This window comes from Paenibacillus sp. MDV22-iso6 (assembly GCF_058408365.1).
In genome coordinates, this window is the sequence record NZ_JBZVDZ010000001.1 from 344,129 (window position 1) to 401,799 (window position 57,671).

46 protein-coding genes and 1 other annotated feature (2 of these 47 running past the window's edge) are annotated in these 57,671 nt (G+C 46.1%); of the genes, 39 read left to right on the plus strand and 7 right to left on the minus strand.

Annotated elements, in window-relative coordinates:
* The 6 genes from AC4PM4_RS01545 to AC4PM4_RS01570 all read left to right on the plus strand — a co-directional run.
* Positions 1-1,286 carry the 3' portion of an ATP-binding cassette domain-containing protein gene (locus AC4PM4_RS01545; RefSeq protein ID WP_491612541.1) on the plus strand. 466 nt of this gene lie to the left of the window's left edge, so only the last 1,286 of its 1,752 coding nucleotides appear in the window; its start codon lies off the left edge, out of view; it ends in the stop codon at positions 1,284-1,286.
* A gap of 97 nt (positions 1,287-1,383) precedes the next feature.
* On the plus strand, positions 1,384-1,689 hold the full coding sequence (locus AC4PM4_RS01550) for a hypothetical protein (RefSeq protein WP_063563514.1): 306 nt from the start codon (positions 1,384-1,386) through the stop codon (positions 1,687-1,689).
* Between the two features lie 173 nt (positions 1,690-1,862).
* Positions 1,863-2,438, plus strand: coding sequence for a GNAT family N-acetyltransferase (locus tag AC4PM4_RS01555; RefSeq protein WP_465116295.1), 576 nt, complete (start codon positions 1,863-1,865; stop codon positions 2,436-2,438).
* An 82-nt stretch (positions 2,439-2,520) separates the two neighbouring features.
* Complete coding sequence (locus AC4PM4_RS01560; RefSeq protein WP_090805939.1) at positions 2,521-3,069, plus strand: hypothetical protein; 549 nt, start codon at positions 2,521-2,523, stop codon at positions 3,067-3,069.
* A 65-nt stretch (positions 3,070-3,134) separates the two neighbouring features.
* Entirely contained in the window at positions 3,135-3,710 is a 576-nt protein-coding gene (locus AC4PM4_RS01565) for a GNAT family N-acetyltransferase (RefSeq protein WP_400344460.1), read from the plus strand.
* Between the two features lie 43 nt (positions 3,711-3,753).
* Positions 3,754-4,344 (plus strand): HAD-IA family hydrolase, encoded by a 591-nt coding sequence (locus tag AC4PM4_RS01570; RefSeq protein ID WP_090949589.1) that lies wholly within the window; start codon positions 3,754-3,756, stop codon positions 4,342-4,344.
* A gap of 150 nt (positions 4,345-4,494) precedes the next feature.
* Here the strand turns inward: AC4PM4_RS01570 and AC4PM4_RS01575 are convergent, their stop codons facing one another.
* Positions 4,495-6,021: a sensor histidine kinase gene (locus AC4PM4_RS01575; protein WP_491612544.1), complete on the minus strand. Its 1,527-nt coding sequence runs from the start codon at positions 6,019-6,021 to the stop codon at positions 4,495-4,497.
* Positions 6,021-6,704 carry a response regulator transcription factor gene (locus tag AC4PM4_RS01580; RefSeq protein WP_491612546.1) on the minus strand — a complete coding sequence of 228 codons (684 nt, stop codon included), beginning with the start codon at positions 6,702-6,704 and terminating at the stop codon, positions 6,021-6,023. Before AC4PM4_RS01580 ends, AC4PM4_RS01575 begins: the two co-directional genes overlap by 1 nt.
* Before the next feature lie 203 nt (positions 6,705-6,907).
* Between AC4PM4_RS01580 and AC4PM4_RS01585 the strand changes: the two genes are divergently transcribed.
* The 12 genes from AC4PM4_RS01585 to AC4PM4_RS01640 all read left to right on the plus strand — a co-directional run bounded on the left by AC4PM4_RS01585 (position 6,908) and on the right by AC4PM4_RS01640 (position 19,696).
* Positions 6,908-9,157 carry a glycosyltransferase family 39 protein gene (locus AC4PM4_RS01585; protein WP_491612548.1) on the plus strand — a complete coding sequence of 750 codons (2,250 nt, stop codon included), beginning with the start codon at positions 6,908-6,910 and terminating at the stop codon, positions 9,155-9,157.
* A 33-nt stretch (positions 9,158-9,190) separates the two neighbouring features.
* Positions 9,191-10,177, plus strand: coding sequence for a glycosyltransferase family 2 protein (locus AC4PM4_RS01590; RefSeq protein ID WP_064638746.1), 987 nt, complete (start codon positions 9,191-9,193; stop codon positions 10,175-10,177).
* The gene (locus AC4PM4_RS01595) at positions 10,170-10,607 is read left to right on the plus strand and encodes a GtrA family protein (RefSeq protein WP_079694407.1); all 438 of its coding nucleotides are present in this window, start codon (positions 10,170-10,172) and stop codon (positions 10,605-10,607) included. Before AC4PM4_RS01590 ends, AC4PM4_RS01595 begins: the two co-directional genes overlap by 8 nt.
* 1 nt (position 10,608) lies before the next feature.
* A complete protein-coding gene (gene galU / locus AC4PM4_RS01600) occupies positions 10,609-11,481 on the plus strand; it encodes a UTP--glucose-1-phosphate uridylyltransferase GalU (RefSeq protein ID WP_491612549.1) in 873 nt (290 codons plus the stop codon).
* Positions 11,482-11,630: 149 nt separating this feature from the next.
* Complete coding sequence (locus AC4PM4_RS01605) at positions 11,631-12,476, plus strand: class I SAM-dependent methyltransferase (RefSeq protein WP_491612551.1); 846 nt, start codon at positions 11,631-11,633, stop codon at positions 12,474-12,476.
* A 191-nt stretch (positions 12,477-12,667) separates the two neighbouring features.
* Positions 12,668-12,945 (plus strand) — a binding site (T-box leader).
* Positions 12,946-13,062: 117 nt separating this feature from the next.
* On the plus strand, positions 13,063-14,148 hold the full coding sequence (asd, locus tag AC4PM4_RS01610) for an aspartate-semialdehyde dehydrogenase (protein ID WP_063563527.1): 1,086 nt from the start codon (positions 13,063-13,065) through the stop codon (positions 14,146-14,148).
* Between the two features lie 187 nt (positions 14,149-14,335).
* On the plus strand, positions 14,336-15,433 hold the full coding sequence (locus AC4PM4_RS01615) for an amidohydrolase/deacetylase family metallohydrolase (RefSeq protein WP_491613053.1): 1,098 nt from the start codon (positions 14,336-14,338) through the stop codon (positions 15,431-15,433).
* On the plus strand, positions 15,414-16,526 hold the full coding sequence (locus tag AC4PM4_RS01620) for a DgaE family pyridoxal phosphate-dependent ammonia lyase (RefSeq protein WP_491612552.1): 1,113 nt from the start codon (positions 15,414-15,416) through the stop codon (positions 16,524-16,526). Before AC4PM4_RS01615 ends, AC4PM4_RS01620 begins: the two co-directional genes overlap by 20 nt.
* Complete coding sequence (gene dagF / locus AC4PM4_RS01625; protein ID WP_063563528.1) at positions 16,519-17,271, plus strand: 2-dehydro-3-deoxy-phosphogluconate aldolase; 753 nt, start codon at positions 16,519-16,521, stop codon at positions 17,269-17,271. The genes AC4PM4_RS01620 and dagF overlap by 8 nt, the downstream gene beginning before the upstream one ends.
* Positions 17,264-18,280 (plus strand): sugar kinase, encoded by a 1,017-nt coding sequence (locus AC4PM4_RS01630; RefSeq protein WP_491612553.1) that lies wholly within the window; start codon positions 17,264-17,266, stop codon positions 18,278-18,280. Before dagF ends, AC4PM4_RS01630 begins: the two co-directional genes overlap by 8 nt.
* A 203-nt stretch (positions 18,281-18,483) precedes the next feature.
* On the plus strand, positions 18,484-19,155 hold the full coding sequence (locus tag AC4PM4_RS01635) for an SGNH/GDSL hydrolase family protein (RefSeq protein ID WP_063563530.1): 672 nt from the start codon (positions 18,484-18,486) through the stop codon (positions 19,153-19,155).
* A 280-nt stretch (positions 19,156-19,435) separates the two neighbouring features.
* Entirely contained in the window at positions 19,436-19,696 is a 261-nt protein-coding gene (locus AC4PM4_RS01640) for a hypothetical protein (RefSeq protein ID WP_244552064.1), read from the plus strand.
* A gap of 82 nt (positions 19,697-19,778) precedes the next feature.
* On the opposite strand, the gene AC4PM4_RS01645 is transcribed toward AC4PM4_RS01640, so the two are convergent.
* Positions 19,779-20,747 (minus strand): bile acid:sodium symporter family protein, encoded by a 969-nt coding sequence (locus tag AC4PM4_RS01645; protein WP_063563531.1) that lies wholly within the window; start codon positions 20,745-20,747, stop codon positions 19,779-19,781.
* 141 nt (positions 20,748-20,888) lie between these two features.
* Here AC4PM4_RS01645 and AC4PM4_RS01650 point away from each other — a divergent pair, with 141 nt between their 5' ends.
* Positions 20,889-21,365, plus strand: a complete 477-nt coding sequence (locus tag AC4PM4_RS01650; RefSeq protein ID WP_072732655.1) for a DUF6376 family protein — start codon at positions 20,889-20,891, stop codon at positions 21,363-21,365.
* A gap of 144 nt (positions 21,366-21,509) precedes the next feature.
* On the opposite strand, the gene AC4PM4_RS01655 is transcribed toward AC4PM4_RS01650, so the two are convergent.
* Positions 21,510-21,947: a MarR family winged helix-turn-helix transcriptional regulator gene (locus AC4PM4_RS01655; RefSeq protein WP_170867822.1), complete on the minus strand. Its 438-nt coding sequence runs from the start codon at positions 21,945-21,947 to the stop codon at positions 21,510-21,512.
* Positions 21,948-22,156: 209 nt separating this feature from the next.
* On the opposite strand from AC4PM4_RS01655, the gene uvrA reads away from it, so the two are divergent.
* The 6 genes from uvrA to AC4PM4_RS01685 all read left to right on the plus strand — a co-directional run bounded on the left by uvrA (position 22,157) and on the right by AC4PM4_RS01685 (position 33,833).
* Positions 22,157-24,661, plus strand: a complete 2,505-nt coding sequence (gene uvrA, locus AC4PM4_RS01660) for an excinuclease ABC subunit UvrA (RefSeq protein WP_491612555.1) — start codon at positions 22,157-22,159, stop codon at positions 24,659-24,661.
* 27 nt (positions 24,662-24,688) lie between these two features.
* A complete protein-coding gene (locus AC4PM4_RS01665; RefSeq protein WP_491612556.1) occupies positions 24,689-26,218 on the plus strand; it encodes an MDR family MFS transporter in 1,530 nt (509 codons plus the stop codon).
* 173 nt (positions 26,219-26,391) lie between these two features.
* Complete coding sequence (locus AC4PM4_RS01670; RefSeq protein WP_063563536.1) at positions 26,392-27,147, plus strand: SDR family NAD(P)-dependent oxidoreductase; 756 nt, start codon at positions 26,392-26,394, stop codon at positions 27,145-27,147.
* A gap of 474 nt (positions 27,148-27,621) precedes the next feature.
* Positions 27,622-28,419: a sulfite exporter TauE/SafE family protein gene (locus AC4PM4_RS01675; RefSeq protein WP_491612558.1), complete on the plus strand. Its 798-nt coding sequence runs from the start codon at positions 27,622-27,624 to the stop codon at positions 28,417-28,419.
* 189 nt (positions 28,420-28,608) lie between these two features.
* Positions 28,609-30,993, plus strand: coding sequence for a polyprenyl synthetase family protein (locus AC4PM4_RS01680; RefSeq protein WP_491612559.1), 2,385 nt, complete (start codon positions 28,609-28,611; stop codon positions 30,991-30,993).
* Positions 30,994-31,193: 200 nt separating this feature from the next.
* Positions 31,194-33,833: a PAS domain S-box protein gene (locus AC4PM4_RS01685; RefSeq protein ID WP_491612561.1), complete on the plus strand. Its 2,640-nt coding sequence runs from the start codon at positions 31,194-31,196 to the stop codon at positions 33,831-33,833.
* A 108-nt stretch (positions 33,834-33,941) separates the two neighbouring features.
* Here AC4PM4_RS01685 and AC4PM4_RS01690 read toward each other — a convergent pair whose 3' ends face one another.
* Positions 33,942-35,708, minus strand: a complete 1,767-nt coding sequence (locus tag AC4PM4_RS01690; protein ID WP_491612562.1) for an ABC transporter substrate-binding protein — start codon at positions 35,706-35,708, stop codon at positions 33,942-33,944.
* Positions 35,709-35,855: 147 nt separating this feature from the next.
* On the opposite strand from AC4PM4_RS01690, the gene AC4PM4_RS01695 reads away from it, so the two are divergent.
* The 5 genes from AC4PM4_RS01695 to AC4PM4_RS01715 all read left to right on the plus strand — a co-directional run bounded on the left by AC4PM4_RS01695 (position 35,856) and on the right by AC4PM4_RS01715 (position 42,865).
* Positions 35,856-37,091 (plus strand): MDR family MFS transporter, encoded by a 1,236-nt coding sequence (locus AC4PM4_RS01695; RefSeq protein ID WP_072732661.1) that lies wholly within the window; start codon positions 35,856-35,858, stop codon positions 37,089-37,091.
* A 121-nt stretch (positions 37,092-37,212) separates the two neighbouring features.
* Positions 37,213-38,037 (plus strand): stalk domain-containing protein, encoded by an 825-nt coding sequence (locus AC4PM4_RS01700; RefSeq protein WP_274566736.1) that lies wholly within the window; start codon positions 37,213-37,215, stop codon positions 38,035-38,037.
* Between the two features lie 447 nt (positions 38,038-38,484).
* Entirely contained in the window at positions 38,485-39,216 is a 732-nt protein-coding gene (locus AC4PM4_RS01705; RefSeq protein ID WP_072732663.1) for a Stf0 family sulfotransferase, read from the plus strand.
* A gap of 137 nt (positions 39,217-39,353) precedes the next feature.
* Entirely contained in the window at positions 39,354-41,099 is a 1,746-nt protein-coding gene (locus AC4PM4_RS01710) for an ABC transporter ATP-binding protein (protein WP_491612563.1), read from the plus strand.
* Entirely contained in the window at positions 41,096-42,865 is a 1,770-nt protein-coding gene (locus tag AC4PM4_RS01715; RefSeq protein WP_063563544.1) for an ABC transporter ATP-binding protein, read from the plus strand. Before AC4PM4_RS01710 ends, AC4PM4_RS01715 begins: the two co-directional genes overlap by 4 nt.
* 107 nt (positions 42,866-42,972) lie before the next feature.
* Here AC4PM4_RS01715 and cyoE read toward each other — a convergent pair whose 3' ends face one another.
* Positions 42,973-43,896 (minus strand): heme o synthase, encoded by a 924-nt coding sequence (cyoE, locus tag AC4PM4_RS01720; RefSeq protein ID WP_371121420.1) that lies wholly within the window; start codon positions 43,894-43,896, stop codon positions 42,973-42,975.
* 398 nt (positions 43,897-44,294) lie between these two features.
* Between cyoE and AC4PM4_RS01725 the strand changes: the two genes are divergently transcribed.
* The 4 genes from AC4PM4_RS01725 (at position 44,295) to AC4PM4_RS01740 (ending at position 50,720) form a co-directional block, all read left to right on the plus strand.
* Positions 44,295-45,224, plus strand: a complete 930-nt coding sequence (locus tag AC4PM4_RS01725) for an NAD(P)/FAD-dependent oxidoreductase (protein ID WP_491612565.1) — start codon at positions 44,295-44,297, stop codon at positions 45,222-45,224.
* Positions 45,225-45,487: 263 nt separating this feature from the next.
* Positions 45,488-48,730: a bifunctional cytochrome P450/NADPH--P450 reductase gene (locus tag AC4PM4_RS01730; RefSeq protein ID WP_491612566.1), complete on the plus strand. Its 3,243-nt coding sequence runs from the start codon at positions 45,488-45,490 to the stop codon at positions 48,728-48,730.
* Positions 48,731-48,960: 230 nt separating this feature from the next.
* Entirely contained in the window at positions 48,961-49,275 is a 315-nt protein-coding gene (locus AC4PM4_RS01735; RefSeq protein WP_063563548.1) for a hypothetical protein, read from the plus strand.
* 227 nt (positions 49,276-49,502) lie between these two features.
* Positions 49,503-50,720 carry an MFS transporter gene (locus AC4PM4_RS01740; protein WP_491612567.1) on the plus strand — a complete coding sequence of 406 codons (1,218 nt, stop codon included), beginning with the start codon at positions 49,503-49,505 and terminating at the stop codon, positions 50,718-50,720.
* A gap of 106 nt (positions 50,721-50,826) precedes the next feature.
* On the opposite strand, the gene AC4PM4_RS01745 is transcribed toward AC4PM4_RS01740, so the two are convergent.
* Entirely contained in the window at positions 50,827-52,329 is a 1,503-nt protein-coding gene (locus tag AC4PM4_RS01745; RefSeq protein WP_491612569.1) for a carboxypeptidase M32, read from the minus strand.
* Between the two features lie 255 nt (positions 52,330-52,584).
* Here AC4PM4_RS01745 and AC4PM4_RS01750 point away from each other — a divergent pair, with 255 nt between their 5' ends.
* From AC4PM4_RS01750 to AC4PM4_RS01770, 5 genes are all read left to right on the plus strand, one after another.
* On the plus strand, positions 52,585-54,192 hold the full coding sequence (locus tag AC4PM4_RS01750) for an ABC transporter substrate-binding protein (protein WP_072732669.1): 1,608 nt from the start codon (positions 52,585-52,587) through the stop codon (positions 54,190-54,192).
* 91 nt (positions 54,193-54,283) lie between these two features.
* Positions 54,284-55,234, plus strand: coding sequence for an ABC transporter permease (locus tag AC4PM4_RS01755; RefSeq protein ID WP_072732670.1), 951 nt, complete (start codon positions 54,284-54,286; stop codon positions 55,232-55,234).
* Positions 55,235-55,250: 16 nt separating this feature from the next.
* Complete coding sequence (locus AC4PM4_RS01760) at positions 55,251-56,174, plus strand: ABC transporter permease (protein WP_371121291.1); 924 nt, start codon at positions 55,251-55,253, stop codon at positions 56,172-56,174.
* The gene (locus AC4PM4_RS01765) at positions 56,152-57,168 is read left to right on the plus strand and encodes an ABC transporter ATP-binding protein (RefSeq protein WP_072732671.1); all 1,017 of its coding nucleotides are present in this window, start codon (positions 56,152-56,154) and stop codon (positions 57,166-57,168) included. Before AC4PM4_RS01760 ends, AC4PM4_RS01765 begins: the two co-directional genes overlap by 23 nt.
* Positions 57,146-57,671, plus strand: partial view of an ABC transporter ATP-binding protein gene (locus AC4PM4_RS01770; protein WP_063563553.1) — the 5' portion only. Its footprint extends 464 nt past the window's final position; only the first 526 of its 990 coding nucleotides appear in the window; it begins with the start codon at positions 57,146-57,148; the stop codon falls past the right edge of the window. Before AC4PM4_RS01765 ends, AC4PM4_RS01770 begins: the two co-directional genes overlap by 23 nt.

Below are 57,671 nucleotides of genomic sequence, written 5' to 3' on the forward strand. Positions count from 1 at the left end.
GACTGGGGCTTGCCCTGGGAACTGCTACGCAGCCTTCATGGCTATTGCTCGATGAACCCAGCGCCGGATTGGAAGCACAAAGTGTGCTTATGCTGCTGGATGCTTTGAATCAGCATCGAACTGCAGGTGAGGGAGCCATTGTGGCTACACACGACCTGGACACATTTTTACCACATGCAGATCGGGTTCTTTTGTTGCAGGAGGGGCGTCTGGTTGCTGATCTCACACCAAGGGAACTTCATACAAGGCCAGATCTGCTGGAGCTTGCCGGAATTGGTCTGCCACCCTCCATGCAGCTGGCACAACAATTTGCGGCGGCGGGCATTCATTTTCCTTCTACTGCGTTGACCCCGGAGGAAATGGCTGAAGGTATTGTTCAGTCCGTCAATGAGCCTTTAGAGCAGAAGGTTGATGTTATTGGTAATGAGGATCAATTCACAGATGAAGCGAAGCTTGCCTTTTCAAGCTCCGACACTTTGGGAGGAGAAGGCACACAGGGGGTCATACACACCCACGCAGAATCAGGATCCAACAGAGGATTGTATGGTGCCATGGACCCGCGTCTGAAATGGGTTTTATACATTTTGCTCGTGACCGCTGCGATGCTTCAACACGACTGGTTAGGTCTATCTCTTACGTTGGTGCCAGTCATCTTGGCGCTCGTTGTGCTGCCACGACAGGCTCTGATGGGATGCTTGAAATTAATGAAACCGCTCGTACTGTTCTTTCTCGTATCAACTGCATTGTCGGGCACAACTCTTTCTACAGAAGGTGGCGGCCTACAGTTCGGATTTTCCCTGATACAGGCGGAGGGGACGTTACTCAATGTGTATCGTTTGTTTATCGTTACGTTAGCAAGTCTTTGGTTTTCACTGACTACACCTTATGGCCGTATGGTCGAGGGACTGAATTGGGTACTTGGTATCGGCGAAAAAATCAAGCTGCCCGTGTCGTCGTTTGCACTCGCCGTGTCTTTAATCTTTCGTTTTATCCCGATGATCTGGAGTGAATGGCAGCGATTCTCGCTGATCGTCCGGGCACGCGGCAAAGCTGCATTACGACCGAATACGGTACGGTTACGTGATCTTGGCCCAATGGTCATTCCCTTGCTCATGGCGTTGTTTCAGCGTGCAGAAGATATGACGATTGCGATGGAAATGCGGAAAGTTAGAGAGAATTCCCTGCTTGGAGCACGTTCCTCCTTATTGGTATGGTCCAAACGAGATACATGGACTTGCATAATCGGACTTATTGTTTTTGTATTTTATATCTGGATCAGAGACTGAAACGCAGTGTTTGCCATGGATCATGCATAAATCCTTTCATTTCCGCTCAAAATAAACATGCTTTGATCACCACGAAGCAGATATGGAGGGACGAACGATGAAGGATAAATTTTTGCAAGAAGAAAGACAAGAATATACCGATGTGTCCACGGTGGAGTCGCAGCGAAATGATATCACACTCGAAGAGTTCCCTGAAGGTCCTTACGGCTCATCTCTAATGTCTGAATCTCTTGGCAAAAGCTCGCCGTGGCGAGTGGATCAAAGGACCGCGCATCGTTTCGATTATGAAAATCATGAGCTGCACGAAGGGGAAGTTCGGGATTATCCAGGTCAGGATGTCTACGATGAAACGGTTCCCGATAATGTAACCAAGCCTCAGTACCCGGAAGAAGAAGAATTGTAATGACGTATTATATAAAATAGATGATAGCCTTCGGCAGGATTTTCCTGTCCGTGGGCTATTTTTAGTTGTATCGTATATGAAAACAAATCTCCTCAAATTCCACAATTTGGGTTATCATAGGCGTAGTTCATATTAAAATGAAAACATTTCATGGCCAAGTGGGGGTTATCAGAATGAGAGAGATTAACTATAGCGATTATTTTTGGCAGGATGATAAGGTCAGATTACGTGCTTTGCGTGAGGAAGATTGGGAGGATCATTATTATAACCGGTTTGATTCACACGCTCGTCGTTTACTGGAATGTGCAGTAGAGCTGCCACCTACGAATGCTGAGGCGAAGAAATTTACGGAAGCCTTTTCCGATTTCTCTCTAGACAGAGGACGGATCATGTTCACGATTGAAAATATGGATGGTGAGAATGTTGGGGGCGTGAACCTGAACAGCATCGATGAGCGGAATGGAACCTTCAGTATTGGGATTCAAATTGACAGGGATCATCGCGGAAAAGGATACGGGACGAGAGCCATTCGAATATTGTTGAAATATGCCTTTTTCGAGCGCAGGCTTAATAAATTCAATGATTATGTTCTGGAAGGAAATGAACCTTCTGCAGCGATGATGAGAAAGCTTGGATGTGTGCAGGAGGGCGTGCGTCGTCAGGTGATTTATACCGATGGGAAATACCAGGATATGATCCTGTTCGGATTAACCAAAGACGAGTTCATGAAAAAGGAGGGACTTGCGTGAGTCCCATTTTAAATCAAAGTGGTACGGTGTTTATGGTCTGCCAATGTTAGTTGGGTAACTGGCAATGTGCAAGGGGGGGAATATGAGGAAGCTGTTATGGATAAGTTCGTGCTTTGTTGTATGTGTACTGGTTAGTATTTGTGTATTCTTCTGGAATGATATTTTTGGATATAAAACGTTAGAGAAGGCTGTTCAGTCTACATGGAAATACCCCCTTCAAGTGGTTAATGTAGATCAACAAAATGAACTGGTTTTGTCACTGGACCAAACACAATATGTTTTCGCTGCTTATGAACTGAAGAATGGGAGATATCACTATGATACCGATAGTGAATCAGGTTGGACAGCGAGTTCAGATGTGGGGCCTGCCTTTTTGGTACAAGCGGAACCGAAGAACAACAAAGGGAATTTTATATGGGGCGCTTTATATTCGGATATGCCTGTACACAAGTTTAAGATTGAATATACAAACGGTGAAACTCAGGAGGTTGAGTCCAGCAATAATACATTTATCGTGAAGATGCCGGAAGCTTACCAGAGTGAAGACAAAATGATGTTAATGGCAACGTTCACGAATGTGTATGCTCTTGATGAAGAGAACAACGTAATACGAGCTTATAATTTGAATTGATTTTTTGTTATCGAGCTTTAAAGTGAGACGCAAAAGGGTAGATAAGATGTACACCAGGAGGCATTATGAAACAAACCAACCAAAGTGATGAATTAATCATTGATTGCAAAGATATTTATTTGCGCGAGTATCGACTTGAGGATTTGAAGAAATTGCAGGAAGTCACCTGGCAACCTGAGGTTTACGAATTTTTGCCGGGATGGAATGCTGCGGTTGAAGATAGAGCACTTTGGCTCACTCAATACGAAATCCCTGAGAATCAGAATTTTAAACAAGCTGTTTTGGCGGAAGGGGACATTGGAGACCTCTGTTTACGTATGGCTATCGTGCTCAAAGAAAATGATGAGTTTATTGGATGGTGCTGCTCGGGGATCAAGGATGAACTGCCAGCGCCCAATCGGGAGATTATGTACGGCATTTCGAAACACTTCCGGAACCGTGGCTATACAACGCAGGCAGTACAAGGCATAACACAGTATTTATTTGAAAATACAAACGTTGAAGTATTGAATGCCATTGCTTTATTAACGAATCAGGCATCGAATAAGGTAATACAGAAATGCAATTTCGAATGGCTGAATTTGATCGAAATCGAGAATGAACCGTACAACCATTATCAACTGTTGAAGCACCAACGATAACCCTACTGTAATTGGCTCAAGATGACTGTACAGGAGTGATCCCATGGATTCCAAACCGCAGCTTGTTTTAGATCTGGCGGGTGTGTTGATCAACAATCTTTCCTCTTCATTCTGGCAGGAGCTTGCTAGGTATGCGGGTGCGCCTTTTCCTGTATTAATCGAGCAATTGAGTGGTATACGCAAGGACTTGTGGACAGGGAGGATGACAGAGGAACAGTTCTGGATCTGGATGCAAACCCAATATCCCAATATGGATAAGATGTATGCTTATGAATTGCTTGAACAAACAACAGAGTTGCTACCTGCCATGCATTGTCTTGAACGATGGAGCGAGCAGGCAGAACTTCATCTCTTGAGCAATCATTGTCATGAATGGATTCAATCTATTTTGCCGTTGATCCAACCGTACTGCAAGAGCATAACCATTTCCAATCAGGTCGGATATTGCAAGCCCAATATAGAGATATATGAACTTGTACAATCTCATCTAGACAGGGATGTACGTATTATATACGTGGATGATCAGGCTAAAAATTTGAAGTCTGCTGCTGAGCTGGGATGGGAAACATTACTTGCGGATGAGCAGCATCAATGGATTGCTGAAATTGACGAATGGCTCGCAGACCAACGATAACTTCCGATACAGATTGACCTTGTACAAATAAACCAATTCGATACCAAACAAATAGCCCCCTTCATTTCTCCGCAGAAATGAAAGGGGCATTTGTCATGTGATAAGAGCCGCAATAAAACGAAAGGCTGCATCTTACAAGCCTCGTTCAGCTTAGGATTCACTTTTGACCAATGGCAGCAAAATCGTAAATTCCGTTCCTGCTCCTAGTTGGCTGCGCACTGTTATTTTCCCCCCATACGATTCCACAATCGAACGGGTAATGGCAAGGCCGAGACCCGCGCCCCCTTGTTTTCTGGAACGGGAAGAGCTTGTCCGATAGAAGCGTTCAAAAATATGAGGGAGATGTTCCGGTTCAATCCCAGAGCCGTTATCTTTGACGGTTAACTCGGCTTTATGCTGAGCGGCATACAACGAAATACTGATGGTTCCCCGATCTGAATCGGTGTGCTGTACTGCATTGTGGAACAGATTGAGTACAACCTGTTTCAGTTTGTGAGCATCAGCCATTACATGAACTTCAGCGGTCAGGTCGAGATGAACCTGTCTTTCCTGAGCCATCATGATCAACTGTGGCTGCATTTCGAGCAGCAGACTGTCAAGTTGGATGACTTCCTGCTCCTGCTGAGGCGCCTGATCCAGCTTGGTCAGCATCAGCAGATCCTCTACAAGTTTGTTAATCCGCACCGATTCACCATACATGCTGTTCAAAGCGCTATATAATTGCTCGCTGTTGGAAGCTGCGCCGCGCTTGAGCACCTCAATAAATCCGTGAATGGAGGTAAGAGGGGTACGCAGTTCATGGGAAGCATCAGACAGAAAACGCTGCATCTGTTCTTTCGACTCCCGCTCTGCTTCAAACGAGTCTTCAAGCCTCTCGAGCATGCCGTTAAATGAAAGTGCCAGCTGATCCACTTCCTGTTGTCCCTGGACAGAAGGAAGGCGTTCGGCCAGGCTGCCTGCATCGATTCGTTGCACCGTATCTACCATACTGGACAAGGGAATCAGTGTCCGGCGAAGTGCTTTGGCGTATAGAACGAGTCCAGCCACCATAGCCAGCAGGGATAACATCAAGAAGATCAGAAGCTGTTTCACAATCAAATCTTTTAGCGGTTTCGTAGCAGTGCCCATCTGCACCATGGGTAAGCCGCGATTACGCGGTCCAGGCGAGGAGAAGACGATTAGCTGCTCATTGCCCTGGTTATCCGTTACAATCCGGTACGGAACATGTTGTTTATCGTTGATCCGATCTGTAATGTTCTGATATTCAACTGATGTCAAGCGAGGAGCGATCAGACCGTCTTCACCAAAAATGTCCTCGAAGCCACTTTGATTATCAAATAAGGCGAGTGAACGATCAGGAATGTATAAGAAACGATTGCCTGATCCTCTTGGATCTGATCCAGATTGCCCACCAAAAGGATTGTTCGTCGCACCACTTCGTGAAGACGATCCGAGCCACACAGGAGGCATGGACATGAGCTGCTCTTCCATGGTTTTCGCCTGGTTGCGATACAGAAAGCTTTCCATAATCCAGAATTGAAGAATGCCAATTAACAATAACAGAGCAGCCATAATAAACAGGGATCGCGCGAGTAATTGAGAGCGGAGCGAATGTGGCGATATCCATTGATGAAGCCATGTCCAAAAATGTTTATCTTTCTTTAATAAAGAGGTCATTAGAGATCCACCCTGTATCCGACACCTCGAAGTGTACGAATGAGCTTATGTTCTTTATCCCCCAGTTTGTCACGCAAGGAGCGGACGTACACCTCCACAATATTCTCTTCTCCACCAAAATCGTATCCCCACACGCGGTTCAGAATGGTCGCTTTACTCAGGACAATGCCATGATTATGCACGATGAATTTTAATAGTTCATATTCGGTTGGAGATAACTCCAGAATCTGATCGTGATAGGTAATCTCTTTGCGTTGATCATCAATTCGGAATGGACCATGAGTCACTGCCCCTATTAATAAAGGAAACTGATTACGCAGCCTTGCCTGAATCCGTGCAAGCAGTTCATCGAACGCAAAAGGCTTAATCATATAATCGTCAGCACCGAGCCATAGGCCTTTTACCCGATTCTCGACTTCATCTTTGGCTGTCAGCATGATCACCCCGACCTGAGCCCCGCTCTTGCGCAGACGCTCAACAACCTCAAACCCATCCATCTCGGGCATCATGACATCCAGAATGGCCATATGTGGACGAAAGTCTAGTGCCAATTCAAGCGCAGCGGCTCCATCCGGGGCCGTACGTACGTCAAATCCTTCGTTGCTTAGCCCAAGCTCCAGAAATTGCAAAATATGTGGTTCATCATCTGCCAATAGTATTTTAATGCCAGTACTTAGCTTCATAAGCAGGCGTTCCCTCCCGTTAAATCCATCGATTACATACCCTCAAATCTAGAGGTCTATATGCTGTATTATCGCTCGCCAAACTGAAAATTAGCTGAAAAGTTTGCAAGTTATCCTCAGGCAACATTCAGCGGGCACTCATCCCAGTTTTACTTTGGCATGTCACAATAGTAGACATGAAGAACTTGAAGGAGTGATTGAGATTGAATAACGCCAAACGAAGGATTGACCTTGTCCTTCTGCCGATTGTTTTACTGGCGGCATTTCTGAACGGGTATGGCATCTGGAACGACCAATATGCCAATTCCTATTATACGACCGCCGTCGGGAGCATGCTGAGAAATTTCCATAACTTTTTCTACGCATCGCTTGACTCGGCTGGTTCGGTAACCGTAGACAAACCACCGGTTGTCTTCTGGATTCAAACCGCTTTTGCTTACGTTTTTGGATTACATGGATGGAGTGTTATTTTACCGCAAGCGTTAGCGGGGATCGGTTCGGTGCTGCTGATATATTTCATGGTCAAGCCTACATTTGGTCTTGCCGCGGCGCGAATCTCAGCACTTGCGATGGCGACTGTTCCTGTTGTGGCAGCGGTCAGCCGTACCAACAATATTGACAGCATGTTGGTATTCACGTTGCTGCTGGGTTCATGGTTTTTGTTCAAGGGAAGCAAGCAAGGTAGTACGTGGCGCATCCTGGTTGCCTTTGCACTCATTGGACTTGCTTTTAATATGAAAATGCTGCAAGCCTACATGATTCTTCCGGCTTTCTACTTGTTCTATCTGCTTGCATTCAATGCAAAGTGGAGAAGAAAAATCATCCTGCTGATCGGAAGTACGGCAGTGCTGGCAGTTGTTTCCTTATCCTGGGCAGTCACCGTGGATTCTATACCGACAGATGAACGGCCTTATATCGGCAGCAGTGAAACCAATTCGGTGCTGGAGCTGGCTTTTGGATATAACGGCTTATCCCGTCTCACGGGACAACAGAACAGATCAGCGAATGCAGGCATGCCAAACGCCTCTGATGAAGGCAAGGTCCGTGGCAACGCAACTTCCCAAACATCAGCATCCGATCAGTCGGGCAGCGGCTCGGCTCCAACAGGCAATGCACCGGGAAATGGTGAAATGGGTGGCATGAACGGAATGACTTTCCCGGGCGGTCAGATGCCAAACGGTGGCGAGATGCCTAATGGAAGGAATTTCGGAGGCGGTAATGGCGGCGGTGGAGGCATGGGTGGCATGTTTGGTACAGGGGAAAAAGGTCCTCTGCGCTTATTCCAGACCGAACTGTCCGGCCAGGCCAGTTGGCTTTTGCCGATGGTATTACTTGGCTGCATCGCGATTTTTGCAGGATTAAGACGGAGAAATATAACAGATAAGCACAAGGAAGCTTTGTTCTGGCTGGTCTGGCTGCTTCCGGTAGCTGCTTTCTTTAGTGTAGCTGGTTTTTTCCATCAATATTATCTGATTATGCTCGCACCTCCTGTAGCGGCATTAACCGGAGCAGGATTTGCAGCCATGTGGACGGCGTATCGTGAACGCAATGGCTGGCAAGCCTGGCTGCTTCCGATATCCGTACTGCTTACGACCATCTTCGGCTGGTACATCATGCAGGTGTATAACGAAACGATCGGGGCAGCTTGGTCCATAAGTGAATTGATCGCAGGCATTCTGATCACGGTTATTCTGATTGTGATGCTTAATCGTTCACACCCCTGGAAACAGGGTTTGATTATCGCAGGCTTCATGGTCATGCTGATCGGTCCAACCTATTGGGCATTCACCCCAATCACATATGGAGGCAACAGCATGATTCCGGCGGCTGGACCGACAGGTTCCAATGGGATGTTCGGTGGAATGGGCATGGCGATGGGAGATAGACAAGGTGGTCGCAATGGTGGCGGTATGGTTCCGCCGAATGCATCAAATGACACCGACACCGATCAGGCTTTCCCATCATCCGATGAAACTGACCCGAACGATGCGGGCATGGGAACACCTCCGAATTCAGGCGGAAACATGAATGGCGGAGCAGGCATGCCTACGACAGGTGGGCGAGGTGGAGCGGGAAACCGCAACGAAGAAGTGGACACCACTACACTGAGTTATCTGAGAGAGCATAACACAGGTGAAACCTATCTCTTCGCAACGACGGACTATAACCAGGCAGCTCCATATATCATCGATGAGAATGAAGCAGTCATTACGCTTGGGGGGTTCTCGGGCTCAGATCCGGTGTATACCACGGAAAAACTGGAACAACTTGTGAAGAGTGGACAAGTGAAATACTTCATGGTAGGTGGCATGGGCGGCCGAGGTGGAAGTTCTGATATCGGTGACTGGATCAAGGAGCATGGTACCGAAATTCCAACTTCAGAGTGGAAGACAGGTACGGACAGCGGTTCCGGTTTCGGTGGTCAAACCACTTTATATGAAGTGAAATTATAAGCGTGATCGATTGGTATAAGGGAGGGAACGAACATGGCTCAAAAGTGCCGTTACAGCATTATCATTCCGATGTATAACGAAGAAGCGGTGATTGAGGAGACTTATCGGCGTCTGAAAAAAGTGATGGGCAGTACAGGAGAGAGCTACGAGCTGCTGTTTGTCAATGACGGTAGCGTGGACCAAAGTGCACAGATGATTCGTGACTACGCCCGTTGGGACGAGAGTGTGAAGCTGATTGATTTTGCACGCAACTTCGGTCACCAGATCGCGATTACAGCAGGGATGGATTATGCAGCAGGCGATGCGGTCGTCATTATTGATGCGGATCTTCAGGACCCTCCCGAGCTGATATTGGACATGATCGACAAGTGGAAAGAGGGCTATGAGGTTGTCTATGCCCGTCGGACCAGACGAAGCGGGGAGACCCGCTTCAAGAAATGGTCGGCAAGCCTGTTCTACCGCGTACTGCGTGCGTCGACGGATACGGATATTCCAGTAGATACCGGGGATTTCCGTCTGATTGATCGCAAGGTATGTGATGAGATGAAACGCCTTCCGGAAAAAAATCGATTTGTTCGCGGACTGGTCAGTTGGGTGGGGTTCCGTCAGACGGCCATTGAGTACGAACGGGATGAACGTTTAGCAGGGGAGACAAAATACCCGCTGAAACGCATGTTGAAGCTGAGTCTAGACGGCATTACCTCATTCTCACACAAACCGCTCAAGCTGGCAGGTTACGTAGGAGCTGTTCTATCCATCGGCGGTTTCATTTATATGCTAAGTGTCATCGCTTCAGCGATATTTACAGATTCAACGATCAAAGGATGGCCTTCAATGGTCAGCATCATGCTGATCTTTAACGGCTTCATTCTGATCATGCTGGGCATTCTTGGCGAGTATGTTGGCCGAATCTATGATGAAACGAAGGCGCGCCCGCTATATATCGTAAGAGATGTGTATCAGGTGGAAAGTCAGTCGAGTCAGTCACGGTTAACGGGCAGAGTTGCTCATCATGACTAATCGTTTGGTCACTATATTTAAGTTTGGAATTGTGGGTGTCCTGAATACGGCGGTGGATGCAATGGTATTCACGTTGCTCGCTGCCGCAGGCGCACCTGCTCTAATTGCTCAGGTGATCTCGTATAGCTGTGGGGTCGTGAACAGTTACTGGTGGAACGGCAGGTGGACCTTCCAGGATGCGGGAAGACAAGGCAAAAAAAACGAAATCATGCGTTTTGTAATCACCAATCTGGTGGTACTGTCTTTATCCTCCCTGATTTTGTATATCTGCAATAGCACATTAGGTTGGAGTGTTGTAATGAGTAAAATACTGGCGACTCTCTCAGGCATGGTTATAAACTATATTGCCAGTCGGTATTGGGTGTTCCGGGCAGAGCCCGTTCAAGGATCTGATCCTTCATCTGATGCTAATGAAAGGAGTGTTTCATGATATGAGAATTAAAAAAGCAGTCATTCCGGCAGCGGGGCTTGGCACCCGATTTTTGCCGGCAACCAAGGCTCAACCCAAAGAAATGCTGCCAATAGTGGACAAACCAGCCATCCAATACATTGTGGAAGAAGCGGTACAATCGGGCATTGAAAATATCATCATCGTAACCGGACGCAATAAAAAATCGATCGAGGATCATTTTGACAAATCGGTTGAATTGGAGCATTCCCTGTATGCCAAAGGCAAGCAAGCACTATTGGAAGAAGTGCAAGCGATCAGCGAAATGGCGAGTATTCATTTTATCCGTCAAAAAGAACCGCTTGGATTGGGCCATGCGATTGGGTGTGCTCGTCAGTTTGTGGGAGATGAACCGTTCGCCGTACTGCTTGGAGATGATATTATGGTGTCTGATCCTCCGGCGCTCGCACAGATGATTCATTTATATGAAAAGACAGGCAGCCAGATTGTCGGCGTACGGCAAGTGCAGGATGCTGACGTGAGTAAATACGGAATTATCGATTCACAGGGCGCAGAGGATCGGGTTCACCGAATTACCAATCTGGTAGAAAAACCTTCAATGGCAGAAGCACCCTCCCGAACAGCCGTGATGGGACGATACATTCTGAAACCTTCCATCTTTCCAATTCTCGATCAAATCGAGAGAGGGGCTGGAGGGGAATATCAGCTAACGGATGCGCTGAAAGAAGTAAGCCAGGTGGAAGAGCTGCTGGCCCTTGAGCTGGAGGGGCGTCGCTACGATATTGGTGATCAGTTTGGATATATTCAGGCGATCTTGGAGATCGGACTGATGCGTAAGGAATTACAGCCCATGCTGACACCATATCTTCAGAAGCTTGCAACGCAGTGGGGATAGGGATTGATATGTAGCAGAAGTTTAGATCTGCTGTAGGACGGAGTCTCCTCTGTGTCATGGTTCTGGCATAGACTCCAGCATTGTACAATGGTGACTGTCACGATACAATGAGCAAGAAGTTCAAGTTGCTCTTTGAGGAGTGAGGAATCATGAGTGAGGCTATCATCAGTGACCTTATTAAGTATATGGACGTGGAGGACAATGCCGCCATTCAATACATTCAGACCGAGCATCGGATGAAACTGGGACTCTTTTGGGGGATCCGGGAAGGCAGCCGCGTTCTGGAAATCGGTTGTGGTCAGGGAGATACAACGGCCGTGCTTGCACATCTGGTGGGGGAGCACGGGTATGTTCATGGTGTAGACATTGCACCAGAGGATTATGGTGCACCACTGACCGTAGGTGAAGCGGCAGCCAAACTGCGGAAATCTCCGCTGGGTGACCGAATTCGAATGGATTATGATTTTGACATTCTAAGTGATCAGGCCCAATTCGGCGAAAATGAGTTTGATGTGATTGTACTTTCCCATTGTTCGTGGTACTTGAAATCATTTGACGAACTCGCCCAGATTCTTAGCAAGGTTAGGAAGTGGGGGCATCAGTTATGTTTCGCCGAATGGGATGCACGAGTTACAGATGTGAGCCAGCTCTCACATTGGTTATCCGTTCTGATTCAGTCCCAAGTCGAATGTTACAAGGAGAACAGCTTCTCCAATGTGCGCACGCTTTTTACACCGGAGGATATTCAAGAGCTTGTCTCTGCGGCGGGCTGGACGATTAAGGAAGAGATTTCGATCCATTCTCCCGAGCTGCAGGACGGTCGCTGGGAAACCGAAATGACACTGGCAGAAGCGCCTATGGAACTGCAGATGCTTCCGATTCCGAATAAGGTAAAAACACTTCTTCTTTCCGAACTGAAATTACTTAGGACACATCATGCCTCGGGGCCTGGGAGCCCACTGGGAACGTATGCGATTGTTGCCAAAAAGCAGTAAAGAAATAGCCATTTGCAGCAATTTATAAGAAAAACGTCTATCGACGTACTTTCACAGAAGACAGACCGCGTTTTGCTGAAGTTTTTCTTGCGATAATTGAATTGTTCAGCTCCGCTGAAAACGTATAAATTCCATTATCTAAAAAAATGTGTTTACTTCACGATGGTAATTTTGATATTATAATCGCAATATCAAATGCGACGAAGAGATGAGTAGATAAAAGGTTTCTTATACAGAGAGCTCCGGCAGCTGAAAAGGGGTAAAGAATTTTTTATTGAATAAAGACTCAGAGCAGCACATCGGAACTTGAAGGCTTGAGGGATGGTGTGACAGGAGCTCCTGTTACAGAGCGAGAGTATATGCGGATGCGGCATAATTGAATGCAGTTATCCTTAACTCGAAGAGGCTGGTATGGCGACATATTGGCGAATCTGGGTGGTACCACGAGTGTAACAATCTCGTCCCTGAGACTTTTGTCTTGGGGATGGGATTTTTTGGTTTTTCCGGGATGTTAGCTACACGCTTTGGAAATGCCTGAATAGTGTTTAATAAGGGGAAACTCACACCGAAAGGAAATGATGATTTTATGTCAGCAAAATTGAAAGTCGGTATCGTCGGAGGAACGGGGATGGTAGGTCAGCGTTTTGTGGATCTGCTCAATGAACACCCATGGTTTGAAGTAACGGCTATTTCAGCAAGTGCTAACTCGGCAGGCAAAACATACGAAGAATCCGTACAAGGCAGATGGAAGCTCGCTGCTGCGATCCCGGAAGCAGTGAAAAACATCGTTGTGCAGGATGCTTCCCAAGTGGAAGCTTTTGCAAGCCAGGTTGATTTTATATTCTGTGCTGTAGATATGAAAAAGAATGAAATTCAAGCGCTCGAAGAGGCTTATGCCAAAACGGGAACTCCGGTTGTTTCCAACAACTCGGCTCACCGCTGGACAGCGGATGTACCCATGGTTATTCCGGAAATTAACCCAGGACATCTGGACGTGATTGAAGCTCAACGCAAACGTCTCGGAACGAAAACCGGATTCATTGCAGTTAAACCAAACTGCTCGATTCAGAGCTATGTACCTGCACTTCACGCGTTGCGCGAGTTCAATCCAACTCAAGTGGTGGCTTCCACATACCAAGCGATCTCAGGCGCAGGTAAAAACTTTACCGACTGGCCGGAAATGCTGGATAACGTGATTCCATACATCGGTGGCGAGGAAGAGAAAAGTGAACAGGAGCCGCTGCGCATCTGGGGAAGCATTCAAAATAATGAGATTGTAAAAGCGTCCTCACCATTAATTACAACACAATGTATTCGTGTTCCGGTAACAGATGGTCACCTGGCGACAGTATTTGTATCCTTTGAGAAAAAACCATCCAAAGAAGAAATTCTGGACCGTTGGCTGCAATTCAAAGGTCGTCCGCAAGAACTGGGTCTGCCAAGCGCACCGAAACAGTTCATTACGTATTTTGAAGAAGAGAACAGACCACAAACAAAGCTGGATCGTGACATCGAGCGCGGTATGGGCGTTTCAACGGGCAGACTGCGCGAAGACTCCCTATATGATTACAAGTTTGTAGGACTGTCTCACAACACGCTGCGCGGAGCAGCAGGCGGTGCTGTTCTGATCGCTGAATTGCTCAAAGCTGAAGGATATATTCAGCCGAAATAAACAGGCATTGTGGAAATAGGAATAGAAGTAATAGAATATGACTGACAGGCTACCCCTTTTAGTAGACAAGAGTATGAGCATCTGGGAAGATGAATTTATTTTTGTTGAACAGAGGGGTATTTTCATATCAATACATATGAAGCAGGAACAGGTGAATCCAATATTCCAGAACAGGAAGGGGATTGTGATGGACGGTCAGCTGGTATTGCGTCGAGTCCGTCTTACAAGCGGTGAAGAGGTGGATGTGGTTATCAATGAGGGACTGATTGTGAAATTCGCTCCTGGTGGAACGGCAACCGGAGATCGGATATGGGAATCGCCTGGAGCTTACATATCCAGCGGATGGATCGACATGCATGTGCATGCTTTTCCAGAGTTTGATCCTTATGGGGACGACATTGATGAAATCGGTGTAAAACAGGGTGTTACTACGATTGTGGACGCAGGCAGCTGCGGTGCTGATCGAATTGGCGATCTGGTGATAAGCACTCATAAGGCGGCTACCCGGGTGTTTGCCTTTTTGAACATATCTCGCCTCGGCTTACTGCGTACTGACGAATTGTCGAATCTGGACTGGATTGATCGGGACAAGCTGTTACAGGCTACCCGGGCATATTCTGAATTCATCGTGGGATTAAAAGCAAGAATCAGTGGGAGTGTGGTTGGCAAAAGTGGACTGCGGCCGCTGTATTTGGCAAGAGAGTTTTCGCAGGAAACAGGCCTGCCGCTTATGGTTCACATTGGATCAGCCCCACCTGATATTCGTGAGGTCATGCCGCTCTTACAGGGTGGTGATGTGGTCACTCACTATTTGAATGGAAAAAACAATAATTTGTTCGATGATAGAGGCGCGCCGCTGGATGTATTGAACGATGCCATCAAGCGCGGTGTGCATTTGGATGTGGGACATGGGACAGCGAGTTTTTCATTTCAGGTTGCAGAAGCTGCCAAGAAGCATGGCATTGACCCGGATACGATCAGTACGGATATTTACAGGGGCAATCGTCTGAACGGCCCGGTCTATAGCATGGCTAATCTGTTAAGTAAGTTTCTGGCCCTTGGCTACTCGTTGAGCGAGACGATAGATCGGGTGACCTTACGGGCAGCAGAGTGGCTGGGCAGACCGCAGCTGGGGAGGATTCAGGCAGGTGATGAAGCCAATTTGACACTTTTTAAAGTGGTAGACAAGCCTGTAACGCTTGTGGACTCCGAGGGAGTAAATAAGGTAGGCAGCCGTCAAATTGAAGTAAAAGGAGTGATTGTGGGTGACCAATTCATTGAATGATAAATATGGACTGAAACGTGTTATCAACGCCAGCGGGCGGATGAGTATCCTCGGCGTATCTGCACCGACGGACACAGTCATGGATGCCATGAAGCAAGGCGGGCAGAGTTATGTGGAGATCGCAGATCTTGTAGACAAATCAGGGGACTATGTATCCCGTCTAATCGGTGCCGAAGCGGCCGTTGTTGTCAATTCCGCTTCTAGTGGCATCGCGCTCGCCGTAGCTGCCATGGTAACAAAGGGCAACCGCCACGCAAGTTTGAAGCTACATCAGGAAGTCATTTCGAACAATGAGATTGTTATGCTGAAAGGCCACAATGTACAATACGGAGCACCCGTGGAGACGATGGTTTACCTTGGTGGTGGGAAGCTGATCGAAGCCGGATATGCCAATGAAGGTCGGGCGGAGCATATTACGGATGCGGTTTCAGACAAAACGGCTGCGATCCTATACGTCAAATCCCATCATGCGGTACAGAAAAACATGATTTCCATAGAGGAAGCCTGGCAGGTTGCCCAGAAGTGTGAGGTACCCCTCATTGTCGATGCGGCTGCGGAAGAGGACCTGCACAAATATGTGAAGTATTCGGATTTAGCCATATACAGCGGCTCCAAGGCCATTGAAGGCCCAACTTCCGGCATTGTGGCAGGTAAACGAACCTATATCGAATGGTTGAAGGTTCAGCTTCACGGGATTGGGCGCAGCATGAAAGTTGGTAAAGAAACGACGTTTGGCCTGCTTCAGGCTTTGGATGAATATGCAGTCAAAGCTGACCATAGTGAGCAGGAAAAGGCTTCCTTGCAGGAGTTAATGTCACTCAATCAGATAGCCGGGATTCAGGTATCGATTGTCCAGGACGAAGCGGGCCGAGCGATTTACAGGGGGCGCATCCAGGTCGACGAAGCGAAGGCGGGGATCAGTGCCAAACAGCTTAATGAGGAGCTGAGAGGCGGTCCTATCGCCATTTATACTCGTGATTATGGCGTAAGGCAAGGTTATTTCGATATCGATCCCCGTCCGTTGATGGGGGATGACATGCGGGTCATTGAAGATCGAATTCGACAATTGACAGGAGGAGAAGGAAATGTCTGAGATTGCAAAACGATTTTATAACAATCGGGTGGCTTTGAATGTGCTCGCCAAGGACATTACGAATGCAAAAGAGGTTTTTGATGCGGCTGAGGGCCATGTTCTTGTCGGCGTTCTTTCCAAGGATTATGCCACTGTGGCTGAAGCGGTGGAAGCGATGGAAGCCTATGGGCGGGAAATTGACAATGCCGTTTCAATTGGACTAGGTGCCGGAGACAATCGACAGGCTGCTGTCGTCGCCGAAATCGTAAAGCATTTTCCGGGCAGTCATATCAATCAGGTATTTCCGGCAGTTGGCGCTACCCGAGCGAATCTCGGAGACCGGGACAGCTGGATTAACAGCCTCGTCTCCCCGACTGGTCAGCCGGGCTTTGTCAATATTTCGACGGGTCCAGTGAGTGCTGCCCAATCCGAGCTTGCCGTGGTGCCTGTACACGCGGCCATTGCATTGGTGCGGGATATGGGTGGCAATGCACTGAAGTATTTCCCGATGCAGGGGCTAAAAAGGGAAGATGAACTGCGAGCGGTAGCGAAAGCATGTGCAGAAGCGGACTTTGCTTTGGAGCCTACCGGTGGCATCGATATGGATAATTTTGAAGCGATTCTCGAAATCGCACTGGAGGCGGGGGTTCCGCAAGTTATTCCACATGTGTATTCCTCCATTATTGATCAGGAGGGTCTGACCATTGTAAGTGATGTGCAGTCGTTATATGCATCAATGAAGACGCTGGCGAAGAAGTATGGTTAAACGCGTAGGGGCTTTTGGCGAAGTCATGATGCGACTTGAAGTTCCGGGACATGATCTGTTGATTCAGAGTAATCGGCTGAAATACTCCTTTTCGGGCAGTGGGGTCAATGTAGTATCGGCGATGACACGTTACGGATATGCAGGCCTGCTGGTGTCGAGGCTTCCAGTCAATCCCTTGGGTGATGCCGCCGAATCCTACTTGCGCGGACTGGGCCTGAGCACCGAGTATGTGCTTCGCGGAGGGCAGTATATCGGGATGTACTTTCTGGAGAATGGTTATGGGGCCAGACCTGGGCGGGTGACTTACTCTAACCGGCTGGAGAGCAGCTTTAATATTGCGCCTGAAGGCACGTATCCCTTTGCGGCAGTTGCATCAGGCATGGACGCTATTCATTTCTGCGGAATCACGCTGGCGATGAATGATTCGGTGAGACTGGCGATGAAACAATTGGCACAGGTGGTCAAAGAACAAGGCGGCACAGTTGTTTTTGATTGTAATTATCGTCCTGCTTTATGGGGGGATCAGGGTTATGCCATGGCGAAGCCGCATTATGAGGAAATGTTGCATTTGTCAGATATCGTCCTGATGAATGAGCGGGATGCTCTTCATATTCTGGGGTTAAATACGGACAAAGTACAAAGGGAAGAGCAACTGACTGAGCTCATTCCCCTGGTTGCCGAACGGTATGGCGTGCGTAGCCTTGCTGGAACGCATCGTACCATATACAGCGATAACCGACACTGCCTACAGGGCTATATGTTCAAGGAAGGGGTGTTCGCTTATTCCGAGCCGCTGACCTTTTCTGTTTATGACCGGATCGGCGCGGGCGATGCGTTTGCGAGCGGCATCATGTATGGTGAACTGGAGGGGTGGATGCCAGCGGAGACAATCTCTTTTGCTGCGACAGCCGGAATGCTGGCGCATACCGTAGCAGGTGATACACCAATGGCTTCCACTGGAGACATCATCCAGGCGAGGAACAGCACCGTGCGTGATGTAACAAGGTAATATTTTAGTGGAGAATGCCTGGAACGTAGAGCGATAGATGCTGATCTTCTTCTCTATTAAGATTGTCTCGGTATCGTGTGGCACGAAAACTTTTGTTACAATAGTGTAGCGAACGATGAAAGGCTGGAAAGGCCGTTTTGCTTCGGTATTTGGATGACATCGTTACTATACATATCTGTTACAAGGGAAGAAGGGATCTGCTCATGTCGTCACAATCATCATCCTATGAAGGGCAAAAGGCTGTTTTTCTGGGAGACAGCATAACTTTCGGATATGGACTTCAGGAAGGGGAACATCCGTATCCGGAGCTGGTTTGCAGCGCATTGGGATTTCAATCCCATGAGAATCATGGCATTTCCGGAAGCAGTGTGGCGGACGGAGGGTTTGAACCGATGTGTAATCGCATTGGGCAGATGCACGCGGAAGCGGATGTTATCTTTTTCATGGGCGGAAGAAATGACTTCTCCAGTGGTATGACGGCATTTGGCGATATCAGTACTTCGCCCAATTCGAAGGATACCTTTTATGGGGCGCTTAAACATATAGCAGAAGAGTTGATCCAGCGCTATCCAACCAAGCTGATCGTGTTTCTTACTCCGCCCCATGGATCAAGTGAAGCTGTCCCAGAAGACCTGCCCAATACGGTAACCAGACGGATATACAGTGACTATGTCGCTGCGATTAGAGAGGTCGCGTCGTTGTACTCCATCCCGGTCTGTGATCTGTGGAACATTGCTGGAATCCAGCCATTATTGCCAATCCACAAAGAATTATATTTTACAGGTGATAATGGTGTACCGGATGGGCTCCATCCCAACCAGGCCGGACATGAAAGAATTGCCTCCAGAATCGTGGGCTTTTTGAAATCGTTGTGATACCTTGTGAATTAGTGTGAGGAAAAGAGAAATAGAGTAAATGGGGATCTGCAGGGTAGGCACTTTAATCATAAGTGTCACTTATTGCAGGTCCTTTGTGTTATACAGAATCAGGATATATTATAAAAAATTTATGTTGAAACTAATATGGTAAATATTACATTGTAAATTCATGAGATTTCCGGTATTTTTATTAACGGCAAACTTTTATTTATAAAGTAGAAGTAGATTGTCTTAGCAGGTAGCAATTGAAATGAAGGAGAAAGGAGGAAGAAATATTATGTCAGAAGTGTCTAGTCAAAGAGTACATAAGCCAGGACCACAGCCAGTAAGTTTCGGTAGTTGGATGCTCACGTTGTTCCTTATGATGATTCCGCTTGTAAACATTATTATGTTGTTTGTATGGGCATTTGGAGATTCCAATCCTTCGAAAGCCAATTATGCCAAAGCATCGTTGCTGTGGGCAGCGATCGGAATTGTTGTGTATATTCTAGTGTTCGTACTTATCATTGGAACTGGAATTTCGCTCTCGGATTACTAGGTTTATGAATACGTAGCTTGATAAAGTTTAATCAAAAAAACGCCGACAATACTGTCGGCGTTTTTGATTTGTTTATTTTGTACTAGGCTGCGGACGTCTTATCAGCATTGTGAAGAGTCTGCGAGCGGCGGCCAAGCAGATATCCTGCAAGCGAGGCCAACATCTGCTGGAATACCATGCCGAGTACAACCGGGACGGCAACCGGTGGAGGGAAATACGATACGGCAAGCACCGCTCCCGCACTAATATTGCGCATGCCTCCGTTGAATACAAGTGCGACTTGATCGGCTTCATTCCAACCGAGTAATCGGGCAACGAAGTAACTTAGAGCATAGCCAAATGAGGCCAGAAAAATAATGATTGCTGCTAGACCAGCGAGCTGCCAGTTAAAGTCAGCTAAATAGGGCGCAACAACAGAGCCATTAATCGCGACAACCGCTGCCATGAACAATTTGGAGAACGGATTCAGTCTAGGCCCCCAGACTGGAACAATGGCCCCTTTGGTCCATTCATTCAAAAGCATCCCGAGCAAGGAGGGAACAACGATCATCCAGAACAGACTGCTCATCATGGCTGCTATATCCAACGATACGCTAGTGCCAATCAGCAAGGATAATACGCCGGGTACCACGAAAGGAGCAAGCATGGTGTCAATCAGGATAATCGACAGCGTCAGAGCGATATTGCCCCGATAGATACTGACCCAGATAAAGCTGCTCACACCTGTCGGAATAACGGCAGCCAGAACAAGGCCCGTTATCGTGTAGGCATCCGTTGGGAAGACCAGGTGACCCATGCCAAGAGCAATCAAAGGCATCGCCAGGTGCAGAATAAACAGACAAACGAACAGTGGAAAAGGCTTCTTCAGCACGTTCACAAAATCCCGTATCCCGAGACTGATGCTTCCCGCAAACGTCATGAATGCAAAAAGCCATGGCGACAAAAAGGTATAAGAAGAAAGAAGACTCCCGCAAAGAACGCCAATTATAATGCTGATTGGAGTAATCAGTGGCATGATGCGGTTCAAGCGTACATTTAAGGCCTGAAGCATATTCATGACATCCCTTTACCGTATGATTCCTTTATTATACATGTTAATAACGCTGAATGTAGACCCATTTGCAATGAAGCATACGGAGCAGTTATCATAAATCTGGAAGAAACACTTCAAGTTGAAGAAGGGGAGATGGTCATGATTAAACGGAAAAGAAAGCATACATTGATGATGGCAGGCCTCATTGCGTCAAGTATTCTTGTGATATCGGCCTGTTCCGTTGTAGAACAAGCGAATCAAAGTTTGAATTACGTTAGTGGGGCTACTGATTATATAGAGCAAGTATCGAACGCCGGAGCCGATCTGCAAGAACTCGCATCAGGAGCGGTGAGTAACCCTGAAATAACAACTCAGGTCCAGGAGAAAATAGATCAAATTCAGGCAGAAGCCAGCGAATTCTCTCAGCTGACAGCACCAGCGATAGGGGAAAGCATTCATGAAAATCTGGTCAGTTACAACAATCAATTAACCGAAGTTGTGGGTCAATTTGAGAACACGCTTGCAGAGCAGGGTTTTACGGCAGAAAACTGGGAGAAGACAGGTATTCCTGAATTGATCACCAATATTAATGGTTTAAAAGATCCGTTAAGCGGTCTTGGAATCGAGGCCAATTAAGATTTAAACCAGGAAATGCCTTGAGTATAAAGCGGCTTCATCCCCAAAAAGGACGATATACCGGAGTGATTTTGATCACTTGCGGATATCGTCCTTTTTGTTTTTCTAATATAACTCACATTTTTTACAAAATATAAACATGGATCACGATGATGATTTGCCACGGATTTTGGAGCTTAGATCTTCAATCTGTCCATCCAGAACATTTCCTGCTTTACTTAGGAACCCTGTAATAAGCTCCAGCTCTTCCTCTGTGTATGTGGAAGCCAGATTAACCATAGCTGCATGAAGGGTGAGGTAGGTGCTGCTGACCTCTTCCTTGTTTTCGTACAAAGGCACAATGATGACTTTACGGCGGTCATTGGGGTCATTTTCTCGACGGACAAAGCCGTTCTTCTCAAGCCTGTCAATTAATGTCGTAACACTTCCGGTGGCCAGACCGGTAAGTTTTGACAGTTCACCTGCAGTGATTGGCCCCTTCTCGCGCAGGATATCCACGGATATGAAATCGTTATTGTACAAGCCCAAAGAGGCAGCCACATGCTGCTGATATAAAACGGTTCGGGTACCCAGGCTCCGCATTCGCAACGTAAAATTCTCCTGTAATTCGGTAGGTTGTTGTTGATGTTCTCTTGACAAAAGATAACCCTCCTCTTAAGATGACATATATCTTGATTATCGAGATATTAGATTAACGAGATAATAAATTTTGGAGATACTAGATTAACGTATGATTAATTTCAACTTATTTTAACGAACTCTGTACTTATTTGCAAAGGGGACGATCGATTTTGAGAGAAACAATGATGATTAAAGGAGCACGGGAGAACAACCTAAAGAATATTTCACTTTCGATTCCGAAGTATAAGTTGGTGGTTCTAACGGGACCGTCCGGCTCCGGCAAATCCACGCTGGCAATGGATACCCTTCAGCGAGAATGTCAGAGACAATACATGGAATCGATGGGATTAACATCGGATTCGATCAGCAAACCGAAAGTGGAGTCCATCACAGGTCTTTCTCCATCCATCAGCGTAGGACAGCACATTACTAATCGGAATCCACGCTCAACAGTAGGAACAGTGACAGACATTTACACTTACGTTCGTTTCATTTTTTCCAGACTTGGGGAGCGTATATGTCCATCCTGTAATGGCACCATATCACCATCGTGGGAAGCGGCTGGTCATTTAACCGAGGAAGACGAATACATGGGTCATCAGACTATACATTGTCCACATTGCAATGCCGTGCTTGAGAAGTTGGGCATGTCACACTTTTCGTTCAACAAACCGGAGGGTGCTTGTGATGTATGTAGTGGGCTTGGTCATGTGGCATCAATCAACGAAGCGGCTGTATTCAATCCTGAGCTTAGTGTGCGGGATGGAGGGGTTGCTTCGTTAAATGGTGTGCATCGGGATATCCAGATCCGAATTCTGGTTGCAGCTGGACAGCATTTTGGATTCGGATTCGATCCGGATCGTCCATTGAAGGACCTTGGTGAAATCGAGCGCGATTTGCTGTACTACGGCGTCGAGAGCGAAGCGTTTAAGCAGCATTACCCTAATATCAAGCCCATTCAGGGAACCAAGTTCGAAGGTGTGATCCCCGGATTGTGGAGACGATATAAAGAAAAGGAAGGAGAAGGTGGCGGAACGGAAAAAGACGGACGTTTTTTTCATCAACAGCAGTGTCCTGAATGTCAGGGTGCTCGTTTGAAAAAAGAAATTCTTTTGGTAAGCGTAGCTGGCGCATCCATCTCCGACGTAACCAACTGGTCATTCAGTAAAGTGCTGGAATGGACGGTAGGCCTACAAGAAGTGATCTCACCCGAGGCACATCACCTGCTTGATCCAATCCTTCATGATCTGCCCACCAAGTTGAAACGCATTATGGATGTTGGACTTGGCTATCTCTCCATGGATCGTCAGACCGTAACTTTATCTGGTGGTGAAGCTCAGCGATTACGACTTGCATCGCTTCTAGGCTCTGGTTTAACGGGCGTATTGTATATTCTGGACGAACCGACGACAGGGCTTCATCCGAAAGATACCATTGGCCTGATTCGCGTACTTCAGGAGCTTCGTGATCTGGGCAATACGATCCTCGTCATTGAACACGATATTGAGATGATGCGTGCTGCTGATCATGTGATCGACATTGGACCTGGTGCTGGAGTCAATGGAGGGATGGTTGTTGGTGAAGGGAGCCTGGAGGATTTAATGGCAAGTGAGCTTTCGGTTACGGGAGCTTATCTGAGAAATGAATCTGTGGCTAGTCCTTCTTATAACCGAAGAACAGGTACGGGGCAGCATCTTGCCATTCGGGGAGCGCATTTGCGCAACATTGATATTCCGGTTGTATCTTTTCCATTAGGCACGCTGATCTCCGTAACGGGTGTTTCAGGGTCCGGCAAATCTACGCTTGTATTTGATATCCTCGCACAGGGAATGGAATCACTTCAGAAACCATCAGGTTGTGAAGAGATAACAGGGTTGGAGAACGTAGGTGATATCGTTATTTTTGACCAAACGCCAATGGGCAGAATGCAACGGTCGAATGTTGCCACCTACACAGATGTATTTACGCACCTGCGCCAACTGTTCGCTGGTTTGCCAGATGCCAAGGCACGAAAGCTTACTGCGAAGCATTTCTCGTTCAATACACCCGGAGGGCGCTGTGAAACCTGTCAAGGCCTGGGAGTGTTGTCTGTGGACATGAACTTCCTGCCTGATCTGGAGGTAACTTGTCATGACTGTAAGGGCAGACGATTCATGGATGAGGTGTTACAGGTTCAATACGAAGGATTCTCGATATCCGATGTACTGAATATGTCAGTAGCCGAAAGTCTGCCTGTCCTGAAAAGTCAGACCAAAATCGCCGATCTCGTCGAGATGTTGTGTGAAGTTGGACTTGGTTATCTCCAATGGGGGCAATCCGTCAAAACATTGTCAGGCGGTGAGGGTCAACGGATCAGGCTGGCAAAAGAGCTGAGTAAAAAGACCAAAAAACACACGCTCTATCTATTGGATGAGCCAACAACCGGCCTTCATCCGTCAGACATCAAGCAACTCCATATTTTGCTGGATAAGCTGGTTGAGTCGGGGAATACCGTTGTCGTTGTAGAGCACAGTCTGGAATTGATTCGGGAATCCGATTGGGTTATTGACATTGGCCCAGAAGGTGGCGCAGCGGGTGGTGAGCTAGTAGCCGAAGGCACGCCGGAGCAGGTGGCGGAGGTCGGAGCCTCCCATACAGGACAATTTTTGAAGCGTATATTAGCCGAGGGGCTTTAATCAGAATGGATAAGGGGAAAAATAATCATGGTAAAAAGCAATAAATTAGGCGTTATTCTTGCAGGCTTGCTGCTTGCCATTCTCATGGCTTCGATGGATAACACCATCGTAGCCACTGCAATTGGTACCATTGTGGGTGATCTTGGCGGATTTGATAAATTAATGTGGGTCACCTCTGCCTATATGGTTGCGGAGATGGCGGGTATGCCGATCTTCGGTAAACTATCGGATATGTATGGCCGCAAGCGATTTTTCATTTTTGGAATCATTGTATTTATGATTGGTTCTGCATTGTGCGGGACAGCGGATTCTATCATTCAGCTCAGCATTTATCGTGCGATTCAAGGAATCGGCGGCGGAGCGTTGATGCCGATCGCATTTACCATTATGTTCGATGTCGTTCCCGCAGACAAACGGGGTAAAGTGGGGGGACTATTTGGTGCAGTCTTTGGTTTATCCAGTATTTTCGGACCACTTCTCGGAGCCTATCTCACTGATTACATTCATTGGTCCTGGATTTTCTATATCAACCTGCCACTTGGTCTGATCGCCTTTGTCATGATTGCATTCTTCTATAAAGAATCCGTAGAGCATTCCAAACAGAAAATTGACTATTTTGGCGCATTCACACTGGTAGCTTCCATCGTGTGTCTCATGTTTGCACTTGAACTTGGAGGCAAGGAATATGCCTGGAATTCCAGTATGATTGTGGGTTTGTTTGCTGCGTTCGCCGTGCTGATGACTGCATTTGTGTTCATAGAGCGGCGTGTGGCAGAACCAATTATTACATTCAGCATGTTCAAAAACCGGCTGTACTCCACCAGCAATCTAATGGCTATATTTAGCGGTGCAGCCTTTATTACAGCTTCCATCTATATCCCCATTTATATTCAGGGCGTACTTGGTGGATCAGCTACCAACTCCGGTCTGGTTCTGCTGCCGATGATGCTTGGATCAGTTGTAACAGCTGCGGGTGGAGGAGCCATGCTTACCAAGCTCAGATACCGCTCCATCATGTTACCCACACTTGCGCTGCTGGTCATTGGTATCGCCTTGCTGACAACGTTAACGACGGATTCCTCCCGATTTATGGTGACCATTTTCATGATTCTGGTTGGTCTGGGCATTGGGTCTTCGTTCTCTGTATTGAGCAATGCAGCCATTCACGGTTTCTCAGCAAGACAGCGCGGTTCTGCCAGCTCAACCCTTAACTTCAATAGGGAACTCGGTATGACGTTAGGAATTACGGTATTTGGTATCGTACAGAGTCACGTATTTGCGAGTAAATTGGTTTCCTTCTTTGGAAATAGTAATGGTAGTGAGCAGGGTGGTGGCGTGAATCTGAGTGATCCTAGCTTAGTCCTAAAACCGGACACTCGTGCTGATATTCCTGCGCCAATGTTGGATAAGATTACAGAAGCATTGTCCTCATCCATCGTTCATACGTTTGCCTGGGCCATCATTCCGGCCGTTATTGCTCTATTGGCTGCTTGGTTTATGAGTAAGGAAAAATTTGACCCTGCATCCGAGTCAGATGAATATTTAGCTTCACACTAGCAAGACTATGTAATGGATTTGTGTGCTGGATATGACATTTTTCTCATAATGGAGAAAGCATTTCCCATTGTTTGACAAAGCGGTGAACCGTTTAATATGATTAAAGAACAGAAGAAAATATAGTTGCTTACTTTAGTGTGAAAAATATGTTCTTATCAAAGGAGACCTACGTTATGTCTGAACAAAATGGAAAAGTAATCATTATCACCGGCGGAGCGAGTGGTATTGGTAAAGAAACAGCGCTTCAGCTTTCGGATCTGGGTGCAACGATTGTTGTAGCAGACTATAACGAAGAGGGTGCCAAAAAGCTTGCATCTGAGATTGAAGCAGGTGGTGGCACAGCCGGGGCATACAAAGTGGACGTGTCCAAAGGAGATGAGATCAAAGCCCTGATCGACTGGACTGTAGAGAAATACGGAACATTGAGCGGTATTTTCAACAACGCGGGCATTGGACTTGTGAAGCCATTTCTGGAAATGGACCCGGAATCCTATCACAGAGTAATCGATGTTGACCAGCACAGTGTCTATTACGGTATGTATTATGGCGCCAAAAAAATGGTTGAACTGAATGTACAAGGCACCATCGTAAATACAGCATCGATCTATGGAAGCATTGCCGCTGTGGGAAGCTTTAACTACAATGCAGCCAAGGCAGCTGTCGTGATGATGTCCAAATCCGGTGCTTTGGAACTTGCCGAACATGGTATTCGTGTGGTTGGTGTAGCGCCAGGCTTTATTGAGACACCGATTTTGGGTGATGACAGAGCGATGAAAGATGCGCTTGCCACCCAACATATGCGCGGAGAGCTCATTCAACCGGAGAAAGTTGCGAGTGTTGTAGCCTTCCTGTTCAGTGACGCTGCCAGTGCAGTGAATGGTACAACGGTTGCGGTAGATGATGGATTCCTCAGCTTCAAAACAAAATAAGATTTGAGCAGTAAGGTAGTGCAGTCCGTCTCTGAAAAATAAAAGAAAAAACGGTGCAGAACGAATAAATCGTTCTGCACCGTTTTTTTTGCAATCAATATAAGAAGAGTATTTATTATGAAAATAATTCTATATAGTCATCCCGGTAGTTCAGAGATCATGATACAATAAGCAGGCATGCGTCTTTTATCATTTTGTGGTGTCATAGACAATACGCACACCGAGAGAGCCATAGCTCTCTTCTTTGTAGTGACATTGGGAGCATGTTTTTGTAGCGCATAACGCATCACTGTGAACTTGTAATTTTTCGTTGCACTGCGGGCATTTATTTTCAAAAAGAGTCTTCAACACGTTAAACATGCTTAATCACTCATTTCGGATTAATTTACTTGGTTTTTATTATATCCGATTATTTTAACTGCGTATACTGTTTTTTGCATCATTTTTTACACCGCAAGAAAGGAAGAAAAACCGATGGATACTCTGCTTTTTGTCATCATGTTTATACTGGGTCTGGTCGGTTCCTTCTTCTCCGGTTTGTTGGGTATAGGTGGAGCCATAATTAATTACCCGCTGTTGTTGTATGTACCTTCTCTCATGGGGCTGGAACCATTCTCGGCACATGAGGTGTCGTCGATCAGCATGTTTCAGGTGTTTTTTGCCTCGCTCGCTGGTGTGATTGCCTACATTAGAAGAACAGGGAACGGGAAAAAGAGCGAAGTTCTCATTCATAAAGGTCTGGTGGCTTACATGGGCTCCAGTATTCTGGTCGGCAGCCTGATTGGCGGCTTCATATCCGGTCACCTGAATGGAGAAGTCATCAATCTGATCTATGGCATTCTGGCCATTATCGCGATTGTACTTATGCTGATTCCCGGTAAGGGAACAGAAGGCTCGGCTGGTCAGGTGACATTTAACACATATGTTGCGGCGGGATCGGCTCTTGCCGTAGGGATCGTCTCTGGAATTGTCGGTGCGGGTGGTGCTTTTATATTGATTCCGATCATGCTGACCGTGCTTAAGATTCCTACCCGGACGACCATTGCTTCTTCACTTGCGATTGTGTTCATCTCCGCCATTGGTGGGGTGGTGGGAAAAATTCTGGGTGGAGACATTCCGCTGGAGCCCATCATTTATACGGTTATCGGGAGTCTGCTTGGTGCTTCACTTGGTTCCAAAGTGAGTTCAATGATTAATGTGAGACTGCTTCGGTACGGACTGATGGTTCTTATCGCCATTACAGCAGTGAAGGTATGGTATTCCATTTTGTAAAACCACACAGGATTGAAGCGTCCATGACGATTTCGTAACCAAACGGATGGAATGCCGTATAAAGGTTATGAACATGAGCTGGCGAATTTGTTGTTGCATGAATTCACATCAGTTTTCGTCCATGGAGCACCCTCAAACTCCTTTCATGGATACATGTTTAACATTATGAGAAGTTGAGGTATCCATCCTATGAATAACGTACTCACAGATCAGGCTGATGCAGGATATCGGCTGGCTGAGCAGAAGGCAGCTCAGTATTTTACTTCTCTTCATGAACAACTTCTGAATAACACGTATACCACTGCACTTACGCAAGATATTCACTTGTGGCAAAAAAAACATATTCAACCTTTTTCCTGGTTATCTTTTTTATCACCAAGTCAAAGAAAACCGGATTCCCGGGATGCTCATAGATATATCCATTGGCTTAATGTTACAGGCAAACTGGATGATTACTTGGATCGCAGTATTTCTTACATTTATATGCGAGATCTGGGCAAAGCCCTGGACTCCTTGGATACCCAAGCACGCATTCAGCGTGTCGCTCAGGATACCAAAGCGTATTTTATGCGTTCAAATACAACCCACCTCAAGGGAAGCCCGGATTATATCAGTCTGGCCGCTTTGTATCGCTGGGCCCAGAAGGAAAACGTGGAAACAGCTGTTATCTGGGTCATCAGCAAATTGAAAAATGTTGCTTCCAATATTCCCAAAGAACTGGATGCAGAACAGGCACAGCGCAAGCTGCTCAAGATCATTCTTGGTGTTGTTCTGCATGTGAACGATGATATGAATGATGAGACTCCCCAGGTAGAACGTTCCGAGAGGCTGGACGCTGCGATTAGGCTCGGTTATTCTTACGGATTGACCTATCCATTTATTGATGACCTACTTGATTCGCAGGCGTTGACTGCGCAAGAGAAGGAACAGTATTCTCTCTTAATTCGCAATGCGCTTCTCACCGGGATTGTGCCGGATATCGGCGAATGGAAGGGAGACAATCTCAAAGTCATTCAATATGTTCATGCCGAGCTGCGTGATGCGTTCGAGTATATCAAGAACTACCAGCGCCCTGAGACGCAGCGCACATTCTTCGAGCAATCCTATGTATTCTTTCAATCTCAGGAAATAGACCGTGCCAAGAAACTATCGAACGCGAATTATTCTAATGAAGAACTTTATATTCCAATCATTATTAAATCCTCATCCTCCAGACTCATTGTTCGTTCCGTGCTCAGTGCATCTGCGGATGAAGGTTTTGATCTGCGGACATTCTACTATGGCATTTATAATCAGCTCGCGGACGATTTCGCTGATATGTTTGACGATATGGATGAGGAGGCAGTAACTCCTTATACTTACTATCTGAAGTATCGTGACCTGCGGCCCGATCTGATCAATCCGTATGAACTATACTGGGCGGTTATCTCTTATCTGATTCATGAGGTGTACCATTCAGATGCGAAGACCCAGGAGGTCATACTGGATCGGGCTATTAATGGTCTTAAGCGTTGTAGAGAGCGTTTGGGTCAAGAACAATACAACGAAGTGATGAACATCTTTGCCTCCGGACAACCTGAATTCAATCGCCTCATTCAGCAAATGGTGCGAAAAGCCGATGATGTGGATTTCCTGGATAAATTGCTGCGGGATCAGGTCATCCTTCAATTGCAGAATGACAAGCAGGAAAAACAGGATTTTCTGGATACGATTCGCACGGTTCGTGAACAGATCAATATTGAATTGCAGATATCCAAGCCGGGTGGACTTCCGGAGATGAAAGGCACACTTATTGATGCAGCGAATTACAGTTTACAAGGAGATGGAAAACGGCTAAGGCCGATCCTGACCTGGGTGATGGGTGTGCGTGAATATGGTCTGCATGAATCATCTATCATTCCTCTTCTAAGATCACTGGAATACATGCATACGGCTTCACTGATCTTTGATGATCTGCCGACCCAGGATAATGCTTCGACCAGGCGGGGGCGCTCTACCTTACATCAGGTGCATAACAGCGCAACAGCAGAATTGACAGGTTTATTTCTCATTCAAAAAGCCATTGGCGAGCAATCTTCCCTCAATCAGTTTGATGCCGCAACCGTGCTTACCCTGATTCAATATTCCGCTGAAAAAGCAGAAGATATGTGTATGGGACAGGCGATGGATCTGAATGCCAAAGGCAAAGCATTGACCCTGGAACAATTGAACATGATCTGTTTCTACAAAACAGGTATTGCTTTCGAGGCTGCACTTGTGATGCCAGCCATTCTGGCTCAGGTGAAGGAAATGGAGATTGCCTGCTTAAAGAAGTTTGCGTATCATGCGGGTATCGCCTTTCAAATTAAGGATGACCTGTTGGACCTGGAAGGGGATCATCGGGTACTCGGTAAGCCGGCAGGTCAGGATGTACGGAACAACAGCTCAACCTTTGTATCCATTCTGGGTGAAGATGGCGCGAAGAAAGAGATGTGGGAGCACTATTGTCTCGCAACCGATGCGCTGAACGAAATGCCGAAGCCGATTTCTTTTCTAAGACATCTGTTGGATTACATCATTGGACGGGAGCGGTAAAATCGTTTCTGACTAAAACCCATTCCCATGTTCAACATGGTTTATATGAAATGAAACAAAGTTGCCTGGATTCCATGCGAATAGAATCCAGGTCTATTCTGCTTTAATGACACAAACGTTTAGAAAATGAGATGTTTCAACAATTAAAAATTCGGGTATTAAGCAAATATTGTGTTTATACACCAAAAGGAGAGCTTAAGATGCAGGTTCAAAAGGTCGATCATCACGAATTGTTTGAGCAGATTTATAATCAAGCACCTATTGGGATTGCACTTGTTGCTCCAACAGGACAGTGGATGAAAGTGAATCCTGCTTTTTGCAGTATGCTGGGTTATACAGCTCAAGAATTAATCCATCTTCATTACCAGGAGATCACCCATCCCGATGATTTAGCACAGGATCTGATGTACGAGCGCGAACTGTGTGAAGGTAAATTGAGTGAGTACAAATACGAAAAGCGTTATATTCAGAAAAATGGAGATATTTTATGGATATCACTGCATATATCATTGGCTCGAAACGAGGTCAGCGGTGAACCGTTGTATTTTATTTGCCACGTTGTAGATATTACGGATCATAAAACAACCGAACTAAAACTGCTTCAAACGGAAGAAATGTTCAAACTCATTTCTGATAATGCACAAGAAATCATCTATATTGCGACCATTGACGGGATTTGTCGCTATTGTTCTCCTTCCATTTATAATCTGCTTGGTTATTCACCAGAAGAGGTGGTGGGCAAGAACAATACCGCTGTTTTCCACTCGCAGGACCTGGAACGTGTCTCGCAAATCGATTTGAGCACAGGTCATATGTTGAATCTGCAGGCTCGCCATAAAGATGGGCATTCTCTTTGGTTTGAGACCACCTATAAGGTTATCGGGGAGCCTGGGCAAGAACAACAAATCCTTGCCATTGGTCGCGATATATCGGAGAGAAAGAAACATGAGGAAATTAGTGCAGAGGCTGAACGGATAGCCATGATCGGCAGTTGGGAGTGGAACATGCTGAGTGGCCATGTTTCCATCTCCGATCAGATATACGAGATGTTTGAAATTGATAACAACAAGCAGTATATGGCTAGCGATATCTTTGCATTCATGGAACAGGCGGAGGAGCAGCAGTTGAAGGACTGTATTGAATGGGTGAAAACAGGCCAACCGCTTGATTTTGAATATCGGCATTTGGGCTCAGCTGGTAAAGAAAAGTATATTCATCTGCGAGGGTTAGTTACTTTTGATGAGCATCAACAACCGATTCAGCTGAACGGAACTTTGCAGGATATTACGGAGCGTAAACTCGTCGAATTCAAACTTCAGGAATCGGTGGAACGTTATACTTCACTCAAAAAATATAATCATGATGCCATCATTTCTTTTGATATGGACGGCAATATCATAAATGCTAACCCGGTAGCTATGAAAATGACTGGATGCCCGGTTGTGGAAATGATTGGAACAAGTATATGCCGGTTTATCGGACCGTATCATCTCGGACTTATTCTCAATAGCCAGTATGAGATGGCTGAAAAAGAAATCAATGCCGTTCAGCACGTAAATGGTTCAGAGACAGAAGTTTTGGCAACGCTTGCGCCAATCATTATTAATGAGAAAAACGTAGGGTTCTACCTGATTGCCAAGGATATAACAGAACAGAAAAAGCTTCTTGTAGCCAAAGAGACTGCCGAACGAATGAATAAAGCCAAAAGTGAGTTTTTGGCGATGATGAGCCATGAGATCCGTACACCCATGAACGGCGTGATTGGGATGACGGATTTGCTTCTGGATACGCCTGGTCTTAGTGGAGAACAAAAGGAATACATTGAAATCATCCAAAAAAGTGGGGATTCGTTGCTTGCGATTATCAATGATATTCTGGACTTTTCCAAAATAGAGTCGGGTAAAACCGATCTGGTGGATGAGCCCTTTGATCTTAAGGAAATTGTGACAGAGACGGTTAATATCGTAACGCCAATGATTCGGGAGAAACAGTTGGATCTTCGTTTAAGCCTGAATGACGCCATTCCTGTTCCTTTGTTCGGAGATGCTTACCGTCTAAAACAGGTCCTAACCAACATTATTGGTAATGCAGTAAAGTTCACCCCGGAAGGCAGTATTGAGATCGAGGTGAAGGTTACCGGACAAGAATACAATGACGTTCAATTTCAGTTCAAGGTGAAGGATACAGGGATTGGAATTCCAGTGGAGAAAAGAAAGCATTTATTCGAAGCCTTCTACCAATTGGAGAATTTCATGACGCGCAAGCCTCAAGGTACTGGACTTGGACTGGCCATCAGCAAGAAGCTTGTAGAGCTTATGCACGGTGATATTTGGATTGAAGAGTCCGACGATCCGGGGACTACATTTATGTTTACGGTGTCGTTTAAAGCCAGCAACATGGAGGAGTTCAACAGATACGATTTACAACAGAAAAAGAATAAAACAGATCAACTTCGTATTCTAATTGCCGAGGACAATGAGGTGAACCAGCTTGTTCTGCGTCGGATGATTGAGAAGAAGGGACATCTTGTCGATTATGTAGTGAATGGAATAGAGGCAGTGGAAGCTGTCAAAAGAAGTGCGTACGATATTGTGTTTATGGATGTGCACATGCCTCGACTGAATGGATTCGAAGCGACCAAAGCCATTAAGGAATTAATGCGGCCAGAGGCATGCCCTTATATTGTTGCGGTTACTGCGAACGCAGTTCGTGGGGATATGGACAAATGTCTGAAGGCTGGAATGGATGCGTATGTAAGCAAACCAATTAAAAGTGAATCCATTATGCAAGTGATGGAGGAATTCTACAAAATAAAGAAATATCCCACTACTTACAATTGAATTCAACATTCCGTAGGAACGGATTCTTGATTGGCAATGGAGCCGCTAACTTATCCATGGATAAGTTAACGGCCTTTTTGCTATTGTCCCATTCCGGGAATGACTAAATTACTGATTTTTGATCCATAGTTTGGAGATATCCATAAACCCAAACTCAGCGGTATGAAGGCCAAAGAGACTTTGATTAAGCAGGGCTTTTTTATTCATGTGGCAGCCGTACAATATCCAGCAGTTATCGCGAAGCAAATCCTCGGCTTCATTGAGCATCGCAGACCTTTGCTCTTCATTCTGCTGAAGGAAATTCTCCATCTTTCGATAAAATATGGACTGTAAATCGGGTGATAAACAAATATGAAAATAGTTACGTTTGTTGATGAAAAAATTAATCATGCCAAATTGCCAGTCATCTTCCAAAACTTCTTCTGCGATAATGAAGTCGGCTTCGCTTGTTTCTCTCACATTGGGAAATTCAACGAAGGGTTGCAACTCAATACATAAACCGATGCTGGCTCCGCGTTGTTTAAGCCATTCTGCTTCTTTTTGATCTTTAGCTACAGTATAAGCAAGTATGATCTTTTCTCCCTGGTATCCGCTGCTGTACAGGAGCTCACGGGCATCCTCAAGTGAAGACTCGCGCCAAGCATGCTCTGCGCTTTTCCAGGGAAGAAAGCTGTTTGCCGGTGTAATTCGATTGCTGCCAAGTTCCCTCACCAAAGCGACTGGATCGAAAACAATGCGCATGGCTTGCCGAAATTCCAGTTGATGGTGAATACCGGCTTTACGAAAATTAATCAGCATATATCGGCATCCTGTTGCTGGATAATCAACACTGTTGCTCCCCGTATCGTCTGTAGCCAATTTAAGTCGGTCTGTTCCTGGTAACTCATAATGACGTTCATAAGGACCCAGATTGGGCACAAACCAGATATCTACTCGATCCAGATGAGGACGGATTCCATAATAGGCATCGAATGCGCTTATGATCAACAACGTTTCATTTATTTCATTGATCCGAAAAGGTCCGGTACCGATTAATTGTTGGGTTACATCGACATCATAGGGGAGAATCGTCATGGAGACACAACTAAGCAAGTGCAGAAAGAAGCGATTAGGCCGACTTAGATAAAAACGAATGCAGTAATCCCCGACAACTTCGGTACGCTCAATATCCCGGTACAGCCAAATGAATGGACTGTCTACAGTACGCAAGCGCTCTAATGTAGCTTGCACATCCCGGGATGTCATTACCCGACCATGGTGGAATCGCACACCTTTGCGCAGATAGAAAATCCAAACTCTTTGATCCTCGTTGTACTCCCACATATGCGCCAGATCCGGCAAGAAGGTTCCTGTTTTGGCGTCATAGGTGATTAGCGTGCTGCATACCTGCCCAAGCAGATAGGTTTCAAAAGCAGTATACACAAAAGCAGGGTCCAGCTCTGCCAACCTTCGTGACCTCACCATGCGAAGCACGTCCTGACCGGAAGAGCTCTCGGCATGACTGTGGAATCCCATCTGCTTGTTCAACGAATTCAGCAGTCGCTCCCGGAGAGCATCATTCTTCTCTGTGCTGCCGATCAACTCGATCGCTTCCTTCATTTTGCCTCTGCCCATGAGCTCCAAAAAACTCTCCTCGAGCGCCTCATTCACACTGCGCAGCAATGTCATCTCAGAATGATGACCCCGGCCACGCCCGGGCTGCCAGTGTATAAAGCCTTGTTCCTCCAGCTTGCGCAGAATAAACTTCACGTTGCGTGGAGTACAGCATAGGGCAGCGGAAAGGCTCTCAATCGTTACCGGAACCGCTTCATGAAATTTAAGAGAAAGTTCTTTTGCTGTGGCAAGACGCAGATAATGGGTTGTTGCTGTATCCATATGAAGTGCTCCTTCTTAAAGGGTGAAATGTGCTCACGTTTTCTTACACTTTTATTTCCCCCTTTTATCCATACAATTATACATAAAGGGATAGGGCAAAGGTAGCCCATCTGAGACAAAAACATCTAGAACAGGAGAACCATACGCATGAAGCAACATTTACGTCAAATTCACCCTTTAGCTTGGACAATTATTGTTGGAACGATGTTTGGACGTCTTGTTACGTCCATGAGCATCCCGTTTTTATCCATTTATCTGACTCAGGTACTGGGAGCTACACCCACACAGACTGGAATTACCGTCGCGGTCAGTTCTCTGGCGGGGGTCATGGTCAGCTTTTATGGAGGTTATATTTCGGATCGAATCGGCCGCAAAGTGGTCATGATGGTCTCCGTATTTGGCTGGGCCTGTGTTTTCTTCATCTTTTCAGCAGCTGAGCATCTGTGGGTATTTTTTGTAGCCAATACGTTAAACGGATTATGCCGCGCCGTGTTTGAGCCCACGTCACGTGCACTTCTATCGGATATTACTCCACCGCAAAATAAACTGCTTGTCTTCAACCTCAGATATGCAGCCATTAATCTGGGGGTTGTGTTTGGACCGATTATCGGTCTTCAGCTTGGATCAGCGGAGTCTACGTTTCCGTTCATGATCTCCGGGTTGGTATACATCGTTTACGGCCTCGTTTTGTTCCTGCAATTTCGATTGCAACGCGCAAATCTGCCGGAACATGTTCAGGTCAGTGCACCTCGTTTACGAGATGCACTCGCTACTACGGGACGCGACCGTGTATTTTTGCCAGTACTTATCGGGACTACGTTTTGCGTGCTCGGGTATGGGCATTTTAGCTCGACCCTGGCTCAGTATGTGGCCCAGAATCCTCTTTTTGAACATGGAAGTCAAGTGTTTTCCTATATGCTTTCACTCAATGCGTTGACTGTGCTTGTAATCCAATTCCCGATTGTGCGGGTAGCCAGCAAATTCCCGCCGGTTGTGCCCCTCATTCTTGGAAACGTGCTGGTCGCAACAAGCTTGTTCCTGTTTGGCATAGCTGAAGGCGTTATGCTGCTGATGATTAGTGTCATTCTGTTCACCATTGGGGAAGTGCTCATGTTCACCATGATGGATGTGCTGATTGACCGTATTGCCAAACCTGAATGGAAAGGGACCTACTTTGGCACAATTGGATTCAACAACTTGGGAAGCGTCATGGCACCGATTCTTGGAGGGCTCCTATTAACTCAATATGGGACGGGGAATGGCCTGTTCGTTTTTGTACCGCTGGCACTGACCACTGCACTTGGACTGCCTTTTCTTATCGTAGCGCATAAACGCCTTGTCGTCAGGGAGAGGGAAACACCACCCATACAAGTGAGCGCCTAGCTTGAGCGATGACAGTTGCATGGCGTATAAGCTTTAGCTGTTTTAACTTTTTTTGGAGAAAGGTAACTTTCATTGAGAAATCAGCGTTAATTAGTTAAACATTTCCTCATGGGGGTTCCAAATGATATTAAAAAAGTTTACTTTAGCATTACTGGCGTGTGTTATGTTTGCTGCGTTTTCAACGCCGAGTTCAGCTGAGGAAGCGACGCTAGAGATTGGGACTGGCGTATTGTCCAATAACCGGGTGTTAATTCCTTTGAGGGTTGTGTCCAGCAACTTGGGAGCAGAAGTAACGTGGTATAAGGAAGGGAAGAGCATTCGAATTCAAACGGATGAAAAAGAAATTTGGCTTGTGGTTAACTTTAAAAATGCGAAAGTGAATGAACAGATCATTAGAATGGATTCTCCTGTTGAAATAATTGGAAATACAGCATATGTTCCGCTGCGATTTGTTAGCCAAACGTTAGGAGCCAAGCTAGAGTGGAATCCACAAACTAAACAGGCAACCATCCATTTGAATAAACAAAACATGATTGTAAGTATGCAAGAGGAGACCATCCAAATACCTGATTCTGTGAAAATAACAAAGGGACGAATAAATGTTTTGTCAGAGAAATTGAATGAAATTTCAGGCTTGTCTCAGATAAAGCAGGTCAGTACGTATTTCAAGCCTTATTTCACTGAAGATTTAATCCAATTTATTCTCAAAAGGCAGGATCTAGTAAGTGATTGGATGGTATATGATGCTCCAGAGACTTCCGTTTATTATACAAGCAGTACAACAGCGACGTTATCCCAATCGTTCGTAATCGGAAATACATTAACGGGTGATTCTCATTATGTAAATGATCGAAATATTGAACTAGTATACAGTCATGGTGTATGGAAAGTGAATCAGTTAATGTTTAATCTCAGAGAAATTCCCTATTTGGGTTATGATCGTTGAAATCACAGCATATGATGTTCAGTGATATGAAGAAAATAACAACTGAGTTAATATTATCTTGACGGATTACGGTGGAGCGAATACAATAAACAACAAATATGTGTGACGGGTGGTTAAGATGAACATGTTCCAGACAGGGCGAATTCTAAATCGATAACTGAATACGCATGAGCAAGTGACTTAACCAATGTTTTTTTGTGTTGGCGTTTGGACAGTCATGTTTGTGCACCCCTGTCGTGGACGCTCATCATTATTGCGTGCAGAGGAGAAATCCGGAAACGCTTCTTATTTCATATGATTCTCTTATTGTTACAAGCTGTAGATGAACATTAGTTCATCTATGGCTTTTTTGCATGCATTCCACCCAATTTGTTGCACATGGAAGGGAGATTTTGCAGTGCTTTTTGGTATGAAACTACCCCTAAGGGGAGAAAGAGAGGCAGCGATATGAAACAACCTACTCAAAGTTATACCATTTGGTTTTCCCAACGAACCGGCAGTACTCTGCTGGGTGAAGCATTAAGTTCTACGGGGGTGGCAGGATATCCGAGGGAGTGGCTGCATTATCAGCATAAGAGCCCAGACACATTAAAGCGTGAAGATCTGGAGCAGATCTGGGATCAGGGAACAACGTCGAACGGAGTATTCGGAATCAAAATTAATTTTGAACAACGATGGATTGACGCATTCCGCAGTCTCTATAGTCTGCCAACAGCGTTATCGCGGGCGGAGGTATGGAGTACGGGTTTCCCTAATTGCAGCAAGCATATTTACATGACGCGTCGCAACAAAGTCAGATTGGCTGTGTCTTGGTGGAGAGCCATCGTCTCGGGTGAATGGCACCGCAAGCATGGGGACAGTCCTCAGTTACAAGATATTGCAGATCAATATAACTTTGATGCGATTAAACATCTGCTTGTGGAGAGTAACATGTGCGAAGCAGCAATTGAAGATTTCTTGTCCGAGTCAGACATTGTGCCGCTGACGATTGTTTATGAGGATTTTATAGCAGATTACGAAGGGACCGTCCTGAAAGTGCTAGAGTTTTTGGATGTTGAATCTGCCGGTGTTGCCGTATCGCCCCCGTCCTTTGACCCGATCGCAGACGAGATTTCTGAACAATGGGTGCAAAGATTTCGGGAAGAATGCCAGAGGGATTGGGAGAATGTTAAATGGTAAACACACTTGGTAAGATTCATCCACGGGTTGGAAATGTTGCATTTATTGTTATTATGTATGATTCATCTTAGTGAGGAACCAAAATGCTTTGAATCACAAAAATGAAATAGAAATGTTATACGAAGGGGTGAGGGGCTATGCCCAAAACAGAGAAACGCTCCATGTCCTGGCTGCTGCAATATCTAAAACCCGTTAAAGGCCGATTGGCCTTGCTTATGGTGATGTTGCTAACGTCAACGGGACTGCAGCTCCTGAATCCACAAATTATCAAACGATTCATTGATACGGCCGCAAGTGGGGGAGTCCTTTCTAACCTGTTCCAGCTTGCCGGATTGTTTCTGGTTGTTGCCGTTGTAAATCAACTGATTACAGTAGCCGTAAGTTATCTGGGTAACGATGTGGCCTGGCGGGCAACGAACCGATTACGGGGAGATCTCCTGAAGCATTGTCTGCGTCTGGATATGCGGTTTCATAATGTGAAGACACCGGGAGAGATGATTGAACGGGTGGATGGTGATGTGACGAGTATCTCCAACTTCTTCGCGATGTTCATTGTGCAAGTGGTTGGAAGCTTTGTCTTGCTTGCCGGAATCCTCGGATTTATGTTCAGCGTAAACGTACCGATTGCGATCGTCATGACGGTGTTTACATTGTTATCGATTCTGTTTATGGTGTTCATTCGGAATTTGGGAGTAAACTCTTCCAAAAATGAGCGGGAAGCGAGTGCATCCTTGTTCGGATTAATTGAAGAGCGTATTGCGGGAATTGAAGATGTTCAAGCGAACGGGCATGTCCCGTATGTGATGAATCGTTTTTATCGGACGATGCGTGTTGTATTTCAAAAAGGAAGAAAAGCCTGGCTACTTCGGGTTATTCCGTGGAATACGACGGTCATTCTGTTCGCCCTTGCAGTCACGGCAGTACTTCTGCTCGGTGTTCATTACTACATGCAAGGCATCATCAGCATCGGAACGCTGTTTCTGATATATCAATACACACAGATGCTTAATGATCCGATTGAGATGTTGGGTGATCAGGTTCAAGAGTTTCAGAAGGCGAAATCAGGTATGCTTCGTTCGAGAGAATTGTTGTCTTTGCGCAGTGAGATCGAAAACGGAAGAGAGGATCAGCTGCCAGAAGGGCCGCTTGGTCTGGAATTCAAGCAGGTGAACTTCAGTTATAACGAGGATAAACCTGTATTGCAGAATATTAACTTTGCCATTAAACCTGGCGAACGGCTGGGCATCATCGGTCGTACTGGTAGCGGAAAATCAAGTCTCAGTCGGGTACTTCTACGCTTGTACAATCTGGATAGCGGAACAATTCGTGTGGGTGGCAAAGATATTACAGAGCTTACCTTACCTGCACTCTACCGCAGGATTGGTATGGTTACGCAGGATGTACAGCTGTTCGACGGTACGTTGCGAGATAATTTAACGCTGTTCAACCAGGATGTCTCGGATCAGATCATTAAGGAGACAACGGATCGACTTGGATTAAGTCATTGGATTGAATCACAACCGGCAGGGTTGGATACACATCTGAAGGCAGGTGGTTCTTCATTGTCCGCTGGGGAAGCTCAATTGTTTGCTTTGACGCGAGTATTTCTGACTGAACCTAGCCTGGTTATTCTTGATGAGCCTTCCTCACGGCTGGATGCCGCTACAGAGAGCATGCTTCAGTCTGCCATCGATCAGTTGATGAAGCAATGTACGGGAATTATTATTGCGCATCGCCTGGCTACTTTAGAGAAGGTCGATCAGATTATGGTACTGGGTGATGGCAAGGTACTGGAATTCGGAGCCAGAAAAGCACTCGCCAGCGATCCGGCTTCACATTATGCCAGATTGCTGATTACAGGGCGAGAGGAGGAATTGGCGTGAATGTAACAGGATTTATAGGCCGTTTGTTTCGATTCAGGCCTTTTCTATTTTTGATTAACGGATTGTCATGGTGCATCTTTCATTCTTTGCCGCTGGCAATAGGGATCGGCATGCAATGGTTCTTTGACCGGGCAACGGCGGGTTCCAGTGATTATATGTGGCTGGCTGCTCCGCTGATCTTCATTGCTTTGATCAGAGCGGTAAGAGTAGGCACGTTTTTTGCCGCATTCTATGCATGGATCACGTATATCTACCATATTCAGGCCATTCTGCGTACCAACATGCTCGCTGGGATTATGCGCTGGCCAGGACGTAATCTGCCAGCTTCACCGGGGGAGGCGATGAGTCGCTTTCGGGATGATGTAGATGAAGTGGTTGAGTACGTAGAATCCTGGGTGGATTTTTGGGGAAGGCTTGTGTTCGCTATCGTATCCATCGTCATCATGGCGAACATTAACTGGAAAATCACTCTAGTTGCAGTATTGCCCCTAGTAGTCGTGACGTTGCTGAATAACTTGTCAGGTAATCGGGCTCGTCGATATGCTCAGGTCAATCGTGAGTCGACAGGGAGAATTACCAGTTTCATTGCCGAAACCTTTGGAGCGGTGCAGGCACTGAAACTTGGGCAGGCAGAAGAGCATGTCTCTACTCGTTTTAACAAACTCAATGAAGAACGTCGTCAAGCCGCACTCCGGGATAATCTGTTCAAGCAGTGGATGAGATCACTTAATCAGCATGTGCTCAGTATCTGTACAGGTCTCATTCTCCTGATGTGTGCAGCTGAGATGAAATCTGGCAATTTCACCGTAGGTAATTTTGCCTTGTTCACCAGTTATCTAGCGAATATTGGCTTTAGTATCTCATTGTTTGGCTATATGGTATTTCAGCATAAACGGCTCAAAGTATCATTTGACCGGATGAGAACCCTGTTTCGTCCTGGTGAGGAAGACCGGATCATGGATTTCAGAGAGACTTATCTGAATGAAGATCCGCCTGAGCTTCCTAATGAACAGAGAGATCCCAAAGAGAAGCTAAGAGAGCTGGAGATCAGCAATCTGGCGTACCAATATCCACATTCTGCAAATGGAATACAGGATATCAGCTTCCGTGTGAAGCGGGGACAATTTCTGGTCATCACTGGACGGATCGGTTCTGGCAAATCGACTCTGGTCCGCACACTTCTGGGACTGCTGCCCAAACAAGAGGGCACGATTCGCTGGAATGGTAAAGATGTAGATCCCGCTACCTTCCTGATGCCGCCCAGAGCAGCATATACGCCGCAAGTACCTCGACTGTTCAGTGATACGCTGAAAGAGAATATTGTTCAGGGCAAACAGGGCCGTACGGAAGTCGCACTTGCAAAAGCCATACGATTGGCTGTAATGGATAAGGATATTCAAAACCTGGATCAAGGACTCGAAACATCCGTAGGTCCAAGAGGTGTCATGTTGTCTGGTGGTCAGATCCAGCGCGCAGCAACTGGGCGCATGCTGATGACGGAAGCGGACTTGTTCATCTTCGATGATCTGTCCAGTGCACTGGATGTGGAAACCGAGCAACAGGTCTGGGAAGGTTTGTTCCAGGAGCCGGATGTTACATGTATTGCGGTGTCTCACCGCAGAGCAGCACTTGCGAAGGCAGATCATATCATCGTCATGAAGGATGGACGAATTGAGGCCGAGGGCAGCTTATCAGATTTGCTTGCTACAAATGAAGAGATGCAATTACTATGGCAAGGTGAGCAAACACCGGTTAAAGTGGGATAAGATAAGATAAGATATACGATATATAAAAATGAAAAAAGCCGTACAGACAACTCTTTTTGAAAGAGTTAAGATCTGTACGGCTTTATTATTCCTCATTGGGTCAATCTTTATTTGATCAGCTGTGCAATCAATGAATACGCAATGATAACCAGGAAGATAATCGTGATGTGGTTAATGGAGAAAATAAACATTTTATGTGACCATTTCTTGGTTTCTTTCTTATCGAAAGTTGCCACACTAAGAATAAGCCATGCCAAACTTACCAGAAACGCAACAATGGCAATGAACGGGCTCAGCGGCCAGAACAAGAAGCTGGAGAATAACAACAATACCAGATAAACATTCGTCTGGATGTATGTCCGTCTGATTCCTTTTACAACAGGAAGCATGGGAACGCCAGCCGCTTTGTATTCGTCAAATCTCCGGATGGCAATGCCATAGAAGTGAGGCATCTGCCACAACAGCATGGTAACAACCAAAGCCCAAATTTCATAATGACCCAGTTCTGGCGAAATGGCTGCCCAACCAATGAGTGGAGGAACAGCGCCTGAAAGACTTCCTACTTCCGTATTGTATACCGTTGTCCGCTTGGTCCACATCGTATAAGGGAACACGTACAACAACAGTCCCAATATGCCGAATACGGCAGCCGAAGGGGAAGCGATATACAACATGATGCCCCCGATAATCGTAATGGCAATACCGAGGATCAAACCTGTTTTGGTATCTACACGACCAGTTACCGTCGGACGTGTTTTGGTGCGTTCCATGATCGCATCGATATCCCGATCATACAAATTGTTAAACACCCCGGCCGCTCCGATAATCAGGGAAGACCCGATGACAGAGAGGATAATGGGTACAATATTAGCTAAAATGGATGCATCAAATACATACAAAGCCAAACTTAAACCGGCAAACATGGCGATCAGATTGGATTTGATAATTCCGATCTTGATCGTATCAAAGAATACTTTCGGAATCGAGCTAGTATACTCCAGACTGATTTCGGGCCGTGACCCTTTATTCAATGTTTTCAAGAACTCACTTCCTATATCTATTCTTATATATCTCGTGGTCTTATTATAGCATCCAATACACTATGTGAATTAATTAACGATTTAGGTTTTAAAATAATGTCATTTGATTGTGAACAATTTAAAAACACGGTTTTTTTTAATTGTTAAAAATGATTTTCTGTGATACAGGTCATTGAAACCAAATAGCAGCGATAACAAGAAAAGAATATTTTTCTTGCATGTTGAGTTTTATTTGTTTATTGTAGACATAAGAGATCTTTAAAGGTATCGAGTGATCTCCTCTTACGTTTTTTGCTATTAGAGAATAGCTGCAAGCGGCAAGGTATAATCAGTATAGGCTTTTTTTTGTAACAATAAAGGATATTGAATATCTGGAAAGGGTGTTAAATATGGATCAAAAGATGGATGTATTAATTATAGGCGGAGGACCAGCGGGTCTTAATGCTGCACTTGTACTAGGACGAGCTCGCAAACATGTTGTGGTCATAGATGATGAACGCCCGCGCAATTGGGTTACGCGTGAAACGCACGGTTTTCTGACGAGAGATGGAGCAAGTCCACGTGAATTTCGGAAGGTTGCGAAAGAACAGATTAGCGCTTACCCGTCTGTTCATTTTGTAGGGGACACAGCGACTTCAGTGACAGGAACAGATGGTGATTTTCAAGTTACAACGGCCCAAGGAGTCGTCTATCGCACGAAGAAAATTTTGTTTGCAGTCGGGAAAAAAGATCTTCCACTGGATATTAACGGGTTGAAAGAGGTATATGGCATGAGTGCTTTTGTCTGCCCTTACTGCGATGGTTGGGAATTAAGAGATCAACGGCTTGTCATCATTGTGAATGGAGCGAAGGCAGTTCATATGGCCAAGACCATTTCCGGCTGGACAAGCCAGTTTACCATTTGTACGAATGGACCGGATGAATTAACGGATGAGCAGCGGGAGGAATTGAAGCAGCATGGAGTTCCGGTATGGGACTCTCCAATTCAATCCATTGAATCAAGCGATGGCATGGTGCAGCAAGTGGTGTTAGAGGATGGTACCGAAATCTCGTGCACAGGGATTTTCTTTGGACCGAAATTAACGGCTGGATCACAACTTCCGCAGACGATAGGCTGTGAGGTTACGGATGCGGGTACGGTCGTTGTAGATGATTTCGGCAAAACGACCGTAACGGGTGTGTTCAGCGCTGGAGATGCAGCATCGGAGTTGTACCAGGCCATTACTGCGGCATCCCTTGGTGCATTAACCGCTGTAACGATTAACAGTGAGCTTAATATGGAAGCTTGGGATGAGCGCGGTAAACATTTAAACCCGTAGAATAACGATGTACGGTTTCTTGTCCAGTACTTTGCACAAACGATAAGTCAACAAAATAGATCAGATCAAAAAGGGGATTGCAAACGCGATTCCTTTTTTGTGTTTAGTAGATCTTTTACTAGGTCTTCTCTGTCACTAAGTTGGACTAGTTCCGTCCGTTATTGGCATAAGCCCAATATTTGATTTTCATCCGTTAACGGTTTATAGTTTTATCAAATGATAGATATTACTATCATTTTAAACTCTGGGAGAGGGTGTTTAAAATGAGCATTGCAACTAACGTTCCACAGCCCAAAATGTACGGACCGCTCGGGAATCTGCCCTTGATTGATAAAGAGAAACCAACATTGTCCCTTGGACAGCTTGCTGAGGAATATGGACCGATATATCGACTGACCGTTCCTGGTTATTCCGGATTGATTGTATCTGGCCCAGATTTGGTGGCTGAGTTATGTGACGTGTCTCGTTTTGATAAATTTGTATACAATGAACTCGAAAATGTACGTGCCTTTGGAGGTGATGGTTTATTTACAAGCAGAACATCCGAGCCGAACTGGAAAAAGGCACATAATATTTTGCTTCCCACCTTTAGTAAACAGGCGATGAAGGGTTATCATCCGATGATGGTCGACATAGCCGAACAATTGATAAACAAATGGGCACGTTTGAATTCCAACGACACCATTGATGTAGCAGACGACATGACACGACTTACGTTGGATACTATTGGACTATGCGGTTTCAATTATCGATTTAACAGCTTTTACAGACAGGACCACAGTCCTTTTATCGAAAGTATGGTCCGTGCATTAAATGAAGCTATGCAGAAAAGCTCGCGTTTGAAAATCCAAAATCTGCTGATGGTGAAAACCAAACGACAGTTCGAGGAAGACATCCAAACGATGTTCTCATTAGTTGATCAGATTATTGAGGAACGTAAAGCAAGTGCTGCTCCTGAAGAGGTTGACTTGCTCGCTCGTATGCTGAATGGCAAAGATCCGGCAACCGGAGAAACGCTGGACGATGAGAACATTCGGTATCAGATTATTACGTTCCTCATTGCCGGACATGAAACGACGAGTGGTTTGTTATCATTTGCCCTTTATTTTTTGCTGAACAATCCAGAAGCACTTCAAAAGGCCTATGATGAGGTAGACCGGGTATTGGTGAGTGACTCACCACAGTACGAAGAAATCCTTCAGCTTCCTTATATCCGCATGATTCTTAGCGAATCGCTACGTCTATGGCCAACCGCCCCGGGATTTGACGTCTATGCCAAAGAAGACACCGTCATAGGTGGCAAATATCCACTGAAAAAAGGGGAGAGTTGCAGTATTCTTCTGCCTCAGCTTCACCGTGACAAAGGCGCCTGGGGAGAGGATGCAGAGCTATTCCGCCCGGAACGTTTTGAAGATACGACTCAAGTGCCTCACCATGCGTATAAACCGTTTGGCAATGGGGAGAGAGCGTGTATCGGCATGCAGTTTGCTTTATATGAAGCAACCCTTGTACTCGGTATGGTACTTAAACATTTTGAACTGGTAGACTATAGCAACTATCAGTTGGATGTGAAACAAACGTTAACGTTAAAACCAGGCGATTTTCGAATACAGGTGAGAGCACGGACCGTTTCACCGAAACTGAGTACATCTGTTGCTCGCTCGGATGAAAAGCCGAATCAGGATCAGGGTATGCATACAAATGTAGCTGGTCATAGTGCTATGAAGGAATCGATGACGACTTCCGTAAATGCCAATCCAACCATACTGGTTCTATACGGCTCCAACCTGGGGACGGCAGAAGGCATTGCCAGAGCTTTTGCAGATAAAGCTCGTTCCTATGGAATTCCAAGCGAAGCCGCAACATTGAATGAATGGATTGGCCGTCTGCCCAAAGAGGGGATCGTTCTCATCGTGACAGCTTCGTATAATGGTAAACCTCCGCAAAATGCAGCGGCATTTATCGAGTGGTTAAAGGAAGCCGAGTCAGAGAAGGTGCAAGGTGTGACCTATGCAGTTCTGGGCTGCGGGGATCGGAGCTGGTCCAGTACCTACCAGAGCATTCCTCGATTGGTCGATGAGAAGCTTGCGAGCTTGGGAGGCAACAGGCTGTTACCTCGGGGAGAAGCCGATGCAGGCAGGGATATGGAGAAACAAGTGGAAGAGTGGCAGCGGATGTTGTGGCCCCAAATGTTAAAAGCGTTGGGGATTAGCGAGGAATCTATGGAGCACTCCTCACGAAGTACAATTCAAATGAAATTTGTTCGCGAGAAAGCCGATCTGCCACTTGCACAAACCTACAATGCCAGCTATGCCACTATAGTGGTAAATGAAGAGCTTCAGGCCATGGATAGTGGGCGGAGTACACGTCATATTGAGATGCTGCTGCCTAAAGGCATGACCTATAAAGAAGGCGATCATCTTGGCGTATTGCCCCTAAATGCAGATGAAATCGTGAATCGCATCTTGCATCGTTTCGGATTAAAAGGGGACGTTCAGATCCAATTAACTTCGAACGAGACACAGTTGACACATCTTCCTCTGAACCGTTCTGTCAAAGTGAATGAATTGCTCCGTTCCTGCGTTGAGCTGCAAGCACCTGTTACAAGAACGCAGCTGCGGGAGTTAGCTAACAATACGGTGTGCCCACCTCATAAGCGTGAGCTGGAGGCGATGCTCGAAGAGAACAACTACAGGGAACATATACTTGAAAACAGAACTACCATGCTGGAACTGCTGGAAAAGTATGAGGCCTGTGAACTGCCGTTCGAAAGATTTCTTGAACTGCTGTCTCCACTCAAACCCAGGTATTACTCTATATCCAGCTCTCCACACTTTAATGCCAAGCAGGCGAGCATCACAGTGTCCGTTGTGAAAGAGCCTGCTTGGAGCGGCAACGGTGAATTCCGTGGTGTGGCTTCATCCTATCTGGCAGACTGCCAGACGGGAGAGAGTATTTCGATGTTTGTACGTACGCCAGAACCCGGATTTGAGCTGTCAGAAGAGCCGGATGTTCCAATTATTATGGTGGGTCCAGGGACGGGTGTTGCACCGTTCAGAGGTTTCCTCCAGGCCAGATCTGTGCTAAAAGAGAGAGGATTGCCACTGAGCGAAGCACATTTGTTCTTTGGTTGCAGGAATGATTCGGATTTCATATATCGTCAAGAACTTGAACAATACGAACAGGCAGGCATCGTCAAGCTACACACAGCTTTTTCACGTGTGGAGGGTAAGCCCAAAACGTATGTGCAGCATCTGATGAATCAGGAGTGGGGGCAGTTGCTCCATTTGCTTGATGAAAAAGGGAGAATCTACGTATGTGGTGACGGAAGCCAAATGGCTCCCGCCGTCGAAGAGACTTTGAGGCAAGCATACCAGAAGGCGAAAGGTGCAACCCTTCAGGAGGCAAAAGATTGGCTCAATCAGCTCCAGGCGGAGGGCCGTTACGTTCAGGACGTGTGGGCAGGTAAAAGACCCGTTGAATCGGCTAAAGCTCCTGTAATTTGAGACACGTTAAGATGGAGGCGGCGATAAGCCGCCTTTTTCTTATGTTGTAGGATGATGTGAGAAGAGAAAAGTTCAGTATGTGTTCACATCAACTAAGTTATATATTTAAAAATCAAATAATAGTTCACACATTTTACATCAAATATTTTCACTATATGACAAATATTACATTTTAATAGAAGCCTGTCTTATATGATAGAACTGTACTCCAAAACGAAAGGAAGATGAAGATGAAAAAGAAACTTATGGTCGGTCTTTTAACTGTCGTTGCATGTTTCACGCTAGGCTCTACATCTTTTGCAGCTAGTGTACCTTCAACTTCAACAAGTAGTTTACCAGAAAGTACACAAGTAGTTCCTTACGCACAAAAGTATATAACCTGGCAGACCATTCTACCCAAATCTCAATTCCCAACGCTTGGTGATATCCCGGTGACAGCAAGTTATAATGTTGATCCGTACAGGGGAATACTTACATTAAAATCAGTCGATGGTCAGACAGGCTATACGTGGACTGTTACCTATGAGGGCTATGTCACCTATTAATCAATTAATCATTGAATAATGCTACCTATCCGAAAAACAGCCGCTGATCTGGAGTTTCTCATCCAGATCGGCGGCTGTTTTAATTTGGCTGATACGATCTATTGACAAAGAAAAATTTTTGACGCAATATAATAAATGAACTTTATAAAGTATATAAATAAAGAAGTTTAATCAGCATTATTGTGTTTCAATTACTTTTAATTTATATGCAGGGAAGGGATCTATTTATGGCAACTTGGTTTCTTATCATTATCTACCTTGCGTTTATCAGTCTGGGGATTCCGGACTCCCTACTAGGTTCAGCCTGGCCCGTCATGTGGCCTGAACTTGGCGCTTCGTTTGGGTCAGCAGGAATTCTGTCAATGGTTGTTGCAGCGGGAACCATTGTTTCAAGCTTGGCAAGTGGCACGGTTATTCAAAAATGGGGAACAGGCAAGGTTACGTTAATTAGCTGTTGTCTGACTGCCGGAGCACTCCTTGGATTTTCCTTCGCACCTTCATTGGTATGGCTCGTCATTCTTGCCATTCCTCTGGGTCTTGGAGCTGGGGCCGTTGATGCTGCGCTGAATAATTATGTAGCAGAGCACTACAAGGCACACCATATGAACTGGCTGCACTGTTTCTGGGGTGTGGGCGCGACGACAGGGCCTATCATTATGTCGTATTACATTGCGGAACATCATTCCTGGAGAAGCGGGTATACAGCTGTAGCCGTCGTCCAGTGCTGTCTCGTCCTGATTTTGTTTGCCACGTTGCCGTTGTGGAAGCGTGTTGCTGCAAGTCGGGAGAGTGCGAGTCTGAATAACGAATCAGATCTTGTGCAAGCGGACAACACGTTAGTACAGAGTGAGAACAGACCCGAACGGAATGTATTGAAGATTAAGGGAGTCAAAAACTCACTGATCGCATTTCTGTTTTATTGTGGCGTGGAGACGACGGTCGGTTTATGGGGAGCCAGCTATCTGGTAGGAGCAAGAAACATCTCGGCAGAAACGGCTGCGGGATGGATCTCCTTATACTACGGTGGTATTACGATAGGCAGGTTGATAACAGGCTTTATCACGTTAAAAATAAAAAATCGAGTGTTAATTCTGGCGGGTCAAGTGACCGCCATTGTGGGTGGAATCATCTTGCTGCTTCCATTATCCATTTCGTTTGCACTGGCTGGATTTATGCTAATTGGATTGGGGCTTGCACCCATCTATCCCGGACTTCTGCATGAAACTCCAACTCGATTCGGCAAAGCGAATTCTGCCCGATTGATGGGATACCAAATGGCACTGGCGTACACAGGAACCACTTTGCTTCCTCCGCTTTTTGGCGTTCTCGCTGCGAAAACCAATATCGGATTTTTCCCGATGGTTGTACTTGTTTTCCTTATCCTGATGCTGGCCAGCTCGGAGCAAGTGAATCGTATTTTGAAGAAAAGGATTTTAAATGGGTAGAGCTGGTAGGGGGCAACAATCCATACAACATTCCATTTAAAAAATGATACACAAAAAAAGCGAGGAACTACTCTCGCTTTTTTTGTTGTGCAGAATCACACAATCATTACAGTTCATAGAGCTGCTCGTATTTATCCGTTAAGTAATGAATCAATGGAGCGGTATCAATTCTTTTACCGGTGATGGACTTGATTAGCTCGTCCGCCGATCTTGATTTACCATATTGATGAATATGAGTTGTTAGCCATCCGGTAATTGTCTCAATATGATCTGATTCAATCAAATGATCATAATCGGGAAGTTCGCGGCGGATGACTTTGTGTATTTGTGCTGCATAGACAAACCCAAGTGTATAGGAAGGGAATAATCCAAATCCTGCGCTCCAGTGTCCATCCTGTAAAATGCCTTCCAGATGAGTCGGGGGACGAATCCCCAGATATTCCTCATATTTATCATTCCATGCTTCAGGCAATCCTTCGTAATCCACTTCTCCAGCAATAATGGCTTGCTCCAACTCATATCGAATAATGAGATGCAGGTTGTAGGTAAGTTCATCGGCCTCAAAACGGTTAAACGTTGGTTTTACTGCATTTAAAGCAAAATAAAAGTCATCCAAACTCACATGGCCAAACGTTTCAGGTTTGATTTTTTGCAAAATAAAATAGTTGTTTTCCCAGAAGCCTTTATGTCTGCCAATGAATTTCTCGAAAAAGATCGATTGGGATTCATGAATGCCGTACGAAGTGAAGATCCCAAGTCCAGTATGTATCAGGTTGGGGTCAATATTCTGTGTATAGAGCGAGTGGCCTCCTTCATGTAAAGCACTCCACAAGGAAACGCGAACGTCATTTTCAACAAATTTGGCTGCGAGACGTGCATCGTAAGGATTGATGGCAGAACTGAACGGGTGCACGGTTGCACCGAATTGCCCGGCATCAAAGTCGTAGCGAATGGCTTGTAACAGCTCGATCCCAAGCTGCCGCTGCTGTTCAAGTGGGAAAGGATGGTTGAATATGGATGTGTCCGGTTGTTTAGCGGAAGAGGTGACACGACGGATCAGCGGTATTAGAGCGGATTTCAGCTCACTGAAAATGCGATCCAACGTTACCGTATCCAGGTCAGGATCAAACTGCTGCACGAGTGGGTCATATGCATGCTGCTCGTATCCCCAGTATCCGGCAAACTTCAAGCTTGCATTGAAGATCTGTTTCAAATGCGGAGCGAAAATGGAAAAATCATTGGCAGCTCTGGCTTCCAGCCAAGCGGCGTTTGCAAGACCTTGCTGCTGTACAAATGCCTGATATTCCTCTATCGGAATGGCACTCCAGCGTTTATACGTTTTCCAATGCTCTGCAATAATTCGCTTGGATAGCTCATCAAGTTCCTCTTGTTGTGCTGCTTCCTCTAATCGCAAACCGAATTCAGCATCGGTCTGTAACTTGAATAGTTCTCCGGCCAATGTTGCTTTGGCTCGTGCGGCGTAGGATGCGCCCTTTCGAGGTGCCCCTGTGCGAGCATCCCAGGCAAGCAGGGTTTGTACCTGTTTATAATGTTCAACCTTCTCGATATGTGCCGCAAGTGCAGCATCCAAGCGTTGTATCGTTGTCATGTTCGTGACTCCTTCCAGATAAAGGATGAAATTTAAGTTGTATATTACCATCGGAATAGTTGGAAGTACAGAGAATCACGCTTTTTCGTAGATTACAAAAAATGAATCAACACATTACGATTGCTTATTTTACAAAAGTCATCTGTTCCCTTAGCCTGAAAATACCAATTTTCACTAATCCGACATGAACACTTGTATATCATTCAGGACAGTGAAATTGGATTTAACATTATGCATGAGAGCGAGAGGGGTTACATGATGAGAAAACATACCAAGCCTGCTTTAATGATGATTCTGGCATTCCTGCTTCTGGCAGGTTGCGCTTCAGGTGGAGAAGGCCAGCAGAATACACAGGCCTCTTCAACAACCGGTGAAACTCCGGTGCAGCAGACATCGGCTGAAGGAAAGACAGGCGGCACGCTGAACATTGGCTATCCAACACAACCGGTCACACTGGATGCACATGTGTCTTCCAATACAGCGGTTAAGGATATTTCACGCGAGATCTACGAGCAGCTGGTAACGTTGGATAAAGATGCACAGGTTATTCCGCTGCTGGCTGAATCCTATGAGATCAGCGACGACAAGTTATCCTATACATTTCATCTGCGCCAAGGTGTGAAGTTTCATAATGGCAAGGAACTGCAAGCGGAGGACGTTGTCGCTTCCCTGAATCGCTGGATCAAACTGTCGAGTCATGGTAAAGCGAACTTTGTGGGTGCCGAGGCCAAAGAAACGGACCCGTATACTGTCGTACTTCAATTGAAAACACCTTTTCTGCTAACACTGCAACTTCTAGCTGATCCGATTCCCGCAGCGGCGATCTATCCGAAAGAAGTGGTTGATGAAGCAGATGATAAAGGTATCAAATCATTCATCGGTACAGGTCCGTTTCAATTGGAGGAGTGGAAGCAGGATCAATATATTCATTTGAAAAAATATGACGATTACTCCGCCCGGACCGAGCCGAGTGATGGAGCAGGCGGCAAAAAGGAAGCGTTGGTCGATGACCTGTACTTCCGCTTCGTAACAGACGAGTCAACCCGCCTTGCCGGGATTACTTCCGGGGAATACGACATTGCGCTGAATATCTCTGTGGATAATGAACAGCAGATTGCGGACAATCCCGACTTGCAAACCTTTCTCAGTCCGGGAGGCATGATTGGATATTTCTATAACAGTAATGACGGCTTGTTCAAGAACGTCAAACTTCGGCAGGCTGTCAATGCCGTTCAGAATGTGGATGACATACTGACATCGGCATTCCGTGATCCACAATTTTATGTGAAGACATCCTCTCTGGTTCTACCCGAATATCCGAATTGGTATTCAGAAGCAGGTAAGGAATCGTACAGCCAGGCTAACGCGGATAAAGCAAAGCAATTGCTTCAAGAAGCAGGCTATAACGGCGAAGAAATCAAAATTTTCACGACGAGAGATTATGTGGATCAATATAACGTAGCCGTTGTTTTGCAGCAGGAGCTGGAGTCGATTGGCGTCAAGGTTAAGCTGGATGTCTATGATTGGCCTACGTTGCAAGAAAAACTCGGGACAGGCACAGGGTGGGATATCTACCCGATGAGTTATGCATTCCGGCCTACGTTCTACCAGTATGCGTTTTGGGGAGGCGGTGCAGGGCTGCTAAAAAGCGAGAAACTGAGCGAGCTACTTCAAGGAATCCGGACGTCCGATTCAGTAGAGGCCGCAAGGCCGCTCATTGACGAATTGCAGCAATTTGTATGGACCGAAGTTCCATTCTCTCAGATCGGGCATACCAAACAGGTTACAGCGCTATCGAAAAATATCAGTGGTTTCCAGAACATTTTGGGCCCGATCTTCTGGAATACAACCAATAACAAGTAGTTATAAGGAAGGCAACGGATGAAAAGGCGTAGAATCGCTTCCACAGGAATACGCCTTTCCGTTTGCCATTGGAAAGTGAGGTGGCCCTCATATGGGTGGATATATTGTTCGTCGGTTATTGTCCTTGATACCTGTCCTTTTTGTGGTGGCAATCGTTGTGTTCTCTATCATTCATGTCACACCTGGTGATCCCGCTGCGATTCTACTGGGTGAAGAGGCGAGCAAAGCCGATATCGATGAGCTAAGAAGCAAGCTGGGGTTGGACAGACCAATCTATGAGCAATTCGGCATTTGGTTGCTGGGGCTGTTATCCGGCAATTTGGGGGAGTCCATCTTTCTGGACAAGCCTGTGACAGAGGCTTTTTTTGAACGACTGGCGCCTACATTGTCCCTTGCGATCATTGCCCAGGTGATTGGTGTGTTTCTTGCCTTGTTCCTCGGCATTACAGCGGTCAAGCGAAGAGGGACCATCGTGGACCAATCGGTGATGGGTTTCTCCATGCTGGGCATCTCCATTCCGAGTTTTCTGTTGGGTTCACTGCTGGTCATGTTCTTTAGCGTGAAGCTGCGCTGGCTTCCCGTTGCAGGGTATCAACCGTTAAGTGAGGGGCTATGGCAGCATATCAAATACCTGTTGCTCCCTGGCATCGTGCTCGGCATCATTCAGGCAGCGCTCATTACCCGAATGACAAGATCCTCCGTCCTGGATGTGATGTCCGGCAATTTTATCAAAACCGCCAAAGCCAAGGGTGTCAGAGAAAAAACGATCGTATATACACATGCGTTACGCGTTGCATTCATCCCTATTCTCACAGTTATTGGTGAATCGTTCGGTGGGCTCGTTACTGGTGCTGCGGTTATAGAAACGCTATTCAATATCCCGGGAGTGGGGCAGCTCATCGTCAATTCGATTAGTCGAAGAGATTACTCGGTTATTCAGGGCTCTGTGCTGCTAGTCACGGTAGCTTATGTGTTTGTAAATCTAATCGTTGATTTGTTGTATGGTTTGGTCGATCCACGAGTTCGATTAAGCAAGAAATGAAGGGGGTGGAGACAACTTGATAACCAATCCGGATACCACCATCGCTACGTCAGGACTTCACAAAAGGAAGAACAGGCGCATCGTATTCAGACGCTTTATGCATAATCAGTTGTTAACCACAGGGGCGGGAATTCTGCTTGTTGTTGTGCTTCTGGTAATCATGGGGCCGATACTTACACCATACGGGCCGTTACAGATTGATCCGGTGAATCGACTCAAAGGCCCCAACGGGCAGCACATATTTGGCACAGATAACTTTGGACGTGATGTATTCACTCGCGCCGTATACGGTTTGCGTATTTCAGTTGCGGTTGGTTTTGCTGTTACGGTTGTATCTTCATTGATCGGCATGATTGTTGGGCTGTTATCTGCAAGTTATTCGGTACTGGATCATATCTTTATGCGCATCTGTGATGGTTTGTTTGCTTTTCCGTCCATTTTGCTTGCCATCTCCATTATGGCGGCTCTTGGCCCGAATCCAGGCAATGTCATTATCGCTCTAAGTATTATCTTCATTCCATCGATGGCCCGAATTATTCGTTCCAAGGCGCTGGTCATTCGGGAATTAACTTATATCGAAGCATTACATGCACAGGGAGCAGGCAGCTGGCGCATCATCTGGATTCATATGGCGCCCAATACGCTGTCTCCGCTCATAATCCAATCCAGCTTTATTTTTGCCGTATCGATCTTGACGGAAGCTTCTCTAAGTTTTCTTGGAGCAGGTATTCCTTCCCCGTCCCCAAGTCTCGGGAATATGCTTTTTGACGGGAAAACGGTGATTTACAACGCTTGGTGGATGACTGTCTTCCCAGGCATTTTCCTGGTGCTCGTTGTACTGGGTCTGAACCTGTTCGGCGATGGCCTTAGAGATCTGCTCGACCCACATGCGAATAAGGTGAAAAGGGGGAGACGTCGTGGGAAAACAACCGCTGCTTGAGGTGAAGGACCTGAAAGTGTCCATTTCAACCGAAAAAGGAACCATTCACCCGGTGGAAGGTGTTTCCTTCCACGTCCTTGCCGGGGAGACGTTGGGCATCGTAGGTGAGTCCGGCTGCGGGAAAAGCGTAACCGCCGAATCCATTCTTAGACTGTTTGATGAAGATTACGTGGATTACTCGGGTGAAGTCCTCTACGAAGGTACCGATCTCTTAAGCTTGTCCAAAAGACAAATGGAACGCATACGTGGCAATGAACTCTCCATGATCTTTCAAGACCCCATGTCTTCCCTGAATCCGGTTCAGACGATTGGCAAACAAATTGCCGAGAGCTTGAAGTTGCATCAAGGCATGAATGGCAGACAGGCGCGTTTGGCTGCCGTGGACCTGCTGCGTATGACAGGTATTCCCTCACCGGAGAAGAGGGTAGATGAACATCCGCATGAAATCTCCGGAGGGATGCGACAGAGGGTCATGATTGCCATGGCGCTTGCCTGTAATCCGAAACTGCTTATTGCAGATGAACCGACGACGGCACTGGATGTGACGATTCAGGCGCAAATCCTAGAGCTGATTGAAAGTCTGCAAGCGAAGACGGGACTTGGTGTCATCCTGATTACACATGACCTGGGTGTAGTCGCAGAGACGTGTACAAGAGTGGCTGTCATGTATCTTGGACAGGTCGTGGAGGAGGCAAGCGTGGACGATTTATTTTTCAATCCCCAGCATCCGTATACGTCAGGTTTAATGAAATCCATTCCTCGTATTGATGGCGAACAGCACAGCAAGCTTCACGTCATTGAGGGAACGGTACCCGCGCTGCATCAGGTTCCAACAGGCTGTCGATTTGCTCCAAGATGCGCTTATGCGGATGAACAATGCTTACGAGCAGCGCCTTCCTTGAAACAGGTGGACGAGAACCATTCGGTACGCTGCTGGTATCCCGGAATAGCAACGATTCAGGAGGAGACACATGAACTCGAAATCATTGGTTGAGTCGAAGCCGCTGCTACAGGTTAGCAATCTGAACAAACATTTCCCTGTGCGATCTTCTTTTGGCAGAACCAAGGGGCAAGTCAAGGCCGTCAACGGGGTATCCTTTGACATCCACACAGGACAAACCTTTGGCCTGGTGGGCGAATCCGGCTGCGGTAAAAGCACACTCGGTCGGTCGATTCTCAGACTTGTTGAGCCAACATCAGGGGAAGCATTTTATGAGGGCACGGATATTCTGGGGTTAAGCAAAAAAGAACTGCGAAGCTATAGGCAGCATATGCAGATGGTATTTCAGGATCCATACACCTCGCTGGACCCTCGTAAACGCATTGGCTACTCCATTGAAGAGCCGCTATTAATCCACAAGAAGGGCAACAAACGGGACAGAATGGAAACAGCCATGTCGTTGCTGCGCAAAGTTGGATTCAGTGAAGAACATTACGAGCGGTTCCCCCATGAATTCTCAGGTGGTCAGCGTCAAAGGCTGGGCATCGCCAAAGCGT

Excerpts from the sequence above, each read along its gene's own strand:
- AC4PM4_RS01550 (WP_063563514.1), top strand. The coding sequence starts at position 1,384 with ATGAAGGATAAATTTTTGCAAGAAGAAAGACAAGAATATACCGATGTG.
- AC4PM4_RS01555 (WP_465116295.1), top strand. The coding sequence starts at position 1,863 with ATGAGAGAGATTAACTATAGCGATTATTTTTGGCAGGATGATAAGGTC.
- AC4PM4_RS01560 (WP_090805939.1), top strand. The coding sequence starts at position 2,521 with ATGAGGAAGCTGTTATGGATAAGTTCGTGCTTTGTTGTATGTGTACTG.
- AC4PM4_RS01565 (WP_400344460.1), top strand. The coding sequence starts at position 3,135 with ATGAAACAAACCAACCAAAGTGATGAATTAATCATTGATTGCAAAGAT.
- AC4PM4_RS01570 (WP_090949589.1), top strand. The coding sequence starts at position 3,754 with ATGGATTCCAAACCGCAGCTTGTTTTAGATCTGGCGGGTGTGTTGATC.
- AC4PM4_RS01575 (WP_491612544.1), bottom strand. The coding sequence starts at position 6,021 with ATGACCTCTTTATTAAAGAAAGATAAACATTTTTGGACATGGCTTCAT.
- AC4PM4_RS01580 (WP_491612546.1), bottom strand. The coding sequence starts at position 6,704 with ATGAAGCTAAGTACTGGCATTAAAATACTATTGGCAGATGATGAACCA.
- AC4PM4_RS01590 (WP_064638746.1), top strand. The coding sequence starts at position 9,191 with ATGGCTCAAAAGTGCCGTTACAGCATTATCATTCCGATGTATAACGAA.
- AC4PM4_RS01595 (WP_079694407.1), top strand. The coding sequence starts at position 10,170 with ATGACTAATCGTTTGGTCACTATATTTAAGTTTGGAATTGTGGGTGTC.
- galU (WP_491612549.1), top strand. The coding sequence starts at position 10,609 with ATGAGAATTAAAAAAGCAGTCATTCCGGCAGCGGGGCTTGGCACCCGA.
- AC4PM4_RS01605 (WP_491612551.1), top strand. The coding sequence starts at position 11,631 with ATGAGTGAGGCTATCATCAGTGACCTTATTAAGTATATGGACGTGGAG.
- asd (WP_063563527.1), top strand. The coding sequence starts at position 13,063 with ATGTCAGCAAAATTGAAAGTCGGTATCGTCGGAGGAACGGGGATGGTA.
- AC4PM4_RS01615 (WP_491613053.1), top strand. The coding sequence starts at position 14,336 with ATGGACGGTCAGCTGGTATTGCGTCGAGTCCGTCTTACAAGCGGTGAA.
- dagF (WP_063563528.1), top strand. The coding sequence starts at position 16,519 with ATGTCTGAGATTGCAAAACGATTTTATAACAATCGGGTGGCTTTGAAT.
- AC4PM4_RS01630 (WP_491612553.1), top strand. The coding sequence starts at position 17,264 with ATGGTTAAACGCGTAGGGGCTTTTGGCGAAGTCATGATGCGACTTGAA.
- AC4PM4_RS01635 (WP_063563530.1), top strand. The coding sequence starts at position 18,484 with ATGTCGTCACAATCATCATCCTATGAAGGGCAAAAGGCTGTTTTTCTG.
- AC4PM4_RS01640 (WP_244552064.1), top strand. The coding sequence starts at position 19,436 with ATGTCAGAAGTGTCTAGTCAAAGAGTACATAAGCCAGGACCACAGCCA.
- AC4PM4_RS01645 (WP_063563531.1), bottom strand. The coding sequence starts at position 20,747 with ATGCTTCAGGCCTTAAATGTACGCTTGAACCGCATCATGCCACTGATT.
- AC4PM4_RS01650 (WP_072732655.1), top strand. The coding sequence starts at position 20,889 with ATGATTAAACGGAAAAGAAAGCATACATTGATGATGGCAGGCCTCATT.
- AC4PM4_RS01655 (WP_170867822.1), bottom strand. The coding sequence starts at position 21,947 with ATGCGGAGCCTGGGTACCCGAACCGTTTTATATCAGCAGCATGTGGCT.
- AC4PM4_RS01665 (WP_491612556.1), top strand. The coding sequence starts at position 24,689 with ATGGTAAAAAGCAATAAATTAGGCGTTATTCTTGCAGGCTTGCTGCTT.
- AC4PM4_RS01670 (WP_063563536.1), top strand. The coding sequence starts at position 26,392 with ATGTCTGAACAAAATGGAAAAGTAATCATTATCACCGGCGGAGCGAGT.
- AC4PM4_RS01675 (WP_491612558.1), top strand. The coding sequence starts at position 27,622 with ATGGATACTCTGCTTTTTGTCATCATGTTTATACTGGGTCTGGTCGGT.
- AC4PM4_RS01680 (WP_491612559.1), top strand. The coding sequence starts at position 28,609 with ATGAATAACGTACTCACAGATCAGGCTGATGCAGGATATCGGCTGGCT.
- AC4PM4_RS01685 (WP_491612561.1), top strand. The coding sequence starts at position 31,194 with ATGCAGGTTCAAAAGGTCGATCATCACGAATTGTTTGAGCAGATTTAT.
- AC4PM4_RS01690 (WP_491612562.1), bottom strand. The coding sequence starts at position 35,708 with ATGGATACAGCAACAACCCATTATCTGCGTCTTGCCACAGCAAAAGAA.
- AC4PM4_RS01695 (WP_072732661.1), top strand. The coding sequence starts at position 35,856 with ATGAAGCAACATTTACGTCAAATTCACCCTTTAGCTTGGACAATTATT.
- AC4PM4_RS01700 (WP_274566736.1), top strand. The coding sequence starts at position 37,213 with ATGATATTAAAAAAGTTTACTTTAGCATTACTGGCGTGTGTTATGTTT.
- AC4PM4_RS01705 (WP_072732663.1), top strand. The coding sequence starts at position 38,485 with ATGAAACAACCTACTCAAAGTTATACCATTTGGTTTTCCCAACGAACC.
- AC4PM4_RS01710 (WP_491612563.1), top strand. The coding sequence starts at position 39,354 with ATGCCCAAAACAGAGAAACGCTCCATGTCCTGGCTGCTGCAATATCTA.
- AC4PM4_RS01725 (WP_491612565.1), top strand. The coding sequence starts at position 44,295 with ATGGATCAAAAGATGGATGTATTAATTATAGGCGGAGGACCAGCGGGT.
- AC4PM4_RS01730 (WP_491612566.1), top strand. The coding sequence starts at position 45,488 with ATGAGCATTGCAACTAACGTTCCACAGCCCAAAATGTACGGACCGCTC.
- AC4PM4_RS01735 (WP_063563548.1), top strand. The coding sequence starts at position 48,961 with ATGAAAAAGAAACTTATGGTCGGTCTTTTAACTGTCGTTGCATGTTTC.
- AC4PM4_RS01740 (WP_491612567.1), top strand. The coding sequence starts at position 49,503 with ATGGCAACTTGGTTTCTTATCATTATCTACCTTGCGTTTATCAGTCTG.
- AC4PM4_RS01745 (WP_491612569.1), bottom strand. The coding sequence starts at position 52,329 with ATGACAACGATACAACGCTTGGATGCTGCACTTGCGGCACATATCGAG.
- AC4PM4_RS01750 (WP_072732669.1), top strand. The coding sequence starts at position 52,585 with ATGATGAGAAAACATACCAAGCCTGCTTTAATGATGATTCTGGCATTC.
- AC4PM4_RS01755 (WP_072732670.1), top strand. The coding sequence starts at position 54,284 with ATGGGTGGATATATTGTTCGTCGGTTATTGTCCTTGATACCTGTCCTT.